The following is a 57,671-nucleotide window of genomic DNA, read 5'->3' on the forward strand; positions in this document are numbered from 1 at the left end:
GACACTTATATAGAAAATAATTCCAGTCAACCCCGAAGTGTCGAAGCCGAAGAGCGCAATGCAATATCTGCCGGTGTTTCTCGATCTCAAGACCGGCCCCGTGCTGCTGATCGGCGCGGGCGAGCTCGTGCGTGCCAAGCTGCGAGTGTTGCTGTCCGCGGGTGCCCGCATCCGCTGGTTTGCGACCGATGGCGACTTCGATCTCGGCGGCTTGCGCGATGATCACGGCCAGATCGAGCGTGCTGACGGCGATCCGCTGAGTGCCGATCTCGTTGGCGTCATCGCGGTGCTGTGCGCGGGCGCCGGCGACATCGGCGTGGCAATGTCGGCGCGGGCGCGCAGCATGGGTCTTCCCGTCAACGTGATGGACGACCTCGCGCATTCCAGCTTCATCTTCCCGGCGATCGTCGATCGCGGTGACGTCGTGGTGGCGATCGGCACCGGCGGCTCGTCGCCGGTGGTGGCGCGCCGCGTGCGCGAGCGCATCGAGGCGCTGCTGCCGGCGCGGATCGGCGAGCTCGCGAGCTTCATCGGCGATTTCCGCAAGACCATCAATCCGCGTATCGTGGAGATGCCGCTGCGCCGCCGGTTCTGGGAGCGCATCGTCGACGGCCCGATCGGCGCACTGGTGCTGGCGGGGCGCAAGCACGAGGCCGAGGCCGCGCTGCATGGCATCGCCGATCCCACCGCGTTCGCGGGCGCCGATCATGCCGGCCGCAGCAAGGGGCATGTGACCCTGGTCGGCGCCGGTCCCGGCGATCCCGATCTCCTGACCATCAAGGCGCTGCGCGCACTGCAGGACGCCGACGTCGTGTACTACGACGAGCTGGTGACTCCCGAAATTCTCGACCGCATCCGCCGCGACGCCTCGCGCGTGCCGGTCGGCCGCCGTGTCGGCAAGCCCGGCATCGGCCAGGACGCGGTCAACAAGCTGCTGATCGACGCCGCGCGCGAAGGCAAGCGCGCGGTGCGCCTGAAGGGCGGCGACGCTTTCGTGTTCGGCCGCGGCGGCGAAGAAGTGGACGCGCTGCGCAAGGCCGGCGTGTCCTACAGCATCGTGCCGGGCATCACCGCCGGCATCGGCGCCGCCGCGCAGTTCGAGGTGCCCTTGACCTTCCGCAGCAAGGCGCTGCGCATCACCTTCCTCACCGCGCACAAGGAGCGCGACGCCGAGGCGGTCGACTGGTCGGTGCTGACCGACACCAAGATGACCGTCGTCGTCTACATGGGCATGACCGCGGCGCCTGCGGTGCGCTCCGGCCTGCTCGCGGCGGGCCGCTCGCCGCAGACGCCGGTCGGCGTGTTCGCGCGGGTGACGCGCCCCGATGCGCAAGCCGCGGTCGGCACGCTCGATCAATTGCCGGATCTCGTCGCCAAGATCGATGGCGGCCCGGCCATCCTCATCATCGGTGACGTCGTGGCGCATTCGGCGCCGTGGCGTCAGCAGAACCTCAGTGGCGTGATTGCACAACTCCTGGAACCCGTCTGAATGACCTCCCCGCTGCAACAGAAGATCAAGATCACCGGTCCCTCGATCGTCACCGCGAACCGCACGTGGGACGGCGCCGTCATCTACCGCACCGGCAGCAAGAGCTGGTCCGATGAGCTGACCGACGCGGCGATCGTGCGCACCGCCGACGAGGCGCGCGCGCTGCTGACGGAAGCGGTGGCCGATGATCTCAACGCCATCGGCCCCTATATCGCGCCGGTCGAGGTCGCAGCCGACGGCGCAGTCAAGCCCGGCAACATGCGCGAACACATCCGGCTGACGGGCGCCACCATCGCGCTCCCGGCTCAAGCCTGAAGGCCTTCTCATGTATGCTTATGACGAAATCGACCGCACCTTGGTCAATGAGCGCGTCGCCGAATTCCGCGACCAGGTGAAGCGCCGCCTCTCGGGCGAACTGTCCGAGGACGAGTTCAAGATGCTGCGGCTGCAGAACGGCGTGTATCTCCAGCTGCACGCCTACATGTACCGCATCGCCATTCCCTACGGCACCCTGGCGTCGAACCAGCTGCGCCGGCTGGCGCATGTCGCGCGCCGCTACGATCGCGGCTATGGCCATTTCACGACCCGTCAGAACATCCAGTTCAATTGGATCAAGCTCGCCGAGCTGCCGGATGCGATGGCCGATCTCGCCGAGGTCGGCATCCAGTCGATGCAGACCTCCGGCAACAACATGCGCAACGTCACCTCGGACCAGTGGGCCGGCGTCGCGCCGGGCGAGGTCGAGGATCCCCGCATCTGGGCCGAGCTGCTGCGCCAGTTCACGACGCTTCATCCGGAATTCTCGTTCCTGCCGCGCAAGTTCAAGATCGCGATCACGGCCTCCGAGCACGATCGCGCCGCGATCAAGATCCACGACATCGGCCTGCGGCTTCTCAAGAACGAGCAGGGCGAGACCGGCTTCGAGGTGCTGGTCGGCGGCGGCCTCGGCCGCTCGCCGTTCATTGCCAAGACCATCAAGCCGTTCGTGCATGGCCACGACATTCTCAGCTATGTCGAGGCGATCCTGCGCGTCTACAATCAGTACGGCCGCCGCGACAACATCTACAAGGCCCGCATCAAGATCCTGGTGCACGAGCTCGGCATCGAGACATTCGCCGCCGAGGTCGAGGAGGAATGGCAGCAGATCCGCGACGGCGTGCTCAAGCTCGACCAGGGCATCATCGAGGACATCCGCTCGCGCTTCTTCTATCCGGCGTACGAGACGCTGCCGGCCATGCCGGACGAGCTCAGGCAGGCCGCAGCCGATCCGACCTTCGAGGCCTGGCGCAAGAACTCGGTGTTCGCCCACAAGACGCAGGGCTATGCGATCGTGGTGGTGTCGCTGAAGCCCATCGGCAAGCCGCCGGGCGATGCGACCGCCGACCAGATGGATGCGCTCGCCGACATCGCCGACAAATATTCCTTCGGCGAGATCCGCGTCGGCCACGAGCAGAACCTGGCGCTGCCGCATGTCCGCAAGCGCGACCTGCCGGCGGTGTGGAAGGCGCTCGAGGCGATCGGGCTGGCGATCCCCAACGTCAACCTCGTCTCCGACATCATCGCCTGCCCGGGGCTCGACTATTGCTCGCTGGCGAATGCGCGCTCGATTCCGATCGCGCAGGAGATCACGCGGCGCTTCGCCAATCACGACACCGCGAACCTGATCGGCCGGCTGCACATCAACATCTCCGGCTGCATCAATGCCTGCGGCCATCATCATGTCGGCCACATCGGCATCCTCGGCGTCGAGAAGAACAACGAGGAATTCTACCAGATCACCATCGGCGGCCGTGCCGACGAGGGCGCCGAGCTCGGCAGCCTGATCGGCCCCGCGGTGCCCTATGCTGAAGTTGCCGATGTCGTCGAGGACATCGTCGAAGCCTATCTTGCGCTACGCGCGCGCCCCGAGGAGCTGTTCGTCGAAACGGTGAAGCGGCTCGGGGTCGAACCATTCAGGGAGCGGGTTTATGCCACTCGTTAAGGGCGGACACATCATCGCGGACGCGTTCGTCCGCCTCACCGAAGATGCCGAGCTGCCGGCGCAGGGCGCGATCCTCGTCTCCGAGACGCGGTTTCTGGCCGGCCCCGAGGAGCTTGCCGGCCGAGCCGGTGGCAAGCTCGGCGTGATCTGGCCGAACAATCGCGATGTCGACGATCTCGTGCCCTATCTCGACCGGCTCGCGCTGGTCGCGCTGGTGTTCCCGAGCTTCCGCGACGGCCGCGCCTACACCCAGGCGCGCCTGCTGCGCGAGCGCTACTTCTATCGCGGCGAGCTGCGCGCCACGGGCCAGGTGCTGCGCGATCAGTTCGTGTTCATGCTGCGCGCCGGCTTCGACGCGTTCGACGTCAAGAAGCAGGCGGACGCGGAAGCGTTCACCGAGACCGTGAAGCGCTATTCGGTGTTCTACCAGCCGGCCGGCGATGGCCGCATCTCGGCGCTGCATCAGCGGTTGCAGCTGCGTCATTCGGAGAGTGCAGGACTGTGAGCACTTTGGCTGCATCGTCGTCCCCCGGACTGGTGCCGGTCGCGTCGCTGGACGCCGCGCTACGCACGGCCTCGCCGCAAGAGGTCATCGCGGCTGCATTGCAGGCGATCGGCCGCGAGCGGCTTGCGGTCGTCTCCTCCTTCGGATCGGAATCGGCGGCGCTGCTGAAAGTGACCGCCGATGTCGATCCGGCGATCCCGGTGATCTTCCTCGACACCGGGCACATGTTCGCGGAGACGCTCGCTTACCGCGACCGGCTGATCGAGATCCTTGGCTTGCGCGACGTACGCTCGATCAAGCCCGACGCCGCGGCCCTGGCGCGCGAGGATGCCGACAACGAACTCTGGTTCTCCGATCCCGACGCCTGCTGCCGCATCCGCAAGGTCGAGCCCTTGGCGCGGGCGCTGGCGCCCTTCGCAGCCTGGATCAACGGCCGCAAGCGTTTCCAGGGCGGCTTGCGTGCAGCGATTCCCGTCGTCGAGCAGGATGGCGCGCGGGTGAAATTCAATCCGTTCGCCAATGTGACCCGCGACGACATCGCGGACATCTATCGCTCGGCGGACCTGCCGCAGCATCCGCTGGTGGCCGCGGGCTTCCGCTCGATCGGCTGCATGCCCTGCACGAGCCGGTCGGATCATGGCGAAGACGAACGCGCGGGCCGTTGGCGCGGCCGTGACAAGACCGAATGCGGCATCCACACGGTGGCAACCTCGGCGGTTTAGTTGAATCCCGGCCGGCTCTGAGGGCAGTCACGACGACATTGTGTCGCGGCAAGAACAGCTATGCCGAGGCTGGGCACATCGTAGCAAAATGCTGATGTCCAGCCGGAAACAAGAAAATCCGGTTTCGTTGACTCGGACGTGCAGATCCGGCGATCTGCAGGGCGCGCCTGCGATATCGCGGGCCTGGAATGGAGAGCTTCGATGATGCGGCGTGTTCTGGCGGTTGTCGCTGGTCTGGCCTGGGCGGGATCGGCCTATGCCGCCGACGTGAGCCTGCTCAACGTGTCCTACGATCCGACCCGTGAGCTGTATGTCGAGTTCAACAAGGCGTTTGCGGCGAGCTATCAGAAGGAGACCGGCAAGAGCGTCGAGATCAAGCAGTCGCATGGCGGCTCCGGTGCCCAGGCGCGCAGCGTGATGGACGGCCTGCAGGCCGACGTCGTGACCCTGGCGCTGGCCTATGACATCGACGCCATCGCGGGCAGGGGGCTGCTCGACAAGGATTGGCAGAAGCGTTTGCCGCAGAACGCCGCGCCCTACACCTCGACGATCGTGTTCCTGGTCCGCAAGGGCAACCCCAAGGGCATCAAGGACTGGGACGACCTGCTCAAGTCGGGGGTCGACGTCATCACCCCCAATCCGAAGACCTCCGGCGGCGCCCGCTGGAACTACTTGGCCGCCTGGGGCTACCAGCTGAAGAAGACCGGCTCGGCCGACAAGGCCAGGCAGTTCGTCGCCGACCTTTATAAGCACGTTCCCGTGCTCGACACCGGCGCCCGCGGTGCCACCGTCACCTTCGTCGAGCGCGGCGTCGGCGACGTGCTGCTGGCCTGGGAGAACGAAGCCTATCTGGCATTGAAAGAATTCGGTAAGGAAAAGTTCGAGATCATCTCGCCGTCATTGTCGATCCTGGCCGAACCGCCAGTTGCCGTCGTCGACCGGGTTGTGGCCAAGAAGGGCACGCAGGCGGCTGCCGAAGCTTATCTGAAGTACTGGTATACGAAGGAAGGCCAGGAAATCGCCGCACGCAACTTCTATCGTCCGCGCGATCCCGACGTGGCCAGGACCTACGCCGACGCATTCGCCAAGCTCGATCTGTTCACGATCGACGACGTGTTCGGCGGCTGGACCAAGGCGCAGAAGGATCATTTCGGCGAGGGCGGCATCTTCGATCAGATCTACAAGAACTGATGATGCGGTACGGGATAGGGACATCGGAATGAGCCAGGTGGCTTCTTGAGCGTACTTGCACCCCGACGCAGCACCTTGCCGGGCTTCGGTCTCACCATGGGACTGACGCTGACCTGGCTGTCCCTGATCGTGCTGATTCCCCTGGCCGGGCTGTTCGTCCGCTCGACCGACCTGAGCCTGGCGCAGTTCTGGGATATCGTCACCAGCCGGCGCACGTTGAGCGCGCTGAAGATCTCGTTCGGCCTCTCTTTCGCGGCTGCGTGCGTCAACCTCGTGATGGGCACGATCGTGGTCTGGGCGCTGGTGCGCTACCGCTTCCCGGGCCGACGGCTGTTCGACGCCATCGTCGACGTGCCGTTCGCGCTCCCGACGGCGGTCGCCGGTGTGGCGCTGACGGCGCTGTTCGCGCAAAAGGGCTGGCTCGGCGCGCCGCTGGCCGCGATGGGGATCAAGGTGGCGTTCACGCCGCTCGGCATCTTCATCGCGATGATCTTCATCGGCATCCCCTTCGTGGTCCGCACCGTGCAGCCGGTGCTGATCGATCTCGATCCGGAAATCGAGGAGGCGGCTGCCAGCCTCGGCGCCAGCCGCTGGCACATCGTCACCAAGGTGATCCTGCCGAGCCTGACGCCGGCGTTGCTCACCGGCTTTGCGCTCGCCTTCGCCCGCGCGGTCGGCGAGTACGGCTCGGTGATCTTCATCGCCGGCAATCTCCCGAACGTCTCCGAGATTGCTCCCCTGTTGATCGTGATCCGCCTGTCCGAGTTCCGCTATGCCGACGCCACGGCCATTGCAGTGGTGATGCTCGTGGTGGCATTCGTAATCATCTTCGCGGTGAATCGCCTGCAGCGCTGGGCCCAGTCCCAGGCGTCCACCTGAGGCCGCGACATGAGCATCGAGATGACCCTGCAACGGACGCCGGACGCTTCGGCGCGCAGCCTTGCCGAGAGCGCCGCCCGCCGCGATCCGCGCGCCGAGCCTGCCATCGTTCGCGTCGCCATCATCACCCTGGCGATCGCCTTTCTGTCCGTTTTCGTCGTGCTGCCGCTGGTGGTCGTGTTCGTGGAGGCGTTCGGCAGGGGCGTGGTGGCCTACCTGTCCGCGCTGGCCGACCCCGAGGCGTGGTCCGCCATCCGCCTCACGCTCGGTGTTGCGGCCGTCTCGGTCGGCACCAACCTGGTGTTCGGCCTTGCCGCCGCCTGGGCGATCACCAAGTTCGACTTTCCCGGCAAGACCTTCCTGATCACGTTGATCGACCTGCCGTTCTCGGTGAGCCCCGTCATCTCCGGCCTCGTCTTCGTGCTGCTGTTCGGCGCGCAGGGCTTTCTCGGGCCGTGGCTGCAGGATCACGATCTGCAGATTCTCTTCGCGTTTCCCGGCATTGCGCTCGCCACGATCTTCGTCACATTTCCATTCGTGGCTCGCGCCCTGATCCCGCTGATGCAGGAGCAGGGCACGCAGGAGGAGGAGGCGGCGATCTCGCTCGGCGCTTCGGGCCTGCAGACCTTCTTCCGCGTCACCTTGCCCAACATCAAATGGGGCGTGCTGTATGGCGTCCTGCTGTGCAACGCGCGGGCGATGGGCGAGTTCGGCGCGGTGTCGGTGGTGTCCGGCCACATCCGCGGCGAGACCAACACGATGCCGCTGCTGGTCGAGATCCTCTACAACGAGTACCAGATGGTGGCGTCGTTCGCGATCGCCTCGCTGCTCGCGATGCTGGCGCTGATCACGCTCATCGCCAAGACCATTCTCGAACGCAACATCGACGGGGACATGCCGCATGACGATTGAAGCGAGAGGCGTCGTCAAGAGCTTCGGCGCGTTCAAGGCGCTCGACGGCGTCGATCTCAAGGTCGCCAATGGCGAACTGCTGGCGCTGCTCGGCCCCTCAGGCTCCGGCAAGACCACGCTTCTGCGCATCATCGCCGGTTTGGAATGGCCCGACGCCGGCGAGATCCTGTTCGACGGCGAGAACGCGCTCGACCGTGGTGCGCGCGAGCGCCATGTCGGCTTCGTGTTCCAGCACTACGCGCTGTTCCGGCACATGAACGTGTTCGAGAACGTCGCCTTCGGCCTGCGCGTGCAGCCGCGTCGCATCCGCAAGACCGAGGCGCAGATCCGCGCACGCGTGAAGGAGCTGCTCGATCTCGTGCAGCTCGACTGGCTCGCCGACCGCTATCCGAGCCAGCTCTCCGGCGGCCAGCGCCAGCGTATCGCGCTGGCACGCGCGCTCGCCATCGAGCCGCGCATCCTGCTGCTCGACGAGCCGTTCGGCGCGCTCGACGCCAAGGTGCGCAAGGAGCTCAGGCAATGGCTGCGCACCCTGCATCACTCGATCAACGTCACGTCGATCTTCGTCACGCACGATCAGGAGGAGGCGCTGGAGGTCGCGCACCGCGTCGTGGTGATGGACAAGGGCCGCATCGAGCAGGTCGGCTCGCCCAGCGACGTCTATGACAGCCCGGCGACCGCCTTCGTCCATGGCTTCATCGGCGAGTCGATCATGCTGCCGGTGGAGATCACCGGCGGCGCCGTGCATCTCAACGGCCGGCCTCTGGACATCGCCGTGGAGGGCAGCGCCGCTGGCGCCTCGACGTTGTTCGTGCGCCGCCACGACATGCTGATCGGCCCGGCCGACAGCGGCACGCTGCATGGCGCCGTGACCCATGTGCGCAGCTTCGGTCCGGTGCAGCGCGCCGAGATCGCGCTCACGGAAGGCTCCACCATCGAGATCGACGCCCCGCGCGATCGCGAGCTGCGCATCGGCGATAGGGTCGGACTGAAGCCGCGGCATTACCGGATCTTCGCCGGCGGGTAGCGGCGGCTTGCTCGCTGCACTTCCCGTGCGGCTGCCCCTCACCCCAGCCCTCTCCCCGTGAAGGACGGGGAGAGGGAGCGCAGCGCTCGTGCGGCGACAGCTTGCCAAGTCGCACTGTTCATCTGCACGCTGGCTCCTCAACCATCAGTGTCGTCCCGGACAAGCCCGGCAACGCGAAAGCGTTGGCGGGCGCCGATCCGGGATCCATACTCCGTGCAGCCTGTTCGAGGCACGCTGGAGCGGCATCACGTCTCACCAGAGCCGCTGCGGATTATGGGTCCCGGCGCGGAGGCCGGGACGACACCGAGGGTGTTGCGCCGTCCTTGGCTTGACCGAACTGGCATTATGGTTGACGAACCGTTGCCGGCCGGAACGGCTCGAATTGCATCGATGGAACTTACCGTCGATTCACCTTTCAGCCACGGTTGATGTGCAACAACCCGCCTCTGTTATCGGCATAGGGATCGGTTCATTGAAGCATCGGGCAATCGCTTTCTCCATCGCATTCCTGCTCGCCGGCTGCGCGGCGGAGGCGCCGGTCGTGCAGGCGCCGACCATGTATGCCGACATGGCGGTTGCCGGAGCGAAGCTCGATGCCGTCGCTGCCGCGACGATGATCTCACAGTACCGTCAGAACAACGGGCTCGGCACGGTCGAGGTCGACCCCGAGCTGATGCGGCTCGCGGAGTCGCAATCGAACGCGATGGCCGACAAGAACAAGCTCGATCACGACGTGCGTGCGCCGCTGGCCAAGCGCCTGACGGGTGCGGGCTATGATGCGGTGGTGGCGGTGGAGAATGTCTCGGCCGGCTACCATACGCTGGCGGAGGCCTTTTCCGGCTGGCGGGACTCGCCGCCGCACCGGGCCAACATGCTCAAGACGGGTGTCACCAAAATAGGCATCGCCGCGAGCTACGCGCCCAATACCAAGTACAAGGTGTTCTGGACCATGATTCTGGCCACGCCGGATGCCAAGAAGCCGTCGTGACAGGCAGGCCTGCCGCAGCCTTGCGCACTGGTACCGCGTCCGCGGCGATCTCGTGTGACGGTCGTCACCCAGACCTTGGGGTGGATTGACGTCACCGCGAAGTGACGCCACGTTGGCGCTTGTTTTGCTAATGACCGCCGTAATGACGCAACATCCATTTCCCCCGCAGCCCGCAACCCCCACCCAGTCGCAACGTGTTCTCGTCCTGCAGGGCGGCGGCGCGCTCGGCTCCTATCAGGCCGGCGCCTACCAGGCGCTGTGTCATTTCGACTTCGAGCCGGAATGGGTCGCCGGTATTTCGATCGGCGCGATCAATGCCGCGATCATCGCCGGCAATGACCGCGACAAGCGCATCGGCCGTCTCAAGGAGTTCTGGGAGATGGTGTCGTCCCCGGTGCCTTGGAAGCCGCTGCTCGACGGTGACCATCACCGCTCGGCCTTCAACGAGGCGAGCGCGGCGCTCATCGCGGCGTTCGGCGTGCCCGGCTTCTTCACGCCGCGCTTCCCGCCGGCCCCGCTGTGGCCGGCCGGCAGCCTGCAATCCGTCAGCTACTACGACACTGCGCCGTTGAAGCGGACGCTCGAGCGGCTGGTCGATTTCGATCGCATCAACGACCTCAAGACGCGTCTGTCGGTCGGCGCCGTCGGCGTCACCACCGGCAACTTCACCTATTTCGACAATGTCGAATTCAAGAAGCAGGGCAAGCGTATCGGGCCTGAGCACATCATGGCCTCGGGCGCGCTGCCGCCCGGCTTCCCGCCGGTCGAGATCGACGGCGAGCATTACTGGGACGGCGGCATCGCGTCGAACACGCCGCTGGACTACGTGCTCGACAGCGAGACCGATCGCGATCTGCTGATCTTCCAGGTCGACCTGTTCTCCGCCCGTGGCGAACTGCCGCGAACACTGCTGGAAGCGGCCGAGCGCGAGAAGGACATCCGCTATTCCAGCCGGACGCGGATGAACACCGACAAGAACCGGATGATCCACAACACGCGCAAGGCGTTCCGCGAGCTTTACGCCAAGCTGCCCGACGAGCTGCGCAACGATCCCTCGCTGGAGATCCTGTGCAAGGCGGCGCAGGAGAACACCGTGACGGTGGTGCACCTGATCTATCGCAGCAAGAACTACGAGACGTCCTCCAAGGACTATGATTTCTCCCATGTCGCGATGATCGAGCATTGGGAGGCGGGCGTGCGCGACGTCCACCAATCGATGAGTCACAAGGACTGGCTGGAGCGGCCGCAGTCCGGCGAGACCATGGTCACCTACGATCTCACGCAGGACGGCGGCCTCGCCGCCGCCAAGAAGGAGTGAAGCACATGACGACGAATTTGAAGGGCAAGACCGCGGTCGTGACCGGCTCGACCAGCGGCATCGGGCTGGCCTATGCGCGCGCCTTTGCCTCGGCCGGGGCCAACATCGTGCTCAACGGCTTCGGCGCAGCCGCCGACATCGAGAAGGAGCGCGCCGCGATCGAGAGCGACTTCAAGGTGAAGGCCGTGCACTCGCCGGCCGACATGAGCAAGCCGGCCGAGATCGCCGGCATGATCGCGCTCGGCGAGACGACGTTCGGCTCGGTCGACATCCTTGTCAACAATGCCGGCATCCAGTTCGTCTCGCCGGTCGAAGACTTCCCGCCGGAGAAGTGGGAGCAGATCATCGCCATCAATCTCTCCTCTGCCTTCTATGGCATCCGCGCCGCGGTGCCGGGCATGAAGAAGCGCGGCTGGGGCCGCATCATCAACACGGCCTCCGCGCACTCGCTGGTGGCCTCGCCGTTCAAGTCGGCCTATGTCTCGGCCAAGCACGGCATCGCCGGGCTCACCAAGACGGTGGCGCTCGAGCTCGCCACCTTCAAGATCACCTGCAACTGCATCTCGCCGGGCTACGTCTGGACGCCGCTGGTCGAGAAGCAGATCCCCGACACGATGAAGGCGCGCAATCTCACCAAGGAGCAGGTCATCAACGACGTGCTGCTGGCGGCACAGCCGACCAAGGAGTTCGTGACGTCGGAGCAGGTGGCGGCGCTGGCGCTGTTCCTGTGCGGTGACGATGCCGCGCAGATCACCGGCACCAATCTGTCGATCGACGGCGGCTGGACCGCCGCGTAGCTTTGTTCGATTGGGGCGGGGCCTGCCCCACCCTTGCTGTCATCGTCCGCGCAGGCGGACGATCCAGTATTCCAGAGACGGCAGTCCGTGATGGAGAGGCCGCGGCGTACTGGATTCCCCGCCTTCGCGGGGAATGACCGAGGGTGTCGCGAGGTCGAGCGCCTCTCACGCGAAGCGATCAAATTCGCGCCGGAGCGGGTTTCGCTTCGGCGCGCGCTATTCTACAAGCGTGCGTTTCCACGGCTAGCGCACGGACCTCATCTTGCTGACCACCATTATCGGCCTCGGCGCCGCCACCTGCACCACATGCTCGTTCCTGCCCCAGGTCATCAAGGCGTGGCGCTCGCGCTCGACCCACGACATCTCGATGGGCATGTTTGTGCTGCAGACCACCGGCAACTCGATGTGGCTGCTCTACGGCGCGCTGATCAGCGACCTGCCGCTGGTCGTCGCCAACGCCATCACGCTGGGCCTGGTCGCGGCGATCCTCGGCCTGAAGCTGCGCTACGGTTAGAATAGGGCCTGAGGCCTCAGCTGCGGCGCGCGAAGATGTTCGTGCTGGTGGCGGCGACGCTCTGGCCGGGCGGCAGCACGACCACGGTCGAGCCGAGCTGCACGCGGCTGTAGAGATCGGCGACGTCGGTATTGGTCATGCGGATGCAGCCGGACGAGATCGCCTGGCCGATATATTCCGGCTGGTTGGTGCCGTGGATGCGGTACAGCGAGTCCTTGTTGCCCTCGTAGAGATAGATCGCGCGGGCGCCGAGCGGATTGGCGGGGCCGCCGGCGACGCGCTTCGGATACGGCCCGAGCCGGGCCTGGATCTCGGCGGTGGGAACCCAGTCCGGCCATTCGGCGAGCTTGCCGACCGTGGCGACGCCGTGGAAGGCCTGCGCCTCCTCGCCGACGGCGACGCCGTAGCGGATCGCCTTGCGTTCGGGCAGCACGTAGTAGAGGAAGCGCGCATCGGTATCGACGACGATCGTGCCCGGCTGCTCCTGCCGCGTGTATTCGACGATGTGGCGCTGGAACTGCTGCGGGATCTGCGCCTCGGCGTAGGGGGCGCGCGCGAGCAGCTGACGATCGCGGGGTGTGAGCGCTGCATCGGAGGTCGGCGACAACGTCGCTTCCATGCAGCCGGCCACCAACAAGGTGCCGGCCAGCGACACTGCGAGCCCCAGTCTCGACATCTCGATCTCCCCCAACGCGCGGTCGAATTCATGTGCCCGGAGGATCGCGCCAATATCAAGGCGTTGCACCCAACACTTGCGTGATCGCTGCGTGTCCCAGGCTGCGGTGATGCGACGCTCTCAGTTCCGTCAGGCGAAGGTCAAGATGACGCAACAGATGCGTCGAGACCGGTTCCTCACGATGCCTTGCCGAAGGCGAGAACGTGAAGCCCGAGGCGCTGCTTGACGATACGGAACAGCAGCACGGTCTCGAACGCGAGGGACAGCGAGGTGGCGGCCGCCGCGCCATGGCCGCCGAACTGCGGCACCAGCAGGATGCACAAAATGAGGTTCATCACGAACGCCGCCGCATAGGCCATCGCGCAGGCGCGCTGCTGGCCGAGCATGTTGAGGAGGCGTTCGACGGGACCGATCGCGGAGCGGACCACGAGGCCGATCGCGGCGATGAACATGATGTCGTAGCCCGCAGTGAATTGCGCGCCGAACAGCCACAGCAGCGGCTTGCCGAGCGCGAGCAGCACCAGCGTCGCCGCCAGCGACGGCCAGAACGTCCATTTGATCGCGTAGGCCACATAGGCCGACAGTCGCGCCTTGTCGCCGAGCGCGTGATATTCGGCGAAGCGATGCGCCGTCGTCGCCGACATCGCGTAGTGGATGAACGACACCAGCGCGAGCGTCTTGACGACTGCGAAATAGATGCCGACCTCCTCGGAGGAACGGAATTGCTGCAGCACCAGCACGTCGGTGTAGGACAGCAGCAGATAGAAGCTCTCGACCAGCAGGATCGGCAGCGAGATCGCGAGCCAGCCGCGCAGATCGTATTGTTTGCGCCCCGCCTCGATGTGGCGGCCGAGCCTGCGGTTCAGCACCAGCATCTGGCCGAGCATCGCGAGCCACACCGCCGCCGCGCTCGCGGCCATCGCCACGGTGGCGCCGAGCTGCAGCCCGAGCATGAATGCGCCGGCGGTGAAGCCGATGATCAGCGTCTGGCGGATGATGAATTGCGGCATCAGCCCGAGCGCCATCCAGTCGTGCGAGCGCGCGATGCCGTCCTGGGTGTTGGCGACGACGAAGGCGGGCAGCGTGAGGCAGCCGATGTAGAGCGGCATGCGCTCGCTGGCGTCGATCCACGGCGACAGCAGCGCGATCAATCCGGCGAGCAGCAGCGCGGCGACCGTGGACGTCGCCAAGGTCAGCCAGCGGCCGCCGGAGAGAAAGCCGCGCAGCAGCGCGTGCTGGCCCGAGGTGCGGTAGTCCGGGATGATCTTCTGCGCCGAGGAGGCGATGCCGAAATCGAGCATGCTGCCGAGCAGCAGCACCCAGGTCCAGACATAGACGTAGGTGCCGTAGTCCGAGCCGCCCATCCAGCGCGCCAGCAGGATCTGGCTGAGATAAGCGAGGCCGGCGCTGAGCACGCGGATCAGGAAGATGGTGCCGGCCAGCCGCCGCGTCAGCGACGCTTCGCCGCTGCCGCCGAGCGCGCGCAGGCGCGCTTTCAGCCGGGCTGCGAGGCCTGATGATGCGGTGGTGCGGGCGTCGATCACGGCCACGGCGAAGGCTCCACGGCCGCACGGAGGGCGGCGAGGATCCTGTCCTATCAACGCATCGTTAAGAATGGGTTGGACGGGCTGTGCCCGGTCCGCCGGCGCGGCTCATGGCAGGTTGACGTTGAACTCGTAGGCCCTGTCGGGCGCCACCAGAGTGAACTTCAGCGCCGCTCCATCGGGCTTGACGCCGGGCGGCACGCCGTCGAGCTCGAAGGCGAAGCGCTTGATGCCGGGCGTGTCGCTGTCGCGCGCTTGCGGGATCGGCAAGGCCCAGTCCGGCGTCGGTCCCTCGACATAGAGATGGATGCCGCGCGGATCAGCCGCGGCAACATCGACGATGACGTCCTTCTTGCCGTCGCGCCTGACACTGCGGATCGTCAACGGAGTGGCGTCACCGACATTGGCGGGCTTCGGCACCGTGTCGAGCGCGGCCGACAGCGACGCGTCCTCGGTGCTGGCGACGCTGGTGAAGGCGAGCTCCGCCTTGGCTTCCACCGGGATGCAGATCTTCTCGCAGACGGCGTAGCTGATGTCGGCGCGCAACGTCATCGGCTTGTCGGCGCTCTTGGCCACGATGCGCAACGGCAGCACGACCTGATCGTGATAGCCGAGCGAATGTCCGCCGGCGCCGTCGTCGAACTTGGTCGGCGCCGGCCACAGGACGGTCACCGCTTCGACATTGTCCGACTTGGAAAAGTCGAATCGCGGCGGCACACCGGAATCGCCGGGCGTGCGCCAGTACGTCTTCCATCCCGGCTGCAGCTGGATGGCGATGCCGCCGAGCATGACCGGCCCGCTGCGCGACCCTGCGAGCAGGCGGATCGCGGAGTGGCCGTCGCGCTGCCAGGGCGAGGAATCCTGCGCCCGTGCTCCGGCACAAGGCCAGGACAGCACAACGACGGCGGCGAGCAGTGTGGCGGGAAGACGAGGAACCAAGGCGGACATGAGACGTCTTTAAAGTTTGGATCGGGCGCAAACCATTGAATTGCTTGTGAGCGGATTCGGACGCTGAGGCCTGAACCTTGATTGACAGATGCGCATCCCAATATCAGGATATCAACCATCATGAGAGTCCTTGCGGATGAATCCTGAAGCAAAAAGGCTGGGCGACATTCGCCGCAAAATGACCGGGATCGGGGATCATGCCTCTCAAGGCGGTTACCTCGACGGCCAGTTGCTGGTCGCAATGCCGGTGATGGGTGATTCCCGCTTCGAGCGCTCCGTGATCTATCTGTGCGCCCACTCCGCCGAAGGCGCCATGGGTATCATGGTGAACCGGCCGGCCGGCAGCATCGATTTCCCGCAGCTCCTGATGCAACTGAATATCATCGAGAAGGGCGACCAGATCAGCCTGCCGGACAGCGCCGAGACCATGAAGGTGCTGAGCGGCGGTCCCGTCGATACCGGCCGCGGTTTCGTGCTGCATTCGAGCGACTACTTCATCGCCAACGCGACGTTGAAGATCAACGACGGCGTGTGCCTGACGACGACGATCGACATCCTCAAGGCGATCGCCAAGGGCAACGGCCCGAAGCACGCCATTCTCGCGCTCGGCTATGCCGGCTGGCGTGCCGGCCAGCTCGAGGAGGAGATCCAGGACAATGGCTGGCTGCACTGCGACGCCGATCCCGAGCTGATCTTCGGCGATAATGTCGATGACAAATACGATCTGGCCTTGCGCAAGATCGGCATCGATCCGGGCATGCTTTCCAACGCCGCGGGCCATGCGTAGGTCTTCTCGATAGCGCACGTCCCGGCCCGGCGGCCTGACTGCCCGTCATAGTGGGCCGTCTGCCTCTCCACGGTCATTGCGAGTGCAGCGAAGCAATCCAGAGTCCCACGGCGACTCTGGAATGCGTCGTGGCTGCGCTCCTCGCAATGACGACCTCTTCTGACAGCCGCGGGGGAGACGAGCTACTCCGCCGCCTGCTGCGCCACCGTCGGCTCGGTGCCGGCCACCGTCGCGCGGCGCATGTCGCGGGGTTGCGACTGATCGTAGCGGCGCACGCGGTGCATGGTCTGGCGATTGTCCCACATGATGAGATCGTGTCGCGCCCATCTGTGGACGTAGACGAACTCCGGCTGCGTGGCGTGTTCGGTGAGATCGCGCAGCAGCAGTCGTCCTTCGGGCATGCTCATGCCAAGCACCGCGCCGGCATGCGATGATAGATACAGCGATTTGCGGCCATGCGCCGGATGCGTGCGCACCAGGCGCTGCCTGACCGGCTTGAACATCGCCTTCTCCTCCTCGGTGTAGTCGAGGAAGCCGAGCGAGCCGCGCGAATACATCAGCGAATGTTCGCAGACGAGATTCTCGATCTCCGCCTTGGTCTCCTGATCGAGCGCGTCATAGGCGGCGCGCATGTCGGCGAACTCGGTATTGCCGCCCTTCGGATTGACGATGCGCGCCGACAGGATCGAGTACTTCGCCGGGATCGGCCGGAACGAGCTGTCGGAATGCCACAGGCAGTTGCCGAGATTGAACAGATGCGTGCGATGGTCTGATGGCAGCGGCTTGCCGTCCTTGCCGAGGTTGGAGACGTCGTTCAGTCCGGTGGCGAGGCGATAGTCCTCCTTCTTCGTGACCGTACCGCCGCGCGCCTGCTCGCGCTCGCCGAAATTCAGCGCGAAGGCAAGCTGCTGCTCGTCGCTGATGTCCTGATCATGGAACACCAGCACGGCGTAGTGATCGATCGCGGCCTGCAATGCTGCGACGTCGTCGCGCGTGAGCGGAGTGCGCAGATCGACGCCCGAGACCTCGCCGACGAAATGGGGATGCAACTGCCGAATGGCGATCGCCATGGCGTCCTCCTTGCGTGCCCTCGTGATGGCGAACTGCCGTTCGCTTCTGGCCCCAAGGCTACGCCCGCAATGGATGAAGTCAATTCGTGCGTCGGGCAACCTCGCGCACGGCTGTCATGCCGGCCCGTCAGACGTCACGCGTTGCGGGCCATCAGTCCGCCGTCGACCGGAATGACGGCGCCGGTGATGAACGAGGCCGCCGGCAAGCACAGGCTCAGCGTCATATGCGCCACCTCCTCGGGATCGCCGTATCGTCCGAGCGCGGTGCGCCGTCTCGCATAAATGGCCTTCTGCTCGTCGGGAATGCGCGCGGTCATCGCCGTCGTGATCGGCCCCGGGCAGATGCAGTTGACGGTGATGCCGTCGCGGCCGAGCTCGACCGCGAGCGAGCGCGTCAGTCCGGTGACGCCCGCCTTGGCGGCGGAGTAGGCGCTGTGCAGCGCGGTCGCGCCGAGCGCCTCGGTCGAGGCGATGTTGACGATGCGCGGGCATCGCGACCGACGCAGGTGCGGCAGCGCGGCGCGGATGACGCGCTGCTGCGCCGTGAGCATCACGGAAAGACCCTTGGCCCAGGCGTCGTCATAGCTGTCGTCGTCGATCGCGACGCGCACCGAGATGCCGGCATTGTTGACGACGATGTCGAGCCCGCCGAAATGTGCCGCGGCCTCGTTGACCACGGCCGTGATGGCGTCGCGATCGGTCAGGTCGAGCTGCCAGGCGCGCGCCGTTCCGCCCGCCACCGCGATGGTCGTCGCCACGGCGTGCGCGCCGTCCGCGTCGATGTCGGTGACGGCGACCCGCGCCCCGTCGTCGGCGAACACGCGCGCGGTCGCACGGCCCATCCCGGATGCCGCACCCGTGATCAGGACGTTCAATCCCCGGACGGATCGGCTGAGTTGCTTGTGGTCCTGCATATTTGCGGCTCACGGAAAAATGCACATCGCGTCGGCGTCTTCGGGATTATCACTGATCGGACGCATTTGGTCAGCACCGATCCGACATGGCCGCATTCACGTTGCCTCACGACAGGGCTCAACGAACCGGAGTGATCATGGCGTTCAAGACAGTCATTGGCTTGGCTTTGGCAGCGGGATTGCTTGCTGCCGATGTGGCGCAGGCGGACGGCATCAACGCCGGTGGCCGCAAGGCCAGCGCCGTGCAGCCCTTCAATGCGCAGAGCGTAGCCGAATTCGATACGCCCTGGGCCATCGCCTTCCTGCCTGATGGCCGGATGCTGATCACGGAGAAGCCCGGACGGATCTACATCGTGACCCAGAGCGGCCAGAAGACAGAGATCGGCAACGTGCCGGCGGTGGCCGCACGCGGGCAGAACGGCCTGTTGGACATCGCGATCTCACCGGCCTTCGCGACGACGTCGCAGGTCTATATCAGCTATACCGAGCCGAGCACCGAGGGCAGCCGCCTCGTGCTCACCCGTGCCGTTCTGTCGCTGGCCAACGATCGCGCCATGCTGAGCGAACCGACGGTCATCTGGCGGCAGACGCCGGCGGGCGGCGGCGGTCAGCCCGGCGGCATCATCGCGTTCGATCCAGCCGGAACACATCTGTTCCTGACCGTCGGCGACCGCATGCAGCCGACCAGCGCCCAGGATCCACGCCAGGCCCGCGGCAAGGTGCTCAGGCTCAATCTCGATGGCGCGACGCCGTCGGATAATCCGATGGCCGAGGACAAGGGTGTGCGGGCCCAGACATGGACCACGGGCCATCGCAATCCCTATGGCCTTGCCTTCGCCCCGGACGGCCGGCTCTGGCTGCACGAGATGGGCCCGCGCGGCGGCGACGAGCTGAACCTGATCGAACCGGGAAAGAACTACGGCTGGCCGCTGGTCTCGAACGGCGACAATTACGACGGCACGCCGATCCCGCGTCATGCGACACGGCCGGACCTCACGGCGCCGCCGCTCTATTGGGATCCGGTGATCGCGCCCGCGGGCCTCGCTTTCTATGATGGCGCCTTGTTCCCGCAATGGAAGGGATCGGCGCTGATCGGGGGGCTCAGGGCGCATGCGCTGGTGCGCGTGGCGTTCCGTGGGGACGGCCAGCCGGACGAGGCCGAGCGCTGGGATATGGGTGAGCGCATCCGCGACGTTGCGGTGGCGCCCGATGGTGCGGTCTGGATCATCGAGGACGACTCGCCCGGCCGGCTCAAGCGGCTGACGCCTTCGAAGTGAGGCCGCTGGCGTTGACAGCGCGGCCGGTGCTCTCCACACAGGTCGAACAAACAACAAGACAAGGGCCAGGGAGATGAACGCGCTCGATTTCTCGGGACGGCAGGTGCTGGTGGTCGGCGGTTCCAGCGGCATCGGCAACGGCATCGCGCAGGCGTTTCGACAGCAGGGCGCTGAGGTCGCGGTCTGCGGCACGCGCGCCAGCGCGGCGGACTATGCGGCTGACGAAGGCTCCGATCTCGACGGGCTGGACTATCAGCAGCTCGATGTCAGCAATGCCGCCGCGATCGAGGCGTTCGCGCCGCGCTTCGGGCGGCTCGACGTGCTGGTGCTGGCACAGGGCGCGGTGCTGTACCGTCGCGGCGAGTTCGCGATGGACGGCTTCCGCAAGGTGATGGAGGTCAATCTCATCAGCTTGATGGCCTGTGCGACGAAGTTTCACAGTCTGCTGCGCGATGCCAAGGGCGCGCTGATCATCGTGTCGTCGACTGCGGCCTTTCATTCGACCATGGGCAATCCGGCCTACAACGCGTCCAAGACCGGCGCGGTCGGGCTGACACGGACGTTGGCCGAGGCGTGGGCCGCGGACGGCATCCGCGTCAACGGCATCGCGCCGGGTCTCGTCGATACCAAGATGACGAAGGTGACGACCGCCAATCCGCAGCGCCTCGAAGGCGCCCTGCAGCGCATTCCACTGAGGCGGCTGGGCACGCCGCAGGACATGGCAGGCGCGGCGTTGTTCCTCGCCTCGCCGCTGTCGTCCTACATCATCGGTCAGACCATCGTCGTCGATGGCGGCCTGATTTTGTAGTCGGCCGGAACCGTCCTCGTCCCTGCTGGTTAGCACAGCGGAAAGCCCGCAAACGCGAGACAAGGAGAAGCGGCGATGGATACGGATCGTTTGACCGGAACGGCGAAGGATGTCGCAGGCAAGGTCGAAGCCGGCATTGGCGAGATGACCGGCGACAAGAGCACCCAGGCGTCGGGGCGTGCGCGCGAGGCGTCGGGTGTCGTGCAGAATCTCTACGGTCAGGCCAAGGACGCCGCGCGCGATGCCGGCGATGCGGCCATGGACTACGCCAAGGACACGTTCGGCAGCAGCACCGACACGCTGCGTGATGGCACCCAGGCGCTGACCAAGCGGGTTCAGGACAATCCGATGGGCGCGCTGCTGGTCGCTGGCGGCATCGGCTTCATGCTCGCCATGCTGATGCGCCCCTCGAGCCGGCCGCAGCCGCAGCGCTGGCGCTACTGAGCTCTCGCACCGACGGTCAAAGCCTGAATAGAAACCGGCCCGCATTCCTGCGAATGCGGGCCGGTTTGTCATTCGAGGTATCGAGTCGCGTCACGGTCTGATCGTTGACCAATCTTGCTGCGTCCGCGATCAGCGGACGGGCCCGTCGAGCGCCGCCGCCGAACGGCCCACGGCTGCCGGCGGCCGTGGCGGGCCGTTGGGATTGCGGGCGGCCGGCGGCCGCGGTGGCGGCGCCGGCTGCTGTTGTGGCGCGCCGAAGCCGAAGAACTCCTGGAAGCCCCGGCCGTTCTGGTTCGCCTGCCCATTGGGGTTCGGCTGTTGCGCCTGACTGGGCGCTGCTTGCCCGGGCGCTGCCGGCGTCGTCAGCCGCTTGGGCCGCTGCTGCGGCGGAAGCTGGCCAGGGGCTGCCGGATTGGTCTCGGCCGGGGACGTCGACGCGACCGGCGTATCAGGCTTGGCAAGCTCCTTCGGCGGCTCCTTGGCCTGTTCGCGGCCGACCTCGCGGCGTGGCCAGGCGAAATCGTCGGCGCGTCCGGCTGGCGGGCTCAGCGCCTCGCCCTTGACCAGCGTCCGCGAGGCCAATGCGTCGACCGCCGCGGGGCGGGAGCCGGGGCCGCCGAGCAGTTGATCGGTACCGACCGACGAGGCCACCAGCGGCAGGATTGGTCCCGCCATCGGGCGCGGCGCGGGCTGGCCGGGGACCGCATTGGCGTCCGGCGTGGCCGGCTCGTTCGGCAGCTCCAGCGGTGTGGAGCGGGCCGCGAGCAGCCGGTTGATCTCGCGTTCGGCATAATGCGCCAGCTTGCGCGCGCCGGGCTTGGTGAAATAGACGCCGTCATAGGAGCGCAGCTGGCGGATCTGGCCTTCGAAATCCGGGCCCTTGTGCAGGAAGCGGCCGGCCTCGTCGACGAAGCCGTCCCAGACGTCGACATAGGTGATGCCGGTCTTGCCGGCGACGTCGCGATAAAGCGAATCCAGGAACAGCGTGTCGGCCGTGCCCTTGGGGCCGCGCACGGCGGGCAGGCCGACCCACAGCACCGGCACGCCCTTGGTCTTGGCGACCGCGATCAGCTCCTCGATCTTCTTGGTGTAGAGCTCGACCCAGCGCTCGTCGCGGAATTCGGTGAGGCCGCCCGGTGTGCGCGCGGTCCTCTCCGGCGCTGCGACGGCGGGAGCGTCGTTGTCGACCTCGTCCTGCGGCAGCTCACTGTCCGGCTTGGCGGCGGTGTCCGTCTTCGCGTCGGGCTTGGCATCCCCGGCCTTGGTGTCGCCTGGTTTGGCGTCGCCGGCCTTCGCCTCCCCAGACTTGGCATCCCCAGACTTGGCCTCTCCTGGCTTGGCGTCTCCAGGTTTCGCCTCGCCGGGCTTGGCCTTGGCGTCCTTCTTGGCCTTGTCCGCCTTCTTGTCGTCGGTCTTCTCGACGGCCGGCTCTCGGATCGAGATCCGGTCGTTGAGCCCCAGCATGATCACGATCGCGTCGGCGCGCTCGGTGGCCAGGATGCCCTTGGCGGCGGCGGCCCAGTCGGCCGGCTCGCCCTTGGGCTGGTACTTGATGAGACCGGAATTGGTCCTGATCCGCCGGGTGACGCCCATATCCGGTTGCTCCGAATAGGCGTCCTCCAGGCCGTAGGCGAGCCAGTCGGCCATGCCGTCGCCGAGCACCAGCACATAGCGGTCCGGGGCGCTGGCATTGTCGCGCTTCTCCGGCGGCGGCGCCTTGGAATAATCCTGGGTGACCTTCTTCGGCTGCTGCGGCTGATACGGCGAGAAGAAGTCGCCGCCGAACCAGCCTCCGCCACCGCCGCCGCCGCGAGGCGCCGGACGGGGTGAGGAGAACGGGTTGAAGTTGAAGAACTGGGCCGAGGCCGGGCCGGTGATTCCGACCAGCATGGCGATGACGACGGCCAGCACGACCGCCGGGCCGGGCTCGTTCAACAGCTTGAGGATGGACTTCAGCTTTGACATGCGCACCCGTCCGCACCTGCCGTGCGGCGAAACCGTGACCAACCATATAATAGGACCCGAATCAGGCCGCAAACGGGCATTCACCGGATGGTGTTGATGGCCCCCGGCAATCGCCCCAAAAGGTTACCGGAGCGGGCCGATCGAGGCAGATCAGCGTCCGCGCAGCCGTTCCAGCACGTCGGAGGTGGCAAAACCGTCCGCCGGCGCCCCGATCGAGGCCTGGAAGCTCCGCAACGCCTCGCGGGTCTGGCCGCCGAACTGGCCGTCGGGCGTGCCGCGGTAAAACCCGCGCTGGGCCAGCAGCTGCTGGAGCTCCAGCCGCTCGGCGCGCGACAGCGTGCGCTCCTCGCGCGGCCAGGCCTGCACGAACGGCGGTGCGCCGCGCAGGCGGTCGGCGAAATGCCCGATCGCCAGCGCATAGGCCTCGGCGGGATTGTATTTCATGATGACGCGAAAGTTCTGCAGCATCAGGAACCCGGGTCCCTGGGCGCCTGCTGGCGCCAGCAGATAGGCCTTCTCGGTCGTGGCGGGGAACGGCTGGCCGTTGGCGCGGCGCAGGCCCAGCTGCTCCCATTGACCGAAGCTCATGCTCTTGGCGCGGTCGGCCAGCATGTAGTTGAAGCCCTGCGGCACCACGACCTCGTAGCCCCAGCTCTGGCCGCTCTGCCAGCCGTCCTTCTTGAGGTTGTTGGCAGTCGAGGCGATCAGGTCGGCGGGGTTGTCGACGACGTCGCGGCGCCCGTCGCCGTCGGCATCCACCGCGAAGCGCTTGAAGGCGGTGGGCATGAACTGGGTCGGGCCGAAGGCCCCCGCCCAGGAGCCGCGGAGCTGCTCGGGCCTGAGATCGCCGCGGTTGAGGATCTCCAGCGCCGACAGGAACTCGTCCTTGAAATAGGCCTGGCGGCGGCCGATGCAGGCGAGCGTGGCAGTCGACTGCAGCACGCTGCGGTCACCGATCTGGGTCGAGTAGTTGGACTCGATGCCCCAGATCGCGGCGATGATGTAGCGGTCGACGCCATAGGCGCGTTCGACCGCATCGAACTGCGGCTTGTACTTCGCCAGCACCTCGCGGCCCTTGGCCATGCGATTGTCGTTCACCAGGATGTCGAGATAATCCCAGATCGACTTGGTGAATTCCGGCTGCGCGTCCATCAGGTCCATGATGCGCAGGTCCGGCGACAGGCCGGCGGTGAAGCGCTGGAAATTGTCCTGGGTGATGTTGCGGCGTGCGGCATCTGGCCACATCCCGGCGACGCACGCATCGAAATTGCCGGCGGCCTCGCGAATCGCGGCCGCGGTCATCAGCGGATGGCCGGAGGCGCCGTCCTCGCCGCTCCAGGGTTGCGGGCCGCCCGGGGAGGGAGCCTGCGCGGGCTGGCTCGGGCCTGGATTTCCCTTGGTCAGGGTCCCCGTAAACAGGCCGTCCAGGAAGTTCAGCGGATTGCCGGATTGCGCCAATGCGGAACCGGACACCACCGCCAACGCCGTGGCCAGAACCGCCGCCCCGGCACCGGCCTTCAGAGCTGTCAGCATCACGTTCCGTCGCATCATGTCTCGATCCAGATCGCGTGGAAGATCGGCCTCCACGAGGCCCGGTCCTGCTTAACGGCAGATTAACAAGGTTAACGATTTCCGCAGCGAAAATTAGCCTTTCGATCCGCCTCGCGCGGAACACTGGACCAACATCCGCCTTTGTTCTCGGCTGCAAACGAGCTACCTAAAATGCGATCGATTTCGCATTCATATCGCCACAAGGTCTAGTCATCCCCATGAAGATCCGCAAAGCCGTTTTTCCGGTCGCCGGTCTCGGCACCCGCGTCCTTCCCGCCACCAAGGCGATGCCGAAGGAGATGCTGACGATCGTCGACAAGCCGCTCATCCAATACGTCTTCGATGAAGCCAAGGAGGCCGGCATCGAGCATTTCGTGTTCGTCACCGGGCGCAACAAGACCGCGATCGAGGACCATTTCGACCGCATGTACGAACTCGACGCGACGCTCGCGGCGCGCGGCAAGAAGACCGAGATCGAGATCCTGGCGCGCGACCAGCCGGAGGCGGGCGCGGTCAGCTTCACCCGCCAGCAGGCGCCGCTCGGCCTCGGCCACGCCGTGTGGTGCGCGCGCGACATCGTCGGCGACGAGCCGTTCGCGGTGGTGCTGCCGGACGAGCTGGTGCTGAATTCGCCGGGCTGCCTGGCGCAGATGATTGCTGCGGCCAGCAAGCTGCCCGAGAAGAGCAACGTGCTCGCGGTGCAGGAGGTGCCGGCGGACCAGACCCATCAATACGGCATCTGCGGCGTAGGCCCGCGTGACGGCAAGATCTTCGAGGTCGACGGCATGGTCGAGAAGCCGGCCAAGGGCACCGCGCCGTCGAACTTCTCGATCACCGGGCGCTATATCTTGCAGCCGGAGATCTTCAAGATCCTGGCGACGCAGGAGCGCGGTGCCGGCGGCGAGATCCAGCTGACCGACGCGATGATCGGGCTGTCGAAGACGCAGAAATTCTATGGCGTGGATTTCGACGGCGAGCGGCATGATTGCGGCTCGAAGTCCGGCTTCCTGAAGGCCAACATCGCCTTCGCCATGGCGCGCGCCGATCTGCGCGACGGATTGCGCGCCGACATGAAGAAGTACCTCGAGGCCAAGATCTGATCGTAAGAGGCGAGCGGCTGGCGGGTCACGCCGCCAGCGCGGCTGAGCGGAGCGGCTGCGGCACCGCTGCGGTGGCGCAGCAATTGCGGCCCGCCGCCTTGGCCATGTAGAGCGCCCGGTCGGCGGCATTCAACAGTCCGGTCCAATCGGTCTCGCGCGACGGCTTGATGCTGGCGACGCCGATGCTGATCGAGGTGTTGGCCGTCTCTCCCGCCCAGAGCGCGACCTTGGTGCGGATCGTCTCCGCCACATGCAGCGCGTCGGTCTCCGCGGTCCCCGGCAGGAGCACCGCGAACTCCTCGCCGCCATAACGCGCCGCGCAGTCGCCGGCCCGCCGCACCGAATCCGAAATGCAGACGGCGATCCCGACCAGCACCTGGTCGCCCGCCTGGTGCCCATGGGTGTCGTTGTAGCTCTTGAAATGATCGGCATCGATCATCAGCAGCGCCAGCGGGACCTGGGCCCGCTGCGCGCGCCGCCACTCGATCTCGATCGTCTCGTCGAACTTGCGACGGTTCTTCAGGCCGGTCAGTGGATCGGTCGTGGCCAGCCGTTCGAGTCTCGACTCGACCTTGGTGCGCAGCTGGATCTCGCGCGCGGCGACTTGCGTTGCGGCGAGCACGAAGACGATGAGCGCCAGCATCATCGCGCCGATCTGCGCCGCCTCGTTGCGCCAGACCGCATAGACGCTGTCCCAGGTCCGGCTGGCGACCACCACCAGCGGATCGTTGCCGTTGCGCCAGATCAGCAGCCGCGGCTGGTCGTCCAGCGCGCCGGTGCTCGACCAGCCGCTCGGCTCGGTGAGAGCGCGGGTCACCTCGGGCCTCCGTGCCAGATTGCGGCCGATCGCAGCGGCATCGAACGGCGCGGTGACGATGATGGTGCCGTCGCGCCCGAACACGGTGATGCCGACGCCGGGCGAAAGCGAGAGCCGGCCGAACAGGTCGCGGAAATAGCCGAGGCGGATCGAGCCGGCGACGACGCCGGCGAAGCCGCCGTCGGGCGCGGAGATGCGGCGGCTGAGCACGATGAAAGACTGGCCGCCACGCTCCGCGGGCCGGCTGACAAAGAGGCCGATGTCCGGGCGATCACGATGCACCTGGAAGAATTCGGCATCGCTGCGGTCCTCGGGCAGAGGATCGAGGGTCGCCGAGTCGAGGGTGAGCCGGCCCCGGGCGTCGAATACCTGGATGGCACCGAAATTCCTCGCGGTGGAGGGGCGATCGAACAGGATCAGGTGCCGGATCGGCTTGCTGACCTGCTTGATTTCGGGCAGCAACATGTTGCCGGCGACCGCGCGCAAGGAGAGATCATACATCTCGATGTTGCGGCTGATGTCGGCGCCGATGCCGGCGGCGAGATTGTCCAGCGACTGCCGGGCGCGGACGTCCTCGCCCCGGCGCAGGTCGATCATGACGCTGGCACAGATGGCGGAGAACCCGATGATGGTCGAGATGGAGCAGGTCACCAGCGTGCGCGCCGAGAGACGCCAAGGCGGCTTGGCCTGGCCCGTTCGGCGTTTCCAGCGCATCGGCTCGTCCCGTCCCCGTGGAGTCCCGTCCGTAGCCTGACGGATACGCCGGAGTAACCCATGTTAGGTTAACGAGTGATTGCCGTCGCGAGTTGCGGCGCGCCGAGGCTGTCCTGTCCAATGGAGTTGAACTTGCCCGACTATGATGCCCTGCGCGATTATCTGGAGCGGCAGAGCCGTCCCGAGCTGGTGCTCAGCCTCGATGAGATCGAGGAGCTGATCGGTGACAGCCTGCCGCGCGCCGCGCAGCGAGCCTCCTGGTGGGACAGCCTGCGCAGTCCGCAGGAGAAGATGCCACAGCGCGAGGCCTGCCTCGCGGCGGGCTATGTCGCCACGCGACTGCCGGATGGAAAGGGCGTCCGCTTCCGCAAGCTGAAGCCGCCGCGCTGAATCGATGTCGCAGCGGTTGGCCCGGATCGTGCCTTCGGCTGGAGGCCGCCGGGCATGCGGCCATACGGAGCCTTGAAGGGGCGACGGCAGCCCGCTCAAATAGTCGCCGAAGGTTTGGAGAAAGACACGGCCATGAATGAACAGAACCTCCGCCGCGAGATCGCTGCGGTCAAAGAGGGGCGGCTGTCGCGCCGCGACTTCGTGCAGCGGATGCTTGCCCTCGGGCTGACCGCGCCGCTGGCCGGAATGATGCTGGCGCATTCCGGGGTCGCTATGGCCGCGCAGGCGTTTCCCTACAAGCCGACCAAGGCCGGCGGCGGCGGACCGCTGCGGATCCTGTTCTGGCAGGCGCCGACGCTGCTCAATCCGCATTTTGCGATCGGGGCCAAGGACCAGGAATCCTCGCGCGCGTTCTACGAGCCTTTGGCCGGCTGGGATGCCGAGGGCAATCTCGTGCCGGTGCTCGCGGCCGAGATTCCCAGCGTCGCCAACGGCACCGTCGCGCCCGACGGCACCTGGGTCGTCTGGAAGCTCAAACCCGGCGTGAAATGGCATGACGGTCAGCCTTTCACGGCCGAGGACGTGATCTTCAACTGGCAATATGCCAGCACCCCGGAGACGTCGGCGGTCACGATCGGCGACTACAAGGACATCAAGACGATCGAGAAGATCGACGACCACACCGTCCGGCTCGTGTTCAGCCAGCCGACGCCGCAATGGTTCACGCCGTTCGTCGGCGGGCGTGGCGCGATCATTCCGAAGCATCTGTTCGGCGACTATATCGGCGCCAAGTCGCGCGAGGCGCCGAACAATCTCAAGCCGGTCGGCACCGGCGCCTACCTGTTCGTCGACTTCAAGCCCGGCGACATGCTGACGGGCAAGCTCAATCCCGACTATCACGTGCCCAACCGGCCGTATTTCGACACGTTGGAGATCAAGGGCGGCGGCGATGCTGTATCGGCCGCGCGCGCGGTGCTGCAGACCGGCGAGTTCGACTACGCCTGGAATCTGCAGGTCGAGGACGAGATCCTGGTCAAGCTGGAGGCCGGCGGCACCGGCGTCGCCGAGATCGTGCCGACCGGCAATCTCGAATTCATCCTGCTCAACGCCACCGATCCCAATGTCGAGGTCGACGGCGAGCGGTCGAGTCTCAAGACCAGGCATCCGCTGTTCTCGGATCCGGCCGTGCGCGAGGCGATCAACCTGCTGATCGACCGCACCTCGATCCAGAAGTTCATCTACGGCCGCGGCGGCATCGCCACGGCGAACTGCATCAACAATCCCGAGCGCTATCGCTCGAAGAACACGAGCTTCGAGTTCAACGTCGAGAAGGCCAACCAGATTCTGGAGAGCGCCGGCTGGACGAAGGGCGCGAGCGGCGTGCGCGAGAAGGACGGCAAGCCGCTCAAGATCGTGTTCCAGACCTCGACCAACGGCCCGCGGCAGAAGAACCAGGCGATCATCAAGCAGGCCTGCCAGAAGGCCGGCATCGAGATGGAGCTGAAGTCCGTCGTCGGATCGGTGTTCTTCTCCAGCGACGTCGCCAATCCCGACACCTACACGCACTTCTATTGCGACATGGAAATGCTCATGATCACGATGGCATCGCCGGAGCCGCAAGCCTTCATGACCCAGTACGTGTCATGGGAAGCGGCCAGCAAGGCCAACAAATGGCAGGGCCGCAACATCTCGCGCTGGCAGAGCAAGGCGTATGACGATCTCTACAACGAGCTGACGCGTGAGCTCGATCCGGTGAAGCGCGCCGCGCTCTACATCAAGCTCAACGATACGGTCTGCGCGGGTCGCCACGTGCTGCCGGAGCTCAACCGCCCTCGCGTCAGCGGCATCCGCAAGGGGCTGCAGACGCATTCCTCGGGCTGGGACAACGATCTCTGGCAGCTACCCAGCTGGTACCGGGAAAGCTGAGCGCAAGCTCGGCACCGGCCAAAACGACGCTCTCCGCCGTGGCCGGCACGGCGGAGAGCAGTTCCATTTTCCGGGGATGCTTCGCAGCAAGCTTTTACCGCACTGCGGCGTGCGACAAACATTCCCTTCCATATTGCGAAATTGGCCCGGATTCTGCTTTGACACTGGCTTCGAAGGCTGATCCAATTTTGTGCAGCTCCGCGATGATGTTTGGCGGGGCGCTTTTTTTGGCAATCAGCACCACACTGGAGTCGATGAATGAACGAGCGTGACCTCCGTAGCCAGATCGCTGATGTCAAAACAGGACGCCTGTCGCGGCGCGAATTTGTGCAGCGGATGATTGCAGTGGGGCTGACCGCGCCGATGGCCGGCGCGATGCTCGCCCATTCCGGCGTCGTCCAGGCGGCCGAACCGATCACGTACAAGCCGACCAAGGCCGGCGGCGGCGGTCCGCTCAAGCTGCTGTTCTGGCAGGCGCCGACCTTGCTCAACCCGCATTTCGCCAACGGCACCAAGGACCAGGAAGCGAGCCGGCTGTTCTACGAGCCGCTCGCCGGCTGGGATGCCGACGGCAATCTGGTGCCGATCCTCGCTGCGGAGATTCCGAGCAAGGAGAACGGCCTGCTCGCCGCCGACGGTCTCTCCGTCACCTGGAAGCTGAAGCAGGGCGTGAAATGGCATGACGGCAAGCCGTTCACCGCCGACGACGTCATCTTCAACTGGGAATATTCGGTCAATCCCGATACCGCTGCCGTGTCCGTCGGCAGCTATCGCGGCATCAAGTCGATCGACAAGATCGACGACTACACGGTGAAGCTGAACTTCAAGCAGCCGACGCCGTTCTGGGCCGATCCGTTCGTCGCTGCCTACGGCCTGGTCATTCCGAAGCATCTGTTCGCCGACTATATCGGCGCCAAGTCGCGCGAGGCGCCGACCAATCTGAAGCCGGTCGGCACCGGCCCCTACGTCTACGTCGACTTCAAGCCCGGCGATTCCATTTCCGCCAAGCGCAATCCCGATTATCACCAGGCCAACCGGCCGTATTTCGACACGGTCGAGGTCAAGGGTGGCGGTGACGCGGTGTCCGCGGCGCGTGCGGTGCTGCAGACCGGAGAATACGACTACGCCTACAATCTGCAGGTCGAGGACGAGATCCTGACCAAGCTGGAAGCCGGCGGACAGGGCAGGGCGCAGCTCACGGTCACCGGCCATATCGAGTACATCGCGCTCAACGTCACCGATCCCTGGACCGAGGTCGACGGCGAGCGCTCCAGCGTCAAGACCAAGCATCCGATCTTCACCGACCCGGCGGTGCGCAAGGCCATCAACCTCCTGATCGACCGCGCCTCGGTGCAGAAGTTCATCTATGGCCGCGCCGGCGTTGCGACCGCGAACTTCCTCAACAACCCGGAGCGCTTCCGCTCGCCGAACAACAAGTTCGAGTTCTCGATCGAGAAGGCCAACCAGATCCTGGAGGAGGCCGGCTGGAAGAAGAATTCGTCCGGCATCCGCGAGAAGGACGGCAAGCCGATCAAGCTGGTGTTCCAGACCTCGATCAACGCGCCGCGCCAGAAGAACCAGGCGATCATCAAGCAGGCGTTCCAGAAGGCCGGCATCGAGGTCGAGCTGAAGTCGGTGGTGGCGTCGGTGTTCTTCTCCTCCGACCCTGCCAACCCCGATACCTATCCGCACTTCTATTGCGACATGGAGATGTACCAGACCACCATGCCGCAGGCCGACCCGCAGTTCTTCATGAACCAGTTCACCTCGTGGGAGGTGTCGACCAAGGAGAACAAGTGGCAGGGCCGCAACATCTCGCGCTGGCAGAACAAGGAGTATGACGAGACCTACAAGCAGGCCTCGAGCGAGCTCGATCCGGTCAAGCGCGCGGCGTTGTTCATCAAGCTCAACGACCTCGTCGTCCAGGACAACTACATCCTGCCCGAGATCAACCGCCGCAACTGCATCGGTCTGAAGAACGGCATGGTGGCGAACAAGAGCGGCTGGGACAACGATCTCTGGCAGATTGCCAACTGGTATCGCGAGACCTGATCGCGCCACCAGCATGACCAGCCAGACATCGTAGGGGTGGAGCGATGGGAAACTACCTTCTCAGGCGCCTCATCGTCGCCGTGCCGAGCCTGCTCGGCATCAGCCTGATCTTGTTCGTGCTGCTTGCGCTCGCGCCGGGCGATCCGTTCGGCGAGCTCGCGAGCAACCCGAACATTCCCCCGGAGGTCCGCGAGGCCCTGCGCATCAAGTTCGGCATGGATGATCCGATCATGGTGCGCTACGTGCGCTGGCTGGTCGCCATGATCCATGGCGATTGGGGCTTCTCGTTCGCCAGCCGCGTCAACGTCGACACGCTGATCCTGCAGCGCATCCCGGCCACGCTCTACGTGGTCGGCACCGCGCAGCTGCTGGCGCTGCTCGTGGCAATCCCGGTCGGCGTGCTGGCGGCGCGGCGGCCCTATTCGATCTTCGACCAGATCGCCAACACCTTCGCCTTCATCGGCTTCTCGCTGCCCACCTTCTTCACCGGCCTGCTGCTGATCCTGATCTTCAGCGTCAATCTCGGTTGGCTGCCGTTCGTCTATCGTGCCGACATCCAGGCCACGGGATGGATGTGGTGGTGGGAGAACTTCAAGCAGGCGGTGATGCCGGTCACCGTGCTCGGCCTGTATCAGGCCGCGTCGTATACGCGCTACGTGCGTTCGGCCGTGCTCGACGTCATCAAGCTCGACTACGTCACGACGGCGCGCTCCAAGGGACTCGACGAGAGCAAGGTCATCGTCAAGCACGTGGTGCGCAACGCGCTGATTCCGGTGGTGACCTTGGTGGCGCTGCAGATGCCCACGGTGTTCGGCGGCGCCATCGTCACCGAGCAGATCTTCCGCATTCCCGGCATCGGCTCGCTCCTGATCAGCGCGATCCTCGCCAACGATACGCCCGTCATCATGGCGGTGACCTTCGTGTTCGCCTGCCTCGTCGTCCTGTTCAACCTCATCGCCGATATCCTGTATGGCTGGCTTGACCCACGCATCTCCTTCCGTTGAGGCGGCGCTCGCGCCGGCTTCGAAGAAACGCCGCTTCTCGCCCGGACGAGATGCCATCAGGCGCTTCCTGCGCCATCGCCTCGCGGCCGTCAGCATCGTCGTGTTGGCGCTGCTGGCGCTCGCGATCGTCGTCGGCCCGTGGATCTGGCGGGTGCCGATCAACGAGATCGATTTCACCGCGCGGCTCGCGGCGCCGTCATGGGACCATCCGTTCGGCACCGATGATCTCGGCCAGGATCTTCTCGCCCGCATGATCTATGGCGGCCGCATCTCGCTCGCGGTCGGCTTTGCGGCGATGGCGGTCGGCCTGTTCGTCGGCGTCGTCATCGGCGCCATTGCCGGCAATTCCAAGGGGCCGGTCGACGCCGCGCTGATGTGGCTGACCGACCTGTTCCTGTCGCTGCCGCAACTGCCGTTGCTGCTGCTCGTGATCTATCTGTTCCGCGACCTGCTGAAGGGCCTGGTCGGGCCGGAGGGCGGAACCTTCGTCCTGATCGTGCTGGTGATCGGCGGCTTCCGCTGGATGCCGGTGGCGCGTCTGGTGCGCGCGCAGTTCCTGTCGCTGCGCGAGAAGGAGTTCGTCGAGGCCGCGCGCGCGCTCGGCGCCTCCAATTTTCGTCTCGTCGCACGTCACATTCTGCCGAATGCGCTCGGCCCGGTCATCGTCGCCGGCACGATCGACGTCGCCGCCGCGATCATCGCGGAATCGACGCTGTCGTTTCTCGGCCTCGGCTTCCCGCCGGACATTCCGACCTGGGGCCGGCTGTTGTTCGACGCCAAGGACTATCTCGACATCGCGCCGCATTGGGCGCTGTTCGCCGGCGGCGCGATCTTCCTCACCGTCATCGCGATCAACTTCATCGGCGATGGCCTGCGCGATGCGCTCGATCCGCGGAAGGTGATGTGATGGACGCGCGCGTAGCTCCGCTCCTCGAGATCAAGGGGCTGAAGACCTATTTCAACACCGACGAGGGCCAGGTTCAGGCCGTCGACGGTGTCGACATCTCGATCGGCAGCGGCGAGACCCTGTGTGTCGTCGGCGAGTCCGGCTCCGGCAAGACCGTGACCGCGATGTCGGTGCTGAAGCTGATCGCGATGCCGCCCGGGCGCATAGCGGGAGGCCAGATCCTGTGGCGGGGCCGCGACCTGGTGCCGCTGGGATCGTCGGAGATGAACAAGATCCGCGCCAGCGAGATCGCGATCGTGTTCCAGGAGCCGATGACCTCGCTCAATCCGGTGTACACGGTCGGTGACCAGATCGCCGAGGTGATCCGGCTGCATCAGGGCCTGTCCAAGAAGGCGGCGATGGATCGCGCGGCGGAGATGCTGGCGCTGGTGCAGATCCCCAATCCGAAAGCCCGCGTGAACGATTATCCGCATCATTTCTCTGGCGGCATGCGCCAGCGGGTGATGATCGCGATGGCGCTGTCGTGCAATCCCAAGCTCCTCATCGCCGACGAGCCGACCACGGCGCTCGACGTGACGATCCAGGCGCAGATCCTCGATCTGCTGCTCGACATGAAGGAGCGGCTCGGCATGTCGATCATGCTGATCACCCACGCCATGGGCGTCGTCGCCGAGGTCGCCCAGCGCGTCGTCGTGATGTATGCGGGCCGGGTGGCGGAGGAGGCGCCGGTCGATCGCCTGTTCGCCAATCCACGCCATCCCTACACCCAGGGCCTGATCCGCTCGATCCCGCGGATCGATCTCGCGGCGGTCAAGAAGAGCCGGCTGGAGAGCATCCCGGGCAGCGTGCCGAAGCTGGTCAATCCGCCGGAGGGATGCCGCTTCGCCTCGCGCTGCCGCTTCGCCATTCCCGATTGCAGGACCGCGCAGCCTCCGCTCCGCGAAATCGAGCCCGGCCACAAGGTGGCGTGCATCCGCGCCGAAGAGACGTTGCTGTGATGACCGAAGCTGCCATTGCCCCTTCCACCGCGCCGGCGCCGCTGCTCACGGTGCGCAATCTCACCAAGGCGTTTCCGATCCGCGGCGGGCTGCTGAAGCGCCAGGTCGGGAGCGTGCGCGCGGTCGACGGCGTCAACTTCCACATCGAGCCGAGCGAAACCTTCGGCCTGGTCGGCGAGTCCGGCTGTGGCAAGTCGACCACCGGCCGCTGCGTGCTCCGGCTGATCGAGCCGAGTTCGGGCGAGCTGAACTTCGAGGGCAAGGACGTCATCGCGCTGTCGGGCGAAAACCTGCGCGCGCTGCGTCGCGACATCCAGATCATCTTCCAGGATCCGTACGCCTCGCTCAACCCGCGCATGACGATCGGCGCCATCATCGGCGAGGCGCTGACGATCCATGGGCTGGCGACGTCGCGACAACAATATGAAGCGCGCATCGTCCATCTGCTCGAGACCGTCGGCCTGCAGGCCGACCACATGACGCGCTATCCGCACGAATTTTCCGGCGGCCAGCGTCAGCGCATCGGCATTGCGCGTGCGATCGCGGTCGAGCCCAAGCTGATCATCTGCGACGAGCCGGTGTCGGCGCTCGACGTCTCGATCCAGGCGCAGGTCATCAACCTGCTCGAGGATCTGCAGCAGAAGTTCGGCATCGCCTATCTGTTCGTCGCGCACGACCTCTCGGTGGTCGAGCACATCAGCCGCCGCGTCGCGGTGATGTATCTCGGCCGCATCGTCGAGACCGCGCCGTCACGCCAGCTCTATTCGGCGCCGAAGCATCCCTACACCGAGGCGCTGCTGTCGGCGGTGCCGATCCCGGATCCGAGCGTGAAGCGCAAGCGCGTCCGTCTCAAGGGCGAGGTGCCGAGCCCGATCAATCCGCCGTCGGGCTGTCACTTTCACACCCGCTGCCCGATCGCCAAGGACGTCTGCAGCAAGGAAGTGCCGCCGCTCAAGGCGAGCGACGAGGGGCATCTCGTCGCCTGCCATTTCCGCTGACGCGGGTCTGATCGCCTCACGCCGCCTGGCGGTCGGAGACCAGGGCCGTCAGTCGCGCCGTCTGCTCGGGGTTCAGCGTGAACTGCACGAGCGCCGTTCTGTCGCCGACGCGGGTGACCGTGCCCGGCAGGTCGGACACCATGCCGCCGATCGCGAGCGTCACCGACGTGTTCACCGACAGGCGCACCGGAACGGATTCGAGCAGGGCGCCGCCGAGCGAGAGGTTGCGAACGACGATCGAGATGGGTTCCCCGTTGACCTGCAGCGTGCCCGGGCGATTGATGTTGAGCCGGGTCGAGAGCCGGCGGTCGACGTCGGCGGTGGAGGTCCGGATCACGCGGACCAACTCGGTGCGCAGCTGCTGGACCTTCTCGGCGACGGTGGTGGAGCCATCGCGGATGTCGGTCGAGCGCCGGCCGGCCTCGCTGGCCTCGCGGGACACCTCGGCAATCTGAGTGGCGACCTCGCGTGCCGCGGCCGAGGTCTCCTCGACCGTGCGCGAAATCTCGATGGTCACGCTGTTCTGCGCCTGGATCGCGTCCGCAATTCCGGAGGATACCGCCTCGACGTTGCGGATGACCTCGCCGATCGCGCCGATCGAGGTCACCGAGGCTCGCGTCGAATCCTGGATCTCGGCGATCTGCTGCGCGATCTCGCTGGTCGCCTTTGCGGTCTGCTCGGCCAGTGATTTGACCTCGGAGGCGACGACGGCAAAGCCGCGGCCGGCGTCGCCGGCCCGGGCGGCCTCGATGGTCGCGTTCAGCGCCAGCAGGTTGGTCTGTCCGGCGATTTCGCTGATCAGGCTGGTCACGGCGCCGACCTTGTCGGCCGCTTCCGACAATTTCGCAATCGTCGCCTGGGCCTCCGACGAGGCCGCCACGGCCTTGCGTGTCAGCTCGCGCGACGAGTTCACCTGGCTGGAGATCTGCGAGATCGAAGCGGCGAGCTGCGACGAGGCCTTGGCGACCGTCTGCGTGGTCGCGAGCGCCTGCTCGGCGGCAGCCGCCACGCTGCTCGAGTTGCGCTCCAACGTCAGGGCGCTGTCGGTCATCGACTTGGCGTTACCGGCCATCTGGCCGGTGCCGACGGCGACCTCGCCGACCGCCTTGCTGGCGGCCTGCTCCACCGCTTCCGCCATCTCCTGCAGCGCCTTGCTCTTGATCCGCTCGGCGACCTGGCGCTGCTCATCCTCGAGCATCGCGGTCTGCCGCGCCTTCTCCTCGGTCTTCTGCCGGAACTGCTCGATCGAGCGCGCCATGTCGCCGAGCTCGTCGCTGCGGGTCAGGCCCGGCAGCTTGATCCCGAAATTGCCGTGGCCGAGCTCGGTCAGCGCGGCGCCCATGGACGCCAGCGCCGACGACATCCGGCGCGCGATGATCAAGGTGATCGATCCGATGATCAGCATCACCAGCATTGCAGCGATGAACACGCCGCGCTTGCTCTCCCACATCTGCGCTTCGAGATCGTCGACATAGACGCCGGTGCCGATGATCCAGCCCCAGGGCTCGAAGCCGGCGACGTAGGACATCTTCGGCTGGGGCGCGTCCTTGCCGGGCTTCGGCCACATGTAGTCGACCACGCCGGCCTTCTGCCGCTTGACGACGTCGACCATCTCCATGAACAGCCGCTTGCCGGTCGGATCCTTGTTGTCTGCGAGGTTCTGGCCGTTGAGCTCCGGCTTGATCGGATGCATGACCATCTTCGGGGCCATGTCGTTGATCCAGAAGTAGTCACCGCTGCCATAGCGCAGCTTGCCGATCCGTTCCGCCGCCGTCTTCTGCGCGGCCTCGGGCGCGACCTTGTCGCGCGCGATCGAATCATATTCCTCGCGCGCGATGCTGAGGGCAGTCTCGGTGAGATGGGCGAGCTCGCTTTGCCGCTGATCCTTCAGGGCCGTCCCGAGATTCTGGCTCTGCGTCGCAGCGAGCCCGATGAGTCCACAGAAAGACAGCCCGATGATCGCGTAGATCCGCAGGGCAAGAGAAAAGCGCGGCTGAGCCATGGATGTACCCGGGCACGAGAGGGATCAAATTCCCGCGCAAATTTAAGGAATCGCAGTTGATGCCCGGTTAAGTGCCCATGGTAGCATCATGCCGAATCGAGGCTGTCTTGCACGTAGTACTACGGACTATGCGGCAGAATGTTCGCACGGAGACGAACTCACACGCAGCAGCCCGGCGCCGCCGGCTGTCGGGACGCACGCTGTGTCGGGCCTCGGCTCCTCGTGTCGCTCAGGAGGAGCTTGGAGCCGGCCTGATGAGGTCGGCCGCCGCGTCGTCCTGCAGCCTTGCGACGAGATTGGCACGACGGCTCAGCACGGCACGCTGGTTGATGTAACCCTTGTCGGTGATCTCGCCGGCGTCGAGCGAGGGAGGCTCCGCCATCAGCAGTGCGCGGGTCGCGTAGCGCGACGAGCCGAGGGCTTCGGTGCGCAGTCTCGTCAGCCCCTGCGCGATCGCCTCGCGCACTGCGGGATGCGCGAGCACCTCGCCGACCGAGGCCGTGTCCGCCAGCCCAGCCCTGCTGCGGCAGGCCGGAACGTTCGGCACGATCAGGAAGTGCACCTCGTCGGTGCCGTGGCCGGCGATCACGATGTCCTGCACCAGCGGCGCCAGCGCGGCGATGCCGGCGACGCGCAACGCGCCGACATTCACCCACGTGCCGGAGCTGAGCTTGAAATCCTCGGTGATGCGGCCGTCGAAGAACAGGCCGCGCTCCGGATGATCGGGATCGGCGAGCTTCACAGCGTCGCCGATCTTGTAGAAGCCTTCCTCGTCGAAGGCGGCGGCCGTGATCTCGGGCGCCTTCCAATAGCCGGGCATCACGTTGGCGCCGCGCACGCGGACCTCGAGCTTCTCGCCGGTGGGCACCAGCTTGAGCTCGGTGCCGGGAATCGGCACGCCGATATTGCCGGCGCGCTCGGCGAAGAAGTGGCAGTCTGTCGCGAGCGGCGAGGTCTCTGTCGCGCCCCAGGCCGACACCAGCGGCGCCGGGCGGCCGATCGTGGCCAGGCTCATCTCGTTGAGCGCATCCCAGAGGTTCTGCGGCAGCGCCGCCGCTGCATAGAGGATGCATTTCACACCGGAGAAGAATTTCCGCCGCAGCTCATTGTCCGTCTTGAGCGCTGCGACCAGCATGTCGAAACCGCGCGGCACGTTGAAATAGATCGTCGGCACCATGCTCCTGAGATTGGCGAGCGAGGCCTCGAACAGGCCGGGCGCGGGCTTGCCGCCGTCGATATAGATCGAGCCGCCCTGGGCGAGCACCAGGTTGAAATTGTGGTTGGCGCCGAAGGTGTGACTCCATGGCAGCCAGTCGACGATGACGGGGCCGCCTTCGACCTCGCGCAGAAACGTCCAGAGCTGGCCCTTGGCCTGCTGGCTCATCGTCAGCATCCGGTGCGTGTTGATCACGGCCTTCGGCTGGCCGGTGGAGCCCGAGGTGAACAGCAGCTTTGCAATCGTGTCGGGCGTCACTGCGGCAAAGGCGCGGTCGACCTCCGGGCCGGGCTTCGTCGTGGTCAAGGTCTGCAGCGGCACGGCGCCGGCGCCCTCGCCATCGCCGGTGACGATCGTCGCGCGGTGAAGGCCGTCGATCGCCTGCAGCGCGCGGGCGAACGGGCCGTGTGCGGCGACGAAGATGGCGCCGGGATCGAGCAGCCTGATCATCGCCCGCAGCTTCTCGTGATCGGTCGACATCAGCGAATAGGCCGGCGAGATCGCGCAGACGGGAATGCCGACATGCTGTGCGGCGAGCGCCAGCACCGCGTGGGCGATGCTGTTGTCGGAGAGAATCGCAAGCGGGCGGTCGGGGCTTAGTCCCTGCGCCAGCATCCAGGCGGCTGCGGCGCGAGCCTGTGCGAGCGCCTCGCCATAAGTGAGCCAGGTCCAGGTCTCGCCGCGGCGCTCGGCCAGGAACGTCCGGTCCGGGACGGTGCGCGCCCAGTGCTCCAGCCATTCGCCGGTGCAGCGTGCGGCGGGCAGCAGCTCCATGCGTGAACGCAGGATGATGGCGCCGTCCTCGCGCCTGATCGCCTCGATCGACGGCTCGGCAAACATGGCGGGTTGAGGTTCGGTGCGACGTTCAGCATTCGCCATGGGCGACCTCCGCTGCGTTGGAGGCGATGTCGACGCGAGCCGTGCCCGCAGGTCCGCGGCGAGAGAAGCCGGTGCGCTGCGGCGCGCGATCCGCTCCATGGCTCCGCCGCATTGCCGTCACAATGCGGTCAGCCGCAGTCGTTGAGCGCGACATGGCTCCTCCCTCCCATCTGATATTCGTTGCCCGTCAGACTAACAGAATGGTTGTAAGTTGCAATTATTGTTGCCGTGACCAATTGCGGCGGCTTGTTCTGGCGATGCCGCGGGTCTAGGCATGGGCGTCTCATATCAGTGAGCCAGCATGCCCAAGAGCGAGCGCGCACGCGCGCAACGAGATGCAGCGAGACAGGATGCCCGGATCGGCCTCGGCGAGCTCGAGAGCCATCTCGGCTATTTCGTCCGCCGCCTGCAGCACTGGATCTTCCGTGACGTCAATGCGGCGCTTGCACCGATCGAGCTCGACGTCATCCTCTATTCGATCATGGAGACGATCGCCGCCAATCCCGGCGCCACGCAGATCGCCGTCGCCGGGGCGCTCGGCATCGAGCGCGCGCGCATGGTCGCGCTGCTCGACGATCTGCAGCAGGCCGGGCTGATCGTGCGCGAGCGCTCCGAGCAGGATCGCCGCGCGCATGCACTCGGCCTGACGCCGCGCGGCCGCATGATCCTGAAGAAGGCGAATGTCGCGGTGGCCGCCCACGAGAAACGCGTGGCGCGCCGCCTCGGCGCCGACAATTATCGCCGTGCCCTGACGGCGCTGTCGCAGTTCGAGACGGACTAGGCGCGTCGCGAACAGGCGATGTCGCGAGCCTTCTGCCCCGCAAGCACGCATCGGTCATCACTCACACGGCACCTCTACGCGGTACCGCGGTAACTCTACCTGAAACGAAGCAAAAGAAAAGATGCATCCTGAGGCTGTCGCGCTCCTGGATGCATTACAGGCCTCAGCTCGCCGCTTCCAGCCGCTCTTCGGTCAGCAGCCGCATCGCGGCGTCGGCGTCCATCGGCTCGCCGAAGGCGTAGCCCTGGGCGTATTCGCAGCCGAGCTGATAGAGCTCGACGGCATCGGAGTCCGTCTCCGCGCCTTCCGCCACAACATCCATGCCGAGATCGTGCGCCAGCGCGATGATCGATTTGAGGATCACCGGACGGGTGCCCCGCGCGGTGGTGCGCACGAAGGACTGGTCGATCTTCAAAGTGTCGAACGGGAAGCGCTGCAGATAGGCGAGCGAGGAGTGGCCGGTGCCGAAATCGTCGATCGACAGGCCGACGCCGAGCTCGCGGATGCGCGTCAGCATCTGTGCCGCGTGCTCGGGATTCTCCATGACCAGCGATTCCGTCAGCTCGATCTTGAGCGAGCCGCGCGCCACCGACGAGCGCGCCAGCACCGAGCGGATGTCGTGGATGAGGTCGTGACGCAGCAGCTGGCGCGAGGAGACGTTGACGCTGGCGAAGATCGGCTCGCGCAGCCGTGTCGCGCGCTGCCACACCGAGAGCTGCCGCGCGGTCTGGTCGAGCACGAAGGTGCCGAGATCGACGATCAGGCCGATTTCCTCGGCGATGGTGATGAACTCGATCGGCGACATCCGGCCGAGCTTGGGGTGATCCCAGCGCGCCAGGGCCTCGAACCCGGCGATCGAGCGATCCTCCAGCCGCACGATCGGCTGGTAAAGGATCGTGATCTCCTGGCGCTCGATCGAACGGCGCAGTTCGCTTTCGAGCGTCAGCCGGTCGTTCTTGCGGGCGCGCATCGCCGGCTTGTAGACGTCGATGCGGTCGCCGCCGATGCGCTTGGAATGATACATCGCAAGCTCGGCATCCTTGATGATGTCCTCCGACAGCTGCGTCTGCGGATCGGACAACGCGAGCCCGATCGAGGCGGTCAGGAAGATCTCGCGCTCGTTGAAGGCGATCGGCGCGCGGATGGTCTTGCGGATGGTCTCGGCAAACGCCGTGATGCGGGCAGGGTCCTGCTCGGACAGCAGGATCAGGCCGAACTGATCGCCGGCCAGCCGCGCCAGCGTGTCCTGGGGCTTCAGGATGCGCGACAGCCGCCGCGCGAGCGTGAGCAGGATGGAGTCGCCGACGGCGATGCCGACGGAATCGTTGACCTGCTTGAAGCGGTCGAGATCGATCACCATCAGGGTCGGTCGCAGGGTCGGCATCGTCTTGGCGAAATTGGCGACCGCGGCGAGACGGTCGATGAACAGCTTGCGGTTGGGCAGGCCGGTCAGATTGTCGTGCACGCTGTCGTGGAGCAGCCGCTCCTCGGCATTCTTGAACTCGGTCACATCGGTGAGCGTGCCGACGACGCGCGAGACCTCGCCGTCGGAGCCGACCACGGGGCGCGCCTTCAGCGCGAACCACATGAAATGGCCGTCGGGCGTGCGCAGCCGGAAGTCCTGCACGAGCCGGCCGCGGCGCTGGTCGAGCACGCTGTCGAGCGCGGCGCGGAAGCGGTCCTGGTCGAGCGGATGCAGCACCTCGAGCCATTTCGCGGCGGGACCTTCGAGCGTGCCGCGCTTCAGCCCGAGCAGGCTCTCGGTCTCCGGGCTCGTGAACACTTTGTCGGCGGAGACGTCCCAGTCCCAGATCAGGTCGCCGGAGCCGGCCAGCGCCAGCGCGCGGCGCTCGACGTCGGAGACGATGCCGGTGGTGGCGCCGCCGCCGGCGAAGGCGTGCTGCATGACGGTAAAGCCGATCAGCATCACGATCAGCACCAGGCCGCCGAGCAGCGCAGGTCCGACGATGTCGTTGGTGACCTGGCCCGCCACCGTCATGCCGGCTGCGCCGACCCAGACCGTGAGCAGGAACCAGGTCGGGATCAGCAGCACCGCACGGTCGAAGCCGTGGCTCGAGAGATAGACGATCAGCGCGAAACCGACGACCGCGATCAGCAGCAGCGAGATGCGCGCGATGCCCGAGGCGACGGCGGGATCGAACAGCGCCACCGCGACCAGCGACCCCAGGAAGAACAGCCACCCCAGCGTGATGTGCGAATAGCGGACGTGCCAGCGCGACAAGTTGAGGTAAGCAAACAGGAATACCAGCAGGGTCGCCGCCAGGATCGCCTCGCCGGAGGCGCGCCAGACCCGCTCGGCGTTGTTCGACATGTCCAGGACCTTGCCCCAGAAGCCGAAATCGACGCCGATATAGACCAGCACCGCCCAGGCCAGCGCGGCGGCGGCCGGGAACATGATGCTGCCCTTGACCACGAACAGGATGGTCAACACCAGCGCAAGCAGGCCGGAGATGCCGATCACGATGCCCTGGTACAGCGTGAACGAGTTGACCTTGTCCTTGTAGGATTCCGGCTCCCACAGATAGAGCTGCGGCAGCTTGTCGGTGCGCAATTCGGCGACGAAGGTCACGACCGAGCCGGGATCGAGGGTGACGCGGAAGACGTCGGCGGTCGGGCTCTCCTGCCGCTCGGGCAGGTCGCCGATCGAGGGCGTGATGGTGGCGATTCGCGACAGGCCGAGATCGGGCCACAGCACGCCGGAGCCGACCACGCGGTAATGCGGCGCCACGATCAGGCGGTCGAGCTGGTCATCGGTATTGTTGGCCAGCGCGAACACGATCCAGTTCTGGCCGCCCTCGCGGGCGCGGACCTCGATGCGGCGGACGATGCCGTCGGTGCCGGGCGCGGTCGAGACCTGGATGCGGTCGTTCTCGCTGCGCTGGTGATCGAGGATGCCCGTCAGGTCGATCGCAGGCGCGTCGCTGCGAACGCTGACGGCGTCAACGGCCTGAGCGGGGGCAGCGGCACCACACATCACGAGGCCCAGCGCCACCATGGACGCCAGGCACCTGATCAGACGCAATGTCAAATCTCCGCGTTCGACACCAAACCACAGCGAAACAGTTCAAACTTAAAGGCACGTTCGCAAACGATTTGGAGCCGTTCCAGGCACGGTTCAGATGTGCGCGATCATTGGCACGAAAGCGAGGAAAATCAAAGAGTTTCCAAACACGCTCTGTTTAGACTGCGCCTAGATTTCCAACACAATTTTGCCAATATGTTGGCTGGTCTCCATGCGTGCATGCGCTTTGGCTGCATCTGCGAGTGGAAACGTCGAGTCCATCAGCGGCTTGATGCGGCCCTCGCGCAGCAACGGCATCACCTTGGCCTCGATCGCGGCCACCATCGCCGCCTTGTCGGCATTGCTGCGTGGGCGCAGGGTCGACCCGGTGTGGGTCAGGCGCTTCACCATCAGCTTGACGAAGTTGACCGTGGCCTTGGCACTGCCGAGGAAGGCGATCTGGACGATCCGTCCGTCGGTCGCCGCGGCGTCGTAGTTGCGCTCGATGTAGTCGCCGCCGACCATGTCGAGGATGACGTTGGCGCCCTTGCCGCCGGTCGCCTCCTTGACCACCGCCACGAAGTCTTCCGTCTTGTAGTTGATGGCGCGGTCCGCCCCGAGCTTGACGCAGGCCTCCGCCTTGTCCTGCGAGCCGACGGTGACCAGCACCGTGGCGCCGAACGCCTTGGCGAGCTGGATCGCCATGGTGCCGATGCCGGAGGAGCCGCCATGCACCAGGAGGGTCTCGCCCGCCTTGAGGCCGCCGCGCTCGAACACGTTGTGCCAGACCGTCATCAGGGTCTCGGGCAGGGCGCCGGCCTCCTTGATCGACAGCGCCGGAGGTACCGCCATCGCCTGGGCGTCCTGGGCGATGCAATATTGCGCGTAGCCGCCGCCGGCCACCAGCGACATCACGGTGTCGCCGAGCTTGTGCCGGAGAGCGCCGTCGCCGAGCGCCACCACCTCGCCGGCGACTTCCAGCCCCGGCAGGTCGCTGGCGCCGGGCGGCGGCGGATAGCTGCCGGAGCGCTGGGCGACGTCGGGACGGTTCACGCCGGCGGCCTTCACCTTGATCAGGATCTCGCCGGGCCCCGGCTTGGGAACGGGCCGCGTCTCGGGCTTCAGCACCTCGGGGCCGCCCGGCTGGCTGATGGCGACCACGGTCATTTGCGCGGGCAGCTGTTCCATGAGAAATCCTTGGCAAAGAGATCAAGCGGGTGCTGGGGCGTGCTTAAGCCAGCCCGGGCCCCGCTGGCAACCGGCAGAGGGCGAGATGGCAAACGAGGACGACGATCGGCCGCGCAAGGCCGTTTCCCACGAGATCGGGCAGGATCTCTCGATGCTGTCGGTCGAGGAGCTGACCGGCCGCGCCGCGCTGCTGCGCTCGGAGATCGAGCGGATCGAGCAGGCCGTGGCCAAAAAGCGCGCCTCGCGCGATGCCGCCGCCAGCATCTTCAAGTCCTAGAATGGTTCCGCAGCACGTAGAAACACGGTCGGCCAGTGGCCGACATGGCTAACGAAGTTTGAAAAATTTGTGCCATTTACGGTTGATTAAGCTTTCGCGTTTACAACCGTAACCGTCCTCGTTTGGACACTGAGTGGCTCCTGTCCACTCTGTTTGACGCCTCCCTGTTATCAACTTCAAAGCCGCCGGCAACGGCGGCTCTTTTTTTGGCGCGCCCGAACGTGCCCTGCATCACCCGGAGCGTCGCGAGGCCGTTAGCGTCCCGGCAAGCACGCTAGCGTTTGCCAGGAACGGTTAGCTCGGGATCGTCTTGAAGCTGTGCCGGTCGGCGGATCGGCGGGCACCGGTCACATCCTGTGCGTCGCAACAGTGAATAAGTTCATCGTCGTCCAACTACCGCACATTGTTGCCGTGATCGTGGTTGCTAGTTGTGATGCGTGCACGACTCGGTCGAACTGATCGTCCCGCAGCCGCAAATGGTACGCCGGCACGGCACGTCCCACGCCGTGGAAACCATATTGGGCGTTGCTGCTGGACTCTCGAAACCGGCCGCGCAATGATTTGTTCATCATACCGGCGCGGTTGCCGGATTGCGTAAACAGTCGCGTTTATGAGGCGTTAACCATGTCGGACCGTTTGCTGGGCGATGGCGCTCTTGTTCAGTTCAATGAGCGGCTCACCAACTCCGCTGCATTCGGCACGCTGTTCCGGGAAGGCATGGATTTGGTCGAGGAGACCGCCGCCTATCTCGACGGCGAGGGCCGCAATGAAGCCAAGGCGCTCGACCGCGCCGTCAGCCTGACCTACGCGACGGAGAGCATGCGGCTCACCACGCGGCTGATGCAGCTCGCCTCGTGGCTGCTGCTGCACCGGGCGGTGAAGGAGGGCGAGATGACCCTGGGCCAGGCCAATCGCGAGAAGACCAAAGTCAAGCTGACGGCCGCCGATCCCGGCCCGGCCGACCTGCTCGAGAAGCTGCCGCAGCAATTGCAGGACCTGATCGCCCGCTCGATGAGCCTGCAGACGCGGGTGCGTCGGCTCGACGCCACCATCCATTCGCCGCCGCCGGACCAGAGCGCGATCGGCAATCCGCTGGTTCCGCACCTCAACCGGCTGAAGGCGGCCTTCGAGCAGTAAGGCCATCGGGCCCGCGGCTCGGCCTTGGCCGAGCCGGTGCCAGACCGCAGTTTCGCCACCCAAACAAAAACGCCCCCGTTTCCGGGGGCGTTTTGCTGTGATGGGGGTCGATTCAGGGCAGAGCCAGGAGGCCGCACGAGGCGGCTCGGAGGCATCAATCCTTCTTGAGGAATCCCTGGAACTTCTTCTGGAAGCGCGAGACGCGGCCGCCGCGGTCCATGATCTGCTGGGTGCCGCCGGTCCAGGCCGGATGCGACTTGGGGTCGATGTCGAGGTTGAGCTTGTCGCCCTCTTTGCCCCAGGTCGAGCGGGTCTGGTACTCGGTGCCATCGGTCATCACGACCGTAATCGTATGATAATTCGGATGAATGTCGGCTTTCATGGCGGGTCCTGCGGCGTGATGCGAAGACATGACGCGGCGCAGCCGCGCCTGATCCTGTCGTCACTGAAGGGGGACAATTGGCGCGCTCTATAGCCCAAGGTCCCGCCTAAAACAAGCCAAGGTCGCCAAACAAGCCAGGGCTCGCATCCCCACCTTGGTAAGTTTCCGGATTTGCCAAGGCCGGGGCGGCAGGCCTATCACGACGAGAGATTGGATGAATTCTTAGGTGGCCCCATGAGTGCAGTGGAACGGCTTGACGAGCGGCAGAGCGCTGCCCCCCTGGCGCAGGAGGCGGTCGAGGATGCCGTCGCCGCCGTCGAGGCGCTGACCGAGCCGGCCGCCCCGGTCCGCCGCTCCAAGCTTCGCCCGTTGCTGGCGCTGGCGCCCTACATCATGCGTTACCGCTTTCGCGCCGTGCTGGCCCTGATCGCGCTGACGGTTGCCGCGCTCACCACGCTGCTGGTGCCGGTCGCGGTCCGCCGCATGATCGATTTCGGCTTCACGCCGAAGGGCATCGAGCTGATCAACAGCTATTTCAGCGTGATGATCGCAGTGGTTGCCGTGCTCGCGCTGGCAAGCGCCGCCCGCTACTATCTCGTCATGACGATCGGCGAGCGCATCGTCGCCGACATCCGCCGCGACGTGTTCGCCCATCTGATGTCGCTGTCGCCGTCGTTCTTCGATTCCGCGCGCTCCGGCGAGCTGGTGTCGCGGCTCACCGCCGATACGACGCAGATCAAGTCGGCGGCCGGCGCCTCGGTCTCGATCGCGCTGCGCAATCTGCTGCTGTTTCTCGGCGCCACCGCGATGATGGTGTTCACCAGCCCGAAGCTGTCCTTGTTCGTGCTGCTGGCGATCCCGCTGATCGTGCTGCCGCTGGTGGCTTTCGGACGCTGGGTGCGCCGTCTGTCGCGCAACGCGCAGGATACGCTCGCCGATGCCTCGGCCTATGCCTCGGAGCTGGTCGGCGCGATCAGGACTGTGCAGGCCTACACCAGCGAGAAGCTTGCGGCCGGCCGCTTCGGCGGCGAGGTCGAGCAGGCCTATGAGGCGGCGCGGGTCTCGACCAAGGCGCGCGGCGTGCTCACCGCGATCATCATCTTCATCGTGTTCTCCAGCGTCGTCGCGATCCTCTGGGTCGGCTCGCATGACGTGCTGACCGGCAACATCAGCGCCGGCCGGCTCGGCCAGTTCGTGCTCTATGCGGCCTTCGCCGCTGCCGGCCTCGGCCAGCTCTCGGAGGTCTGGGGCGAGGTTTCGGCGGCCTCGGGTGCTGCGGAGCGGCTGTTCGAGCTGCTGCACGTCCAGCCGGAGATCACCGCGCCCGCACGGCCCGTGGCGCTGCCTGAGCCCGCGCGCGGCGACATCGGCTTCGAGCGCGTCGGCTTCGCCTATCCGAGCCGTCCCGACGTCCGGGTCCTCGAGGACGTGTCGTTTGCGATCCGTGCCGGCGAGAAGGTCGCGATCGTCGGCCCGTCCGGCGCCGGCAAGAGCACGCTGTTTCATCTCTTGCTGCGCTTCTACGATCCGGCGTCAGGCACGATCTCGGTCGATGGCGTCCCCGTGCGCGCCGCCGATCCGCGCAAGGTGCGCGAGCGGATGGCGCTGGTGCCGCAGGAGTCCGTCGTGTTCGCGGCAAGCGCGCGCGAGAACATCCGCTTCGGCCGCCCCGAGGCCACCGACGCCGAGGTCGAGCGCGCCGCCGACCTCGCCCATGCCAGCGAATTCATCCGCCGCCTGCCGGAAGGGTTCGAGACCCAGCTCGGCGAGCGCGGCGTAACCTTGTCCGGTGGCCAGCGCCAGCGCATCGCGATCGCGCGCGCCATCCTGCGCGATGCGCCGCTGCTCTTACTCGACGAGGCGACCTCGGCGCTCGACGCCGAGAGCGAGACCCTGGTGCAGACGGCGCTCGAAGGCCTGATGAAGGACCGCACGACGCTGGTGATCGCGCATCGTCTCGCGACAGTGTTGTCCTGCGACCGCATCCTGGTGATGGACCGTGGCCGGATCGTCGAGCAGGGCACGCATTCGTCGCTGGTCGCCGCCAATGGCCTCTATGCGCGGCTGGCGCGGCTGCAGTTCGAGACCGTGTAGTTTCAGCAACACCCGTGGACGGTCTGCAACACCGCGAATTCTCGTCGCAGACCCTGCAACCTTTCTGCAGCTTTATACGTTCCCTGCGCGAAACTTCATGGCGCCATTCATGCTGTGGCGCCCATCGCACAGGATGAATGACCATGCCCTATCGTCGTGGCAGCTTTGCCCTCACGCCGCCGTCGTTCGTGATCTTCGCCATCGCGCTGGTGCTCGCGCTCGTCGCGATGCTCGCGCACTACATGCACGCCTCGGTGCCGCTGCTGTCCGCCGCCCACGCCTTCGACGCGCTGGCGATCGCCTTCGTGGTGCTGACGGTGGGCGTGCTGTTTCGTGGCGTGTAGTTGCTGATATTGCTGCCCACTCGGTGTCGTCCCGGCGAACGCCGGGACCCATAACCCCGGTCGAATGTTTGGTAGTCGAACATCGCCACATCGTTCTTCGCAACACCTCTGCTGCGGAGTATGGGTCCCGGATCTGCCCTCGCTACGCTCGGTTGTCCGGGACGACAGCGGTAGGTTCGGCCGGCGGCGGTGTGTCTGTGCCTAGGGCGTCCACGCCATCCGCAGCACCGGGCGGCCGGACGTCGGGTTGACGTCTTCGCCGGCTTCGATGAACCCAGATCGCTTGTAGAAGCGGATGGCGCGGGCGTTGTCTTTGTTCACCAGCAGCGTGATGCCAGACGGAGACCGCTGCTTGGCGGCGTCAACGAGCTGCGTCGCGAGCGGTGAGCCCCAATGCTGCGGTGACACCACGAGCTGATCGAGGTAGCCCGTCTCGTCGATGGTGACGAAGCCCGCGAGCATTCCCTCCACCTCGGCCACGATGACCTCGGCCTTGGGGACCAGCTCGCTCCGCCACCGCTCGCGCCACCACGGCACCCGCGCGGCGAAATCGATGGTAGGATAGGCGAGCTGCCACGTCTCCTGCCACAGCGCGATCGTCGCGTCTTCATCGGCGGCGCGATAGGGACGGAGGGTGAAGGGCGACGTCACCGCTCCGTCAGCTTCAATTCGATGCGGCGGTTGCGGCGGAAGGCGTCCTCGGTGTTCGCGGGATCGAGCGGCTGGAATTCGGCAAAGCCCGCCGCGACCAGACGTTGGGCGGGAACGCCGAGCGAGATCATATATTGCACCACCGAGATGGCGCGCGCCGACGACAATTCCCAGTTCGACTTGAACACCGGACTGTTGATCGGACGAACGTCGGTGTGGCCGTCGACCCGCAGCACCCAGGAGATCTCGGCTGGAATTTGCTTGTCGAGATCGACCAGGGCCGTTGCCACCGAGTTCAGCTCCTGCTGTCCCTCGGGCAGCAGAGTCGCCTGTCCGGTGTCGAAGAACACCTCCGACTGGAATACGAAGCGGTCGCCGACAACGCGGATGTCGGGACGGTTGCCGAGGATCGCGCGCAGCCGGCCGAAGAACTCCGAGCGGTAGCGCGTCAGCTCCTGCACCCGCTGAGCCAGCGCGACGTTGAGGCGCGAGCCGAGATCGGCGATCCGGCTCTGCGATTCCTTGTCGCGCTTCTCGGACGCGTCGAGCGCGTCTTCGAGCGCCGCGAGCTGACGTCTGAGCGCGCTGATCTGCTGGTTGAGCACCTCGATCTGGGCCAAGGCCCGCGCCGTGACCTGCTTCTCGGAATCGAGCGCGCGATTGAGCTCCGAAGCGCGTCCTGCGGCATTGCTGCCGGCATTGGCGAGCCCGTCATAGAGGCCCTTGATGCGGTCGCGCTCGGCCTCGGCATTGGAAAGGCCGGCGCGCAGCTGCGCGACCTCGTCGTCGAGCGACAGCTTGCCGAGCTTCTCCAGCGACAGCATCTCGTTGAGCTGCGCGATCTTGGCGTTGAGCTGCTCCAGCGCCTTGTCCTTGCCGGTGACCTCCTGCGACAGGAAGAACTGCACCACCAGGAACACGGTCAGCAGGAACACGATCGACAGCACCAGGGTCGACAGCGCGTCGACGAAGCCCGGCCAGTAGTTGAGGCCGGACTCTCCCCGGCGGGAACGGGCCAGCGCCATTCAGCGTCTCCTCGGAAACTGTAAACGCGAGCGCGAATACCGCGCTAGCTCTTCTCCGTCTGCCGCGCCAGCCGCTCCAACAGCCGCTTGATCTCGCGGTTCTGCTCGCCCTGGCCGTCGGCCCACTCGCGGATCATCTGCTGCTCGGTGCGCATGTGCGCGACCAGGCCCTGGATCGCCTCGGCGAGGTTGGCCATGGCCGCGGTGGCGCCGCGATTGGAGCCTTCCTCCATCGCCGTGCGCAGCCGCTCGATGGCCACTGAAAGATCGGCGCCGGTGTCGCCGGTGCCGCCATATTCCCGCACCGTGCCGGCCAGCCAGTCCTCCAGGTCGGTATAGAAGCGGTTCTGCGCCTGGCTCGACTGGAGGTCGAGGAAGCCCAGGATCAGCGAGCCGGCGAGGCCGAACAGCGAGGACGAGAACGAGATGCCCATGCCGCTGAGCGGAGCCGCGAGGCCGCCCTTGAGGGTATCGAACAGCGCGCCGGCGTCGCCGCCGACCTTGAGCCCGTCGATCACCTTGCCGACCGAGCCCACGGTCTCGATCAGGCCCCAGAAGGTGCCGAGCAGGCCGAGGAAGACCAGCAGGCCGGTCATGTAGCGGGAGATGTCGCGGGCCTCGTCCAGCCGGGTGGCGATGGAGTCGAGCAGGTGCCGCATGGTCTGCTGCGAGATCGACATCCGCCCGGTGCGCTCGCGGCCGAGGATGGCGGCCATGGGAGCCAGCAGGACCGGGTGACGAGGAACCGCGAGGCCGGGATCGGCGATCCGGAAATTGTTCACCCAGGAGACTTCCGGATACAGCCGGACGACCTGCCGGAACGCCAGGATGACGCCGATCAGGAGCACCGCGCCGATCAGGGCGTTGAGGCCGGGATTGGCGAAGAACGCCATGATGATCTGCTTGTAGAGCACGACCCCGACCAGGGCGCACAGCACCAGGAAGACCAGCATCCGCACCAGGAAGATCCGGGGCGTGGACAGTTTGGTCGGGTCGACGCCCATGGCGGAGCGGGGAGGGGAGCCTTGAGGCATTGTCGATGACATCCGTTGCGGGGACCGGTCCCGAAAATCCACTATGGCATAGCAGGGTGCGGAGAACAGCCGCGATCGGCGCAATCCCCGTCCCTGCACGGAACCATGGCTGAAACCGGCGGGCATCCGCGGCGTAGTTAGTCCCGTTGGCTCTTATCTAGCGGGAATGCCCGGGCTTTGTCATGACCATCGTTGATTATCTGCAGGCGCTGCTGGTGCTGGCTTTGGCGCTCTCCCTGCTCATGGCGGCCGCCTGGGTGGTGCAGCAGCGCACCGGAAATTCCGGCTGGGTCGACACGATCTGGACATTTTCCGTCGGCCTCGTCGGGGCCGCCGGCGCGATCTGGCCCGTGGGCGGTGATGCTCCCAACGCGCGGCAATGGCTGGTCGCGGTGCTGGTGGCGATTTGGTCGCTCCGGTTGGGCGGCCATGTCGCGGCGCGAAGCCGCGGCATGTCCGATGATCCGCGCTATGCTGAATTCGCCCGGCAATGGGGGGACGCCGCGCCACGGCGGATGTTCTTTTTCCTGCAGCAGCAGGCGTGGGGCGGGATCCCGCTGGTCTCAGCCATGTTCGTCGCAGCGCACGCGCCAGCGGCCGAGTTGCGGCTGCAGGACTATCTCGGCGTCCTCGTGCTGTTCACGGGCATCGCGGGCGAGGCGCTGGCCGATGCCCAGCTCAAGGCGTTTCGGGAAGATCCCGTCAACAAGGGCAAGGTCTGCGACGTCGGCCTGTGGCGCTGGTCGCGGCATCCCAACTATTTTTTCGAATGGGTGTGCTGGCTCGCCTATCCCGTCATCGCGTTGTCACCTGACAACCCCTGGGGGATCGCCAGTCTGCTGGCGCCGCTGCTGATGTACTACATCCTGGTCCACGTCACCGGCATCCCGCCGCTGGAAGAGCAGATGCTGCGCTCGCGCGGCGACCGCTACCGGGCCTACCAGGCCCGCACCAGCGCGTTCTTCCCCCTGCCGCCCAATCCTGCTGCGAAGTAACGGAGCCCGAGCATGAGCTTCATCTCCACCATCATCGGCGCCGCGGAACGTGTGCCGCTGCCCGACGCCGTGATCCGCGCCGCCATCCAAGAATTGTGCGCCCGTACGGCGACGCGGCTCGGGGGTGTCAATGCCATGGGGGACGCGGAGTTCGCCCGCCTGCTGACGACGCGTCCGATCGCGGAGCATACCGATGCGGCGAACAGCCAGCATTACGAGGTGCCGGCCGCGTTCTTCGCCCGGGTGCTCGGGCCGAACCGCAAATATTCCTGCTGCTTCTACAAGGAGCCGGTCTCGACGCTTCAGGAGGCGGAGGAGGAGGCGCTGCGCCAGACCGTCGCCAATGCTGATCTGCAGGACGGCCAAAGCATCCTCGAGCTTGGCTGCGGCTGGGGCTCGCTGTCGCTGTTCATGGCCCGGCAGTTCCCGCATGCGAAGATCACCGCGGTCTCGAATTCGCACTCCCAGCGCCGCGCGATCGAGGAATTGGCCGAAGCGCGCGGCCTGCTCAATCTCCGCGTCATCACCGCAGACATGAACCACTTCACCCCGGAGGCGCGCTTCGACCGCGTCGTCTCGGTCGAGATGTTCGAGCACATGATGAATTGGCGCGAGCTGCTGTCGCGCGTCAGATCATGGCTGGCGGCGGACGGACGGCTGTTCATGCATATCTTCACCCACCGCACCGGTTCCTACCTGTTCGATCGCAACGATCGCGAGGACTGGATCGCACAGCACTTCTTCACCGGCGGCATCATGCCGAGCCACGGCTTGATCCGGCAGTACGAGGATCTGTTCGCGGTCGAGAAGGAATGGCGCTGGAGCGGCACGCACTATCAGCGCACGGCCAAGGACTGGCTGGCTAATTTCGATGCCGACCGCGACCGCATCCTGCAGGCGCTGCAGCCGGTCTATGGCGACGACGCCACGCTGTGGATGCGCCGCTGGCGCTGGTTCTTCCTCGCCACATCGGGCCTGTTCGGCCACGACGAGGGCCGCGAATGGGGCGTCAGTCACTACCGCCTGCGGCCCGTCAACTAAGCCGCAGATCGCAGTAGGAATCCGCCGGAACTTGAGCGGGATTCGCGTTTCGCTGTGCGGAACCTGCGGGAACTTGCTTGCCACAATGCGCTCACAATCGAGTGAATCGTAAAAAAACTCGATTGTTCAATCAAGTAGCTCGTGTGACATCAAGCCGCCCGGCTGCTGCGTTGCGTCGCAGCACCGCGCTTTTATGGTGCGGGACACGCTCGGCTCCAGAATGGGCCATGACCCGGTCATCCGGTCGACTCCTTTCCAACATGATCCAGGGGGCTCCAAGACTCATGTCTCATTTTCGCGCGTCGCTGCTCAGCAGTGCATTGATGCTCGCAGCCGCGCCGCTGCTGGCCGGCTGCAACGAAGGTTCTCAGGCTCAGGCTCACGCCAATGAGCAAGTCGTGGTTCCCCACGTCGGCATCGTCACCGTCGAGCAGAAGGCGCGGGCCATCGTCCGCGAGCTGCCCGGCCGCATCGCGCCGACCCGCGTCTCCGACGTGCGGCCGCGCGTTTCGGGAATCATCGTCGAGCGGCTGTTCCGCCAGGGCAGCGAGGTCAAGGCCGGCGATCCGCTCTACCGCCTCGATCAGAAGCCGTTCGAGGTCGAGATCCTGTCGAGCCGTGCCGCGCTCGCCAAGGCCGAGGCGGTGCATGAGCGCGCGGTGCAGCAGGCCAATCGCATCGCCCAGCTGTTCAAGGAGCGCGCGGCCCCGGCGGTCGAGAACGAGAAGGCGATCTCGGGGGAGCGGGAGGCTGCGGCCGACATCGAGGCGCGCAAGGCGGATCTCGCGCGCGCCCAGCTCAATCTGGACTACGCCACCGTGCGCGCGCCGATCGACGGCATCGTCGGCGCGGCCCAGCTCAGCGAGGGCGCGATTGCCGTGCAGAACGAGACCTCGCTGGTCACGATCCAGCAGCTCGATCCGATCTATGCCGATTTCACCCAGTCGGTCAGCGAGCTGAACCGCCTGCGCCGCGCCTTCGAGTCCGGCGATCTCGATCAGATCTCGCCCGACGCCATCAAGGTCCGTCTCGTGCTCGACGACGGCACGCCCTATTCGATTCCGGGCCGGCTGCTGTTCTCCGACGCCAAGGTCGATGCCGCCACCGGGCAGGTCACCTTGCGCGGAGAGTTCGCCAATCCCAAGCGCGAGCTGTTGCCGGGCATGTATGTCCGCGTCCGCATCGAGCAGGGCATCGACAGCGACTCGGTCGCGGTTCCGCAACAGGCGGTGCAGCGCAATGCCGCCGGCGGCTCCGAGGTCTATGTCATCCGCGACGACAGCCGCGCGATCGTGCGTCCGATCCGCACCGGACCGGTGCAGGATGGCCTGGTGCTGATCACCGACGGGCTGCGCGCCGGCGACAAGGTCGTGGTCGACGGCTTCCAGAAATTTGCCGCCGGCGACAAGGTCGCGCCGCAGGTCTGGACCGAGGTCAGCGCGGCGGCCCAGCTCGAAACGAAGTCAGCGTCGCGGTAAGTCCTGATGCCGAGTTTCTTCATCGACAGGCCGATCTTCGCCTGGGTCGTCGCGCTTTTCATCTGCCTGATCGGCTTGATCGCGATCCCGCTGCTGGCGGTGGCGCAATATCCGATCATCGCGCCGCCATCGATCTCGATCTCGACCAGCTATCCCGGCGCCTCGCCCGAGAATCTCTACAACAGCGTGACGCGGCTGATCGAGGAGGAGCTCAACGGCGCCTCCGGCATCCTCAATTTCGAATCGACCAGCGACTCGCTGGGGCAGGTCGAGATCACCGCCAACTTCGTGCCGGGCACGTCGACCAACGATGCCTCGGTCGAGGTGCAGAACCGCCTCAAGCGCGTCGAGGCGCGGCTGCCGCGCGCCGTGATTCAGCAGGGCATCCTGGTCGAGGAAGCCTCCGCCGCGGTGCTGCAGATCATCACCCTGCAATCGACCGACGGCAGCCTCGACGAGGTCGGCCTCGGCGACTTCATGATCCGCAACGTGCTCGGCGAAATCCGCCGTATTCCCGGCGTCGGCCGCGCCACGCTGTATTCCACCGAGCGCTCACTGCGCGTCTGGCTCGATCCGGCCAAGCTGATCGGCTACGGCCTGACCGCCGACGACGTCACCAAGTCGATCGGCGCGCAGAACGCGCAGGTCGCCTCCGGCAGCATCGGCGCGGAGCCCGCGACCACCGTCCAGCGCACTTCGGCGCTGGTTCTGGTCAAGGGCCAGCTCGATTCGCCGGACGAGTTCGGCGCGATCATCCTGCGCGCCAATGCCGACGGCTCCACGGTGCGGCTGCGCGACGTCGCCCGCATCGAGATCGGCGGCCTCAGCTATCAGTTCAACACCCGCTTGAACGGCAAGCCGACCGCAGGTCTCTCGGTGCTGCTGTCGCCGACCGGCAACGCGCTGGCGACCGCGAGCGCGGTCGAAGCCAAGATGAAGGAGCTGTCGCGCTTCTTCCCCTCGAACATCACCTATGAGATCCCCTACGACATCACGCCCGTGGTGAAGGCCTCGATCAAGCGCGTGCTGATGACGCTGGTCGAAGCCGTGGTGCTGGTGTTCGTGGTGATGTTCCTGTTCCTGCAGAACATCCGCTACACCATCATCCCGACCATCGTCGTCCCCGTGGCGCTGCTCGGCACCTGCGCGACGCTGATGCTGGTCGGCTACTCCATCAACATGCTGACGATGTTCGGCATGGTGCTCGCGGTCGGCATCCTCGTCGACGACGCCATCGTCGTGGTCGAGAACGTCGAACGCATCATGAGCGAGGAGGGGCTGTCGCCGAAGGAGGCAACGCGCAAGGCGATGAGCCAGATCACCGGCGCCATCATCGGCATCACCTTGGTGCTGATGGCGGTGTTCGTGCCGATGGCGTTCTTTCCCGGCTCGGTCGGCATCATCTACCGGCAGTTCTCGATCACCATGGTGGCGGCGATCGGCTTCTCGGCGCTGCTGGCGCTGTCGCTGACTCCGGCGCTGTGCGCGACCCTGCTGAAGCCGGTCGAGGCCGGCCACGGCCATGCTCGGACCGGTGTGTTCGGCTGGTTCAATCGCTTCATGGATGGAAGCCGCAACCGCTATGTCGGCGTCGTGCGCGGCGGCTTGCGGCGTACCGGCCGAGTGATGCTGATCTACGCGATCTTCATCGTCGGCCTGTCCTGGGCCTTCATCCAGCTGCCCGGCGGCTTCCTGCCGGTCGACGACCAGGGCTTCATCACGACCGACGTGCAGACGCCGGCGGATTCCTCCTATGCGCGGACGCAGGCGGCTGTGGAGGCTGTCGAGAAGTACTTGGCCAAGCGCGACGGCATCGAGGACGTCACCTTCCTCACCGGTTTCAGCTATGCCGGCCAGGGCGTCAACACCGCGCAGGCCTTCATCTCGCTGAAGGACTGGTCGGAGCGCGGCAAGCACGACAGCGCGGCGGCGCTGGTCGCCGACATCAATCGCGATCTCGCCGGCTTGCGTGACGCCAAGATCACCGCGTTGCAGCCGCCGCCGATCGACAATCTCGGCAACTCCTCCGGCTTCAGCTTCCGCCTGCAGGACCGCGGCCAGAAGGGCTACACCGCGCTCGTTGCGGCTGCGGATCAGCTGATCGCGGAAGCCAATGCCAGCCCGGTGCTGCAGAAGGTCTATGTCGAGGGCCTGCCGCAGGGACCTCAGGTCAATCTGATGATCGACCGCGAGAAGGCTGGCGCCTTCGGCGTCACCTTCGAGGACATCAACAACACGATTTCGACCAATCTCGGCTCGAACTACGTGAATGATTTCCCCAATCGTGGCCGCATGCAGCGCGTCGTGGTGCAGGCCGACCGCATCAGCCGCATGAATGCGGACGACATCCTCAACTACAGCGTCAAGAACGCCAAGGGCCAGCTGGTGCCGTTCTCGTCGTTCGCGACCATCCAGTGGGCCAAGGGACCGACCCAGATCGCGGGCTTCAACTATTACCCGGCGATCCGCATCTCCGGCGAGGCGAAGCCGGGCTTCACCTCGGGCGATGCCCTCAACGAGATGGAGCGTCTCGCCGCCAAGCTGCCGCGCGGCTTCGGCTACGAATGGACCGGACAGTCGCTGCAGGAGAAGCTGTCGGGCTCGCAGGCGCCGCTGCTGCTCGGCCTGTCGGCGCTGGTCGTGTTTCTCTGCCTCGCCGCGCTGTATGAGAGCTGGACGATCCCGCTCGCGGTGCTGCTGACCGTGCCGCTCGGCATTCTCGGCGCCGTCGTCGCAGCCAATCTGCGCGGGCTGTCCAACGACGTCTACTTCACGGTCGCGCTGATCACGATCATCGGCCTCGCCGCCAAGGACGCGATCCTGATCATCGAGTTCGCCAAGGATCTGCGCGCCCATGGCAAGCCGCTGGTCGAGGCAACCGTCGAGGCCTGCTCGTTGCGCTTCCGTCCGAT

General features: G+C 66.0%; 50 protein-coding genes (1 of these 50 cut by a window edge). 34 read left to right on the forward strand and 16 right to left on the reverse strand.

The window, feature by feature from the left end:
- The first annotated feature begins 58 nt into the window (after positions 1–58).
- From cysG to QX108_RS24730, 13 genes are all read left to right on the forward strand, one after another.
- Positions 59–1,489, forward strand: a complete 1,431-nt coding sequence (gene cysG, locus QX108_RS24670) for a siroheme synthase CysG (RefSeq protein WP_315783475.1) — start codon at positions 59–61, stop codon at positions 1,487–1,489.
- Positions 1,490–1,804: a DUF2849 domain-containing protein gene (locus QX108_RS24675; RefSeq protein ID WP_011924226.1), complete on the forward strand. Its 315-nt coding sequence runs from the start codon at positions 1,490–1,492 to the stop codon at positions 1,802–1,804. It abuts the gene before it with no gap.
- 10 nt (positions 1,805–1,814) lie between these two features.
- Positions 1,815–3,470, forward strand: coding sequence for a nitrite/sulfite reductase (locus QX108_RS24680; protein WP_315783476.1), 1,656 nt, complete (start codon positions 1,815–1,817; stop codon positions 3,468–3,470).
- Entirely contained in the window at positions 3,457–3,975 is a 519-nt protein-coding gene (locus QX108_RS24685) for a DUF934 domain-containing protein (RefSeq protein WP_315783478.1), read from the forward strand. Before QX108_RS24680 ends, QX108_RS24685 begins: the two co-directional genes overlap by 14 nt.
- Positions 3,972–4,697 carry a phosphoadenylyl-sulfate reductase gene (locus QX108_RS24690; protein WP_315783480.1) on the forward strand — a complete coding sequence of 242 codons (726 nt, stop codon included), beginning with the start codon at positions 3,972–3,974 and terminating at the stop codon, positions 4,695–4,697. Before QX108_RS24685 ends, QX108_RS24690 begins: the two co-directional genes overlap by 4 nt.
- Positions 4,698–4,898: 201 nt before the next feature.
- A complete protein-coding gene (locus QX108_RS24695) occupies positions 4,899–5,888 on the forward strand; it encodes a sulfate ABC transporter substrate-binding protein (RefSeq protein ID WP_315724433.1) in 990 nt (329 codons plus the stop codon).
- A gap of 45 nt (positions 5,889–5,933) precedes the next feature.
- A complete protein-coding gene (cysT, locus tag QX108_RS24700) occupies positions 5,934–6,767 on the forward strand; it encodes a sulfate ABC transporter permease subunit CysT (protein WP_172110048.1) in 834 nt (277 codons plus the stop codon).
- A gap of 9 nt (positions 6,768–6,776) precedes the next feature.
- On the forward strand, positions 6,777–7,679 hold the full coding sequence (cysW, locus tag QX108_RS24705) for a sulfate ABC transporter permease subunit CysW (protein ID WP_315724435.1): 903 nt from the start codon (positions 6,777–6,779) through the stop codon (positions 7,677–7,679).
- The gene (locus QX108_RS24710) at positions 7,669–8,706 is read left to right on the forward strand and encodes a sulfate ABC transporter ATP-binding protein (RefSeq protein WP_315783483.1); all 1,038 of its coding nucleotides are present in this window, start codon (positions 7,669–7,671) and stop codon (positions 8,704–8,706) included. The genes cysW and QX108_RS24710 overlap by 11 nt, the downstream gene beginning before the upstream one ends.
- A gap of 472 nt (positions 8,707–9,178) precedes the next feature.
- Entirely contained in the window at positions 9,179–9,694 is a 516-nt protein-coding gene (locus QX108_RS24715) for a CAP domain-containing protein (RefSeq protein WP_172110559.1), read from the forward strand.
- Between the two features lie 142 nt (positions 9,695–9,836).
- Entirely contained in the window at positions 9,837–11,012 is a 1,176-nt protein-coding gene (locus QX108_RS24720) for a patatin-like phospholipase family protein (protein WP_315783485.1), read from the forward strand.
- A gap of 5 nt (positions 11,013–11,017) precedes the next feature.
- A complete protein-coding gene (locus QX108_RS24725) occupies positions 11,018–11,809 on the forward strand; it encodes a 3-hydroxybutyrate dehydrogenase (RefSeq protein ID WP_172184106.1) in 792 nt (263 codons plus the stop codon).
- 262 nt (positions 11,810–12,071) lie between these two features.
- Positions 12,072–12,323 (forward strand): SemiSWEET transporter, encoded by a 252-nt coding sequence (locus tag QX108_RS24730; RefSeq protein ID WP_006614646.1) that lies wholly within the window; start codon positions 12,072–12,074, stop codon positions 12,321–12,323.
- A 16-nt stretch (positions 12,324–12,339) separates the two neighbouring features.
- Here the strand turns inward: QX108_RS24730 and QX108_RS24735 are convergent, their stop codons facing one another.
- From QX108_RS24735 to QX108_RS24745, 3 genes are all read right to left on the reverse strand, one after another.
- Positions 12,340–12,999 carry a L,D-transpeptidase gene (locus QX108_RS24735; protein ID WP_315724441.1) on the reverse strand — a complete coding sequence of 220 codons (660 nt, stop codon included), beginning with the start codon at positions 12,997–12,999 and terminating at the stop codon, positions 12,340–12,342.
- 176 nt (positions 13,000–13,175) lie between these two features.
- On the reverse strand, positions 13,176–14,549 hold the full coding sequence (locus QX108_RS24740; RefSeq protein ID WP_315783488.1) for a lipopolysaccharide biosynthesis protein: 1,374 nt from the start codon (positions 14,547–14,549) through the stop codon (positions 13,176–13,178).
- Between the two features lie 102 nt (positions 14,550–14,651).
- Positions 14,652–15,491: a protein-disulfide reductase DsbD domain-containing protein gene (locus QX108_RS24745; RefSeq protein WP_315783490.1), complete on the reverse strand. Its 840-nt coding sequence runs from the start codon at positions 15,489–15,491 to the stop codon at positions 14,652–14,654.
- A gap of 136 nt (positions 15,492–15,627) precedes the next feature.
- Here QX108_RS24745 and QX108_RS24750 point away from each other — a divergent pair, with 136 nt between their 5' ends.
- Positions 15,628–16,278, forward strand: a complete 651-nt coding sequence (locus tag QX108_RS24750; RefSeq protein ID WP_315724447.1) for a YqgE/AlgH family protein — start codon at positions 15,628–15,630, stop codon at positions 16,276–16,278.
- A gap of 182 nt (positions 16,279–16,460) precedes the next feature.
- Here QX108_RS24750 and QX108_RS24755 read toward each other — a convergent pair whose 3' ends face one another.
- Positions 16,461–17,348: a TauD/TfdA family dioxygenase gene (locus QX108_RS24755; RefSeq protein ID WP_315783492.1), complete on the reverse strand. Its 888-nt coding sequence runs from the start codon at positions 17,346–17,348 to the stop codon at positions 16,461–16,463.
- Between the two features lie 134 nt (positions 17,349–17,482).
- Positions 17,483–18,262: an SDR family NAD(P)-dependent oxidoreductase gene (locus tag QX108_RS24760; RefSeq protein WP_315783494.1), complete on the reverse strand. Its 780-nt coding sequence runs from the start codon at positions 18,260–18,262 to the stop codon at positions 17,483–17,485.
- A 137-nt stretch (positions 18,263–18,399) separates the two neighbouring features.
- Between QX108_RS24760 and QX108_RS24765 the strand changes: the two genes are divergently transcribed.
- The 3 genes from QX108_RS24765 (at position 18,400) to QX108_RS24775 (ending at position 20,791) form a co-directional block, all read left to right on the forward strand.
- Positions 18,400–19,539 (forward strand): PQQ-dependent sugar dehydrogenase, encoded by a 1,140-nt coding sequence (locus QX108_RS24765; protein ID WP_315724453.1) that lies wholly within the window; start codon positions 18,400–18,402, stop codon positions 19,537–19,539.
- 73 nt (positions 19,540–19,612) lie between these two features.
- Entirely contained in the window at positions 19,613–20,347 is a 735-nt protein-coding gene (locus QX108_RS24770; RefSeq protein WP_172134424.1) for an SDR family NAD(P)-dependent oxidoreductase, read from the forward strand.
- Between the two features lie 75 nt (positions 20,348–20,422).
- Positions 20,423–20,791, forward strand: coding sequence for a CsbD family protein (locus QX108_RS24775; RefSeq protein WP_315783496.1), 369 nt, complete (start codon positions 20,423–20,425; stop codon positions 20,789–20,791).
- A gap of 129 nt (positions 20,792–20,920) precedes the next feature.
- On the opposite strand, the gene QX108_RS24780 is transcribed toward QX108_RS24775, so the two are convergent.
- Positions 20,921–22,756, reverse strand: a complete 1,836-nt coding sequence (locus tag QX108_RS24780) for a DUF459 domain-containing protein (protein WP_315724458.1) — start codon at positions 22,754–22,756, stop codon at positions 20,921–20,923.
- 150 nt (positions 22,757–22,906) lie between these two features.
- Positions 22,907–24,307 (reverse strand): lytic murein transglycosylase, encoded by a 1,401-nt coding sequence (locus tag QX108_RS24785; RefSeq protein ID WP_315783498.1) that lies wholly within the window; start codon positions 24,305–24,307, stop codon positions 22,907–22,909.
- Positions 24,308–24,525: 218 nt separating this feature from the next.
- Here QX108_RS24785 and galU point away from each other — a divergent pair, with 218 nt between their 5' ends.
- Positions 24,526–25,407, forward strand: a complete 882-nt coding sequence (galU, locus tag QX108_RS24790) for a UTP--glucose-1-phosphate uridylyltransferase GalU (RefSeq protein WP_315724462.1) — start codon at positions 24,526–24,528, stop codon at positions 25,405–25,407.
- A 25-nt stretch (positions 25,408–25,432) separates the two neighbouring features.
- On the opposite strand, the gene QX108_RS24795 is transcribed toward galU, so the two are convergent.
- Positions 25,433–26,938, reverse strand: a complete 1,506-nt coding sequence (locus QX108_RS24795; protein WP_315783500.1) for a sensor domain-containing diguanylate cyclase — start codon at positions 26,936–26,938, stop codon at positions 25,433–25,435.
- A gap of 132 nt (positions 26,939–27,070) precedes the next feature.
- Between QX108_RS24795 and QX108_RS24800 the strand changes: the two genes are divergently transcribed.
- From QX108_RS24800 to QX108_RS24830, 7 genes are all read left to right on the forward strand, one after another.
- Positions 27,071–27,328 carry a hypothetical protein gene (locus tag QX108_RS24800; protein WP_172110029.1) on the forward strand — a complete coding sequence of 86 codons (258 nt, stop codon included), beginning with the start codon at positions 27,071–27,073 and terminating at the stop codon, positions 27,326–27,328.
- A gap of 132 nt (positions 27,329–27,460) precedes the next feature.
- Complete coding sequence (locus tag QX108_RS24805; RefSeq protein ID WP_315783502.1) at positions 27,461–29,254, forward strand: peptide ABC transporter substrate-binding protein; 1,794 nt, start codon at positions 27,461–27,463, stop codon at positions 29,252–29,254.
- A 258-nt stretch (positions 29,255–29,512) separates the two neighbouring features.
- Positions 29,513–31,306 (forward strand): peptide ABC transporter substrate-binding protein, encoded by a 1,794-nt coding sequence (locus tag QX108_RS24810; protein ID WP_315724468.1) that lies wholly within the window; start codon positions 29,513–29,515, stop codon positions 31,304–31,306.
- Positions 31,307–31,350: 44 nt separating this feature from the next.
- Complete coding sequence (locus QX108_RS24815; RefSeq protein ID WP_172110026.1) at positions 31,351–32,310, forward strand: ABC transporter permease; 960 nt, start codon at positions 31,351–31,353, stop codon at positions 32,308–32,310.
- Entirely contained in the window at positions 32,276–33,217 is a 942-nt protein-coding gene (locus QX108_RS24820) for an ABC transporter permease (RefSeq protein ID WP_315724471.1), read from the forward strand. Before QX108_RS24815 ends, QX108_RS24820 begins: the two co-directional genes overlap by 35 nt.
- Positions 33,217–34,215: an ABC transporter ATP-binding protein gene (locus QX108_RS24825; RefSeq protein WP_210265493.1), complete on the forward strand. Its 999-nt coding sequence runs from the start codon at positions 33,217–33,219 to the stop codon at positions 34,213–34,215. The genes QX108_RS24820 and QX108_RS24825 overlap by 1 nt, the downstream gene beginning before the upstream one ends.
- Positions 34,215–35,213, forward strand: coding sequence for a dipeptide ABC transporter ATP-binding protein (locus QX108_RS24830; protein ID WP_315724474.1), 999 nt, complete (start codon positions 34,215–34,217; stop codon positions 35,211–35,213). Before QX108_RS24825 ends, QX108_RS24830 begins: the two co-directional genes overlap by 1 nt.
- 16 nt (positions 35,214–35,229) lie before the next feature.
- Here the strand turns inward: QX108_RS24830 and QX108_RS24835 are convergent, their stop codons facing one another.
- Positions 35,230–37,215 carry a cache domain-containing protein gene (locus QX108_RS24835; RefSeq protein WP_315724476.1) on the reverse strand — a complete coding sequence of 662 codons (1,986 nt, stop codon included), beginning with the start codon at positions 37,213–37,215 and terminating at the stop codon, positions 35,230–35,232.
- Positions 37,216–37,444: 229 nt separating this feature from the next.
- Positions 37,445–39,310, reverse strand: coding sequence for a feruloyl-CoA synthase (locus QX108_RS24840; RefSeq protein WP_315783503.1), 1,866 nt, complete (start codon positions 39,308–39,310; stop codon positions 37,445–37,447).
- Between the two features lie 301 nt (positions 39,311–39,611).
- Here QX108_RS24840 and QX108_RS24845 point away from each other — a divergent pair, with 301 nt between their 5' ends.
- Positions 39,612–40,091: a MarR family winged helix-turn-helix transcriptional regulator gene (locus QX108_RS24845; protein WP_315783504.1), complete on the forward strand. Its 480-nt coding sequence runs from the start codon at positions 39,612–39,614 to the stop codon at positions 40,089–40,091.
- A gap of 163 nt (positions 40,092–40,254) precedes the next feature.
- On the opposite strand, the gene QX108_RS24850 is transcribed toward QX108_RS24845, so the two are convergent.
- Both QX108_RS24850 and QX108_RS24855 read right to left on the reverse strand, forming a co-directional pair.
- The gene (locus tag QX108_RS24850) at positions 40,255–43,134 is read right to left on the reverse strand and encodes an EAL domain-containing protein (RefSeq protein ID WP_172134417.1); all 2,880 of its coding nucleotides are present in this window, start codon (positions 43,132–43,134) and stop codon (positions 40,255–40,257) included.
- Positions 43,135–43,302: 168 nt separating this feature from the next.
- Positions 43,303–44,301 (reverse strand): NAD(P)H-quinone oxidoreductase, encoded by a 999-nt coding sequence (locus QX108_RS24855; protein WP_315783507.1) that lies wholly within the window; start codon positions 44,299–44,301, stop codon positions 43,303–43,305.
- Between the two features lie 85 nt (positions 44,302–44,386).
- Here QX108_RS24855 and QX108_RS24860 point away from each other — a divergent pair, with 85 nt between their 5' ends.
- Both QX108_RS24860 and QX108_RS24865 read left to right on the forward strand, forming a co-directional pair.
- Positions 44,387–44,578 carry a DUF1192 domain-containing protein gene (locus QX108_RS24860; RefSeq protein WP_315724486.1) on the forward strand — a complete coding sequence of 64 codons (192 nt, stop codon included), beginning with the start codon at positions 44,387–44,389 and terminating at the stop codon, positions 44,576–44,578.
- Positions 44,579–45,202: 624 nt separating this feature from the next.
- The gene (locus QX108_RS24865) at positions 45,203–45,715 is read left to right on the forward strand and encodes a DUF1465 family protein (protein WP_172110016.1); all 513 of its coding nucleotides are present in this window, start codon (positions 45,203–45,205) and stop codon (positions 45,713–45,715) included.
- Positions 45,716–45,869: 154 nt separating this feature from the next.
- On the opposite strand, the gene rpmE is transcribed toward QX108_RS24865, so the two are convergent.
- Positions 45,870–46,097 (reverse strand): 50S ribosomal protein L31, encoded by a 228-nt coding sequence (gene rpmE, locus QX108_RS24870; RefSeq protein WP_012046762.1) that lies wholly within the window; start codon positions 46,095–46,097, stop codon positions 45,870–45,872.
- 234 nt (positions 46,098–46,331) lie between these two features.
- Here rpmE and QX108_RS24875 point away from each other — a divergent pair, with 234 nt between their 5' ends.
- A complete protein-coding gene (locus QX108_RS24875; RefSeq protein ID WP_315783509.1) occupies positions 46,332–48,191 on the forward strand; it encodes an ABC transporter ATP-binding protein/permease in 1,860 nt (619 codons plus the stop codon).
- 143 nt (positions 48,192–48,334) lie between these two features.
- The gene (locus tag QX108_RS24880) at positions 48,335–48,535 is read left to right on the forward strand and encodes a hypothetical protein (protein WP_172110014.1); all 201 of its coding nucleotides are present in this window, start codon (positions 48,335–48,337) and stop codon (positions 48,533–48,535) included.
- 201 nt (positions 48,536–48,736) lie between these two features.
- On the opposite strand, the gene QX108_RS24885 is transcribed toward QX108_RS24880, so the two are convergent.
- Genes QX108_RS24885 through QX108_RS24895 form a run of 3 tightly spaced genes read right to left on the reverse strand, consistent with a single transcriptional unit; the run spans position 48,737 to position 51,245 of the window.
- Entirely contained in the window at positions 48,737–49,186 is a 450-nt protein-coding gene (locus QX108_RS24885; protein ID WP_315783511.1) for a GNAT family N-acetyltransferase, read from the reverse strand.
- Positions 49,183–50,211 (reverse strand): peptidoglycan -binding protein, encoded by a 1,029-nt coding sequence (locus QX108_RS24890; RefSeq protein WP_315783513.1) that lies wholly within the window; start codon positions 50,209–50,211, stop codon positions 49,183–49,185. Before QX108_RS24890 ends, QX108_RS24885 begins: the two co-directional genes overlap by 4 nt.
- A 44-nt stretch (positions 50,212–50,255) precedes the next feature.
- Entirely contained in the window at positions 50,256–51,245 is a 990-nt protein-coding gene (locus QX108_RS24895) for a MotA/TolQ/ExbB proton channel family protein (RefSeq protein WP_172110011.1), read from the reverse strand.
- A gap of 182 nt (positions 51,246–51,427) precedes the next feature.
- Here QX108_RS24895 and QX108_RS24900 point away from each other — a divergent pair, with 182 nt between their 5' ends.
- From QX108_RS24900 to QX108_RS24915, 4 genes are all read left to right on the forward strand, one after another.
- Positions 51,428–52,240 carry a DUF1295 domain-containing protein gene (locus tag QX108_RS24900; protein WP_315783515.1) on the forward strand — a complete coding sequence of 271 codons (813 nt, stop codon included), beginning with the start codon at positions 51,428–51,430 and terminating at the stop codon, positions 52,238–52,240.
- Between the two features lie 12 nt (positions 52,241–52,252).
- On the forward strand, positions 52,253–53,281 hold the full coding sequence (locus QX108_RS24905; RefSeq protein ID WP_315783517.1) for a cyclopropane-fatty-acyl-phospholipid synthase family protein: 1,029 nt from the start codon (positions 52,253–52,255) through the stop codon (positions 53,279–53,281).
- Between the two features lie 284 nt (positions 53,282–53,565).
- Positions 53,566–54,759 (forward strand): efflux RND transporter periplasmic adaptor subunit, encoded by a 1,194-nt coding sequence (locus tag QX108_RS24910; protein ID WP_315783519.1) that lies wholly within the window; start codon positions 53,566–53,568, stop codon positions 54,757–54,759.
- 6 nt (positions 54,760–54,765) lie between these two features.
- A protein-coding gene (locus QX108_RS24915; protein WP_315783521.1) for a multidrug efflux RND transporter permease subunit crosses the window boundary here: on the forward strand, positions 54,766–57,671 show its 5' portion. 250 nt of this gene lie beyond the right edge of the window; 2,906 of the gene's 3,156 nt are visible here — the first part of the coding sequence; its start codon is at positions 54,766–54,768; its stop codon lies off the right edge, out of view.

This window comes from Bradyrhizobium sp. SZCCHNR1002 (genome assembly GCF_032381435.1).
In the GTDB taxonomy this organism is placed as follows: domain Bacteria; phylum Pseudomonadota; class Alphaproteobacteria; order Rhizobiales; family Xanthobacteraceae; genus Bradyrhizobium; species Bradyrhizobium aeschynomenes.

Bases quoted from the DNA above. Each gene is read 5' to 3' on its own strand.
- QX108_RS24735 (WP_315724441.1), bottom strand. From the start codon at position 12,999: ATGTCGAGACTGGGGCTCGCAGTGTCGCTGGCCGGCACCTTGTTGGTG.
- QX108_RS24895 (WP_172110011.1), bottom strand. From the start codon at position 51,245: ATGCCTCAAGGCTCCCCTCCCCGCTCCGCCATGGGCGTCGACCCGACC.
- QX108_RS24890 (WP_315783513.1), bottom strand. From the start codon at position 50,211: ATGGCGCTGGCCCGTTCCCGCCGGGGAGAGTCCGGCCTCAACTACTGG.
- QX108_RS24675 (WP_011924226.1), top strand. From the start codon at position 1,490: ATGACCTCCCCGCTGCAACAGAAGATCAAGATCACCGGTCCCTCGATC.
- QX108_RS24820 (WP_315724471.1), top strand. From the start codon at position 32,276: ATGGCTGGCTTGACCCACGCATCTCCTTCCGTTGAGGCGGCGCTCGCG.
- QX108_RS24860 (WP_315724486.1), top strand. From the start codon at position 44,387: ATGGCAAACGAGGACGACGATCGGCCGCGCAAGGCCGTTTCCCACGAG.
- QX108_RS24855 (WP_315783507.1), bottom strand. From the start codon at position 44,301: ATGGAACAGCTGCCCGCGCAAATGACCGTGGTCGCCATCAGCCAGCCG.
- QX108_RS24910 (WP_315783519.1), top strand. From the start codon at position 53,566: ATGTCTCATTTTCGCGCGTCGCTGCTCAGCAGTGCATTGATGCTCGCA.
- QX108_RS24865 (WP_172110016.1), top strand. From the start codon at position 45,203: ATGTCGGACCGTTTGCTGGGCGATGGCGCTCTTGTTCAGTTCAATGAG.
- cysW (WP_315724435.1), top strand. From the start codon at position 6,777: ATGAGCATCGAGATGACCCTGCAACGGACGCCGGACGCTTCGGCGCGC.
- QX108_RS24695 (WP_315724433.1), top strand. From the start codon at position 4,899: ATGATGCGGCGTGTTCTGGCGGTTGTCGCTGGTCTGGCCTGGGCGGGA.
- rpmE (WP_012046762.1), bottom strand. From the start codon at position 46,097: ATGAAAGCCGACATTCATCCGAATTATCATACGATTACGGTCGTGATG.
- QX108_RS24745 (WP_315783490.1), bottom strand. From the start codon at position 15,491: ATGTCCGCCTTGGTTCCTCGTCTTCCCGCCACACTGCTCGCCGCCGTC.
- QX108_RS24900 (WP_315783515.1), top strand. From the start codon at position 51,428: ATGACCATCGTTGATTATCTGCAGGCGCTGCTGGTGCTGGCTTTGGCG.
- QX108_RS24775 (WP_315783496.1), top strand. From the start codon at position 20,423: ATGGATACGGATCGTTTGACCGGAACGGCGAAGGATGTCGCAGGCAAG.
- QX108_RS24805 (WP_315783502.1), top strand. From the start codon at position 27,461: ATGAATGAACAGAACCTCCGCCGCGAGATCGCTGCGGTCAAAGAGGGG.
- QX108_RS24755 (WP_315783492.1), bottom strand. From the start codon at position 17,348: ATGGCGATCGCCATTCGGCAGTTGCATCCCCATTTCGTCGGCGAGGTC.
- galU (WP_315724462.1), top strand. From the start codon at position 24,526: ATGAAGATCCGCAAAGCCGTTTTTCCGGTCGCCGGTCTCGGCACCCGC.
- QX108_RS24880 (WP_172110014.1), top strand. From the start codon at position 48,335: ATGCCCTATCGTCGTGGCAGCTTTGCCCTCACGCCGCCGTCGTTCGTG.
- QX108_RS24710 (WP_315783483.1), top strand. From the start codon at position 7,669: ATGACGATTGAAGCGAGAGGCGTCGTCAAGAGCTTCGGCGCGTTCAAG.
- QX108_RS24770 (WP_172134424.1), top strand. From the start codon at position 19,613: ATGAACGCGCTCGATTTCTCGGGACGGCAGGTGCTGGTGGTCGGCGGT.
- QX108_RS24835 (WP_315724476.1), bottom strand. From the start codon at position 37,215: ATGGCTCAGCCGCGCTTTTCTCTTGCCCTGCGGATCTACGCGATCATC.
- QX108_RS24765 (WP_315724453.1), top strand. From the start codon at position 18,400: ATGGCGTTCAAGACAGTCATTGGCTTGGCTTTGGCAGCGGGATTGCTT.
- QX108_RS24875 (WP_315783509.1), top strand. From the start codon at position 46,332: ATGAGTGCAGTGGAACGGCTTGACGAGCGGCAGAGCGCTGCCCCCCTG.
- QX108_RS24720 (WP_315783485.1), top strand. From the start codon at position 9,837: ATGACGCAACATCCATTTCCCCCGCAGCCCGCAACCCCCACCCAGTCG.
- QX108_RS24760 (WP_315783494.1), bottom strand. From the start codon at position 18,262: ATGCAGGACCACAAGCAACTCAGCCGATCCGTCCGGGGATTGAACGTC.
- QX108_RS24815 (WP_172110026.1), top strand. From the start codon at position 31,351: ATGGGAAACTACCTTCTCAGGCGCCTCATCGTCGCCGTGCCGAGCCTG.
- cysG (WP_315783475.1), top strand. From the start codon at position 59: ATGCAATATCTGCCGGTGTTTCTCGATCTCAAGACCGGCCCCGTGCTG.
- QX108_RS24840 (WP_315783503.1), bottom strand. From the start codon at position 39,310: ATGGCGAATGCTGAACGTCGCACCGAACCTCAACCCGCCATGTTTGCC.
- QX108_RS24905 (WP_315783517.1), top strand. From the start codon at position 52,253: ATGAGCTTCATCTCCACCATCATCGGCGCCGCGGAACGTGTGCCGCTG.
- QX108_RS24680 (WP_315783476.1), top strand. From the start codon at position 1,815: ATGTATGCTTATGACGAAATCGACCGCACCTTGGTCAATGAGCGCGTC.
- QX108_RS24750 (WP_315724447.1), top strand. From the start codon at position 15,628: ATGAATCCTGAAGCAAAAAGGCTGGGCGACATTCGCCGCAAAATGACC.
- QX108_RS24830 (WP_315724474.1), top strand. From the start codon at position 34,215: ATGACCGAAGCTGCCATTGCCCCTTCCACCGCGCCGGCGCCGCTGCTC.
- QX108_RS24795 (WP_315783500.1), bottom strand. From the start codon at position 26,938: ATGCGCTGGAAACGCCGAACGGGCCAGGCCAAGCCGCCTTGGCGTCTC.
- QX108_RS24785 (WP_315783498.1), bottom strand. From the start codon at position 24,307: ATGATGCGACGGAACGTGATGCTGACAGCTCTGAAGGCCGGTGCCGGG.
- QX108_RS24825 (WP_210265493.1), top strand. From the start codon at position 33,217: ATGGACGCGCGCGTAGCTCCGCTCCTCGAGATCAAGGGGCTGAAGACC.
- QX108_RS24780 (WP_315724458.1), bottom strand. From the start codon at position 22,756: ATGTCAAAGCTGAAGTCCATCCTCAAGCTGTTGAACGAGCCCGGCCCG.
- QX108_RS24685 (WP_315783478.1), top strand. From the start codon at position 3,457: ATGCCACTCGTTAAGGGCGGACACATCATCGCGGACGCGTTCGTCCGC.
- QX108_RS24725 (WP_172184106.1), top strand. From the start codon at position 11,018: ATGACGACGAATTTGAAGGGCAAGACCGCGGTCGTGACCGGCTCGACC.
- QX108_RS24845 (WP_315783504.1), top strand. From the start codon at position 39,612: ATGCCCAAGAGCGAGCGCGCACGCGCGCAACGAGATGCAGCGAGACAG.
- QX108_RS24810 (WP_315724468.1), top strand. From the start codon at position 29,513: ATGAACGAGCGTGACCTCCGTAGCCAGATCGCTGATGTCAAAACAGGA.